Source organism: Thalassovita mediterranea (genome assembly GCA_019448215.1).
In the GTDB taxonomy this organism is placed as follows: domain Bacteria; phylum Pseudomonadota; class Alphaproteobacteria; order Caulobacterales; family Hyphomonadaceae; genus Henriciella.
The window spans coordinates 1,858,694-1,912,872 of the sequence record CP080408.1 but is presented as its reverse complement, the minus strand read 5'-3'; the positions used below and the strand labels follow the sequence as shown (position 1 = coordinate 1,912,872).

64 protein-coding genes (2 of these 64 running past the window's edge) are annotated in these 54,179 nt (G+C 61.7%); 33 read left to right on the top strand and 31 right to left on the bottom strand.

The window, feature by feature from the left end:
- Positions 1–1,447, top strand: partial view of a PBP1A family penicillin-binding protein gene (locus tag KUV46_09575; protein QYI99602.1) — the 3' portion only. The gene continues 527 nt to the left of window position 1, outside the view; the window shows 1,447 of its 1,974 coding nt (coding positions 528–1,974); its start codon lies beyond the left edge, outside the window; it ends in the stop codon at positions 1,445–1,447.
- Between the two features lie 3 nt (positions 1,448–1,450).
- On the opposite strand, the gene KUV46_09570 is transcribed toward KUV46_09575, so the two are convergent.
- From KUV46_09570 to KUV46_09535, 8 genes are all read right to left on the bottom strand, one after another.
- Positions 1,451–3,046 carry an FMN-binding glutamate synthase family protein gene (locus tag KUV46_09570; GenBank protein ID QYI99601.1) on the bottom strand — a complete coding sequence of 532 codons (1,596 nt, stop codon included), beginning with the start codon at positions 3,044–3,046 and terminating at the stop codon, positions 1,451–1,453.
- Positions 3,047–3,323: 277 nt separating this feature from the next.
- Positions 3,324–4,460, bottom strand: a complete 1,137-nt coding sequence (locus KUV46_09565) for an acyl-CoA/acyl-ACP dehydrogenase (protein QYI99600.1) — start codon at positions 4,458–4,460, stop codon at positions 3,324–3,326.
- Positions 4,457–4,819, bottom strand: coding sequence for a hypothetical protein (locus KUV46_09560; GenBank protein QYI99599.1), 363 nt, complete (start codon positions 4,817–4,819; stop codon positions 4,457–4,459). Before KUV46_09560 ends, KUV46_09565 begins: the two co-directional genes overlap by 4 nt.
- Positions 4,819–6,033, bottom strand: coding sequence for an acyl-CoA dehydrogenase family protein (locus KUV46_09555; GenBank protein QYI99598.1), 1,215 nt, complete (start codon positions 6,031–6,033; stop codon positions 4,819–4,821). The genes KUV46_09560 and KUV46_09555 overlap by 1 nt, the downstream gene beginning before the upstream one ends.
- 130 nt (positions 6,034–6,163) lie before the next feature.
- The gene (locus tag KUV46_09550; GenBank protein QYI99597.1) at positions 6,164–6,535 is read right to left on the bottom strand and encodes a nuclear transport factor 2 family protein; all 372 of its coding nucleotides are present in this window, start codon (positions 6,533–6,535) and stop codon (positions 6,164–6,166) included.
- Between the two features lie 71 nt (positions 6,536–6,606).
- Entirely contained in the window at positions 6,607–6,834 is a 228-nt protein-coding gene (locus tag KUV46_09545) for a hypothetical protein (protein QYI99596.1), read from the bottom strand.
- A gap of 14 nt (positions 6,835–6,848) precedes the next feature.
- Positions 6,849–8,285: a glycosyltransferase gene (locus KUV46_09540; GenBank protein QYI99595.1), complete on the bottom strand. Its 1,437-nt coding sequence runs from the start codon at positions 8,283–8,285 to the stop codon at positions 6,849–6,851.
- Between the two features lie 52 nt (positions 8,286–8,337).
- On the bottom strand, positions 8,338–9,327 hold the full coding sequence (locus KUV46_09535) for an NAD(P)-binding protein (protein ID QYI99594.1): 990 nt from the start codon (positions 9,325–9,327) through the stop codon (positions 8,338–8,340).
- An 87-nt stretch (positions 9,328–9,414) separates the two neighbouring features.
- Between KUV46_09535 and KUV46_09530 the strand changes: the two genes are divergently transcribed.
- Positions 9,415–9,555, top strand: coding sequence for a DUF2256 domain-containing protein (locus KUV46_09530; protein QYJ02385.1), 141 nt, complete (start codon positions 9,415–9,417; stop codon positions 9,553–9,555).
- A 215-nt stretch (positions 9,556–9,770) separates the two neighbouring features.
- On the top strand, positions 9,771–9,965 hold the full coding sequence (locus KUV46_09525) for a hypothetical protein (GenBank protein QYI99593.1): 195 nt from the start codon (positions 9,771–9,773) through the stop codon (positions 9,963–9,965).
- Between the two features lie 99 nt (positions 9,966–10,064).
- Here KUV46_09525 and KUV46_09520 read toward each other — a convergent pair whose 3' ends face one another.
- Entirely contained in the window at positions 10,065–10,589 is a 525-nt protein-coding gene (locus tag KUV46_09520) for a histidine phosphatase family protein (GenBank protein QYI99592.1), read from the bottom strand.
- A gap of 123 nt (positions 10,590–10,712) precedes the next feature.
- On the opposite strand from KUV46_09520, the gene KUV46_09515 reads away from it, so the two are divergent.
- Together KUV46_09515 and KUV46_09510 are read left to right on the top strand one after the other, a co-directional pair.
- On the top strand, positions 10,713–11,348 hold the full coding sequence (locus KUV46_09515) for a peroxiredoxin (protein QYI99591.1): 636 nt from the start codon (positions 10,713–10,715) through the stop codon (positions 11,346–11,348).
- Positions 11,349–11,684: 336 nt separating this feature from the next.
- Positions 11,685–12,581 carry a protein phosphatase 2C domain-containing protein gene (locus tag KUV46_09510; protein QYI99590.1) on the top strand — a complete coding sequence of 299 codons (897 nt, stop codon included), beginning with the start codon at positions 11,685–11,687 and terminating at the stop codon, positions 12,579–12,581.
- Here the strand turns inward: KUV46_09510 and KUV46_09505 are convergent.
- Entirely contained in the window at positions 12,578–13,468 is an 891-nt protein-coding gene (locus KUV46_09505) for a branched-chain amino acid aminotransferase (protein ID QYI99589.1), read from the bottom strand. The genes KUV46_09510 and KUV46_09505 overlap by 4 nt on opposite strands.
- 53 nt (positions 13,469–13,521) lie before the next feature.
- Here KUV46_09505 and KUV46_09500 point away from each other — a divergent pair, with 53 nt between their 5' ends.
- The 3 genes from KUV46_09500 to KUV46_09490 are packed head-to-tail and all read left to right on the top strand — an operon-like array spanning position 13,522 to position 16,042.
- On the top strand, positions 13,522–13,998 hold the full coding sequence (locus tag KUV46_09500) for a MarR family transcriptional regulator (GenBank protein ID QYI99588.1): 477 nt from the start codon (positions 13,522–13,524) through the stop codon (positions 13,996–13,998).
- A complete protein-coding gene (locus KUV46_09495) occupies positions 13,995–14,672 on the top strand; it encodes a response regulator (protein ID QYI99587.1) in 678 nt (225 codons plus the stop codon). The genes KUV46_09500 and KUV46_09495 overlap by 4 nt, the downstream gene beginning before the upstream one ends.
- A gap of 56 nt (positions 14,673–14,728) precedes the next feature.
- Positions 14,729–16,042 (top strand): two-component sensor histidine kinase, encoded by a 1,314-nt coding sequence (locus KUV46_09490; GenBank protein QYI99586.1) that lies wholly within the window; start codon positions 14,729–14,731, stop codon positions 16,040–16,042.
- Here KUV46_09490 and KUV46_09485 read toward each other — a convergent pair.
- Together KUV46_09485 and lgt are read right to left on the bottom strand one after the other, a co-directional pair.
- Entirely contained in the window at positions 16,039–17,088 is a 1,050-nt protein-coding gene (locus tag KUV46_09485; GenBank protein ID QYI99585.1) for an SAM-dependent methyltransferase, read from the bottom strand. The genes KUV46_09490 and KUV46_09485 overlap by 4 nt on opposite strands.
- Entirely contained in the window at positions 17,085–18,032 is a 948-nt protein-coding gene (gene lgt / locus KUV46_09480; GenBank protein ID QYI99584.1) for a prolipoprotein diacylglyceryl transferase, read from the bottom strand. The genes KUV46_09485 and lgt overlap by 4 nt, the downstream gene beginning before the upstream one ends.
- An 88-nt stretch (positions 18,033–18,120) precedes the next feature.
- On the opposite strand from lgt, the gene KUV46_09475 reads away from it, so the two are divergent.
- A complete protein-coding gene (locus tag KUV46_09475; GenBank protein ID QYI99583.1) occupies positions 18,121–18,360 on the top strand; it encodes an accessory factor UbiK family protein in 240 nt (79 codons plus the stop codon).
- A 4-nt stretch (positions 18,361–18,364) separates the two neighbouring features.
- Here the strand turns inward: KUV46_09475 and modC are convergent, their stop codons facing one another.
- The 3 genes from modC to modA are packed head-to-tail and all read right to left on the bottom strand — an operon-like array spanning position 18,365 to position 20,912.
- Entirely contained in the window at positions 18,365–19,465 is a 1,101-nt protein-coding gene (gene modC / locus KUV46_09470; protein QYI99582.1) for a molybdenum ABC transporter ATP-binding protein, read from the bottom strand.
- Positions 19,455–20,126: a molybdate ABC transporter permease subunit gene (gene modB / locus KUV46_09465; GenBank protein ID QYI99581.1), complete on the bottom strand. Its 672-nt coding sequence runs from the start codon at positions 20,124–20,126 to the stop codon at positions 19,455–19,457. The genes modC and modB overlap by 11 nt, the downstream gene beginning before the upstream one ends.
- A gap of 6 nt (positions 20,127–20,132) precedes the next feature.
- On the bottom strand, positions 20,133–20,912 hold the full coding sequence (gene modA / locus KUV46_09460) for a molybdate ABC transporter substrate-binding protein (protein ID QYI99580.1): 780 nt from the start codon (positions 20,910–20,912) through the stop codon (positions 20,133–20,135).
- Between the two features lie 224 nt (positions 20,913–21,136).
- Between modA and KUV46_09455 the strand changes: the two genes are divergently transcribed.
- The 6 genes from KUV46_09455 to KUV46_09430 all read left to right on the top strand — a co-directional run bounded on the left by KUV46_09455 (position 21,137) and on the right by KUV46_09430 (position 26,530).
- Positions 21,137–21,640 carry a YbjN domain-containing protein gene (locus tag KUV46_09455; protein QYI99579.1) on the top strand — a complete coding sequence of 168 codons (504 nt, stop codon included), beginning with the start codon at positions 21,137–21,139 and terminating at the stop codon, positions 21,638–21,640.
- Positions 21,627–22,433, top strand: coding sequence for a pyrroline-5-carboxylate reductase (gene proC / locus KUV46_09450; protein QYI99578.1), 807 nt, complete (start codon positions 21,627–21,629; stop codon positions 22,431–22,433). Before KUV46_09455 ends, proC begins: the two co-directional genes overlap by 14 nt.
- 3 nt (positions 22,434–22,436) lie before the next feature.
- Entirely contained in the window at positions 22,437–23,093 is a 657-nt protein-coding gene (locus tag KUV46_09445) for a hypothetical protein (GenBank protein QYI99577.1), read from the top strand.
- A 9-nt stretch (positions 23,094–23,102) separates the two neighbouring features.
- On the top strand, positions 23,103–23,882 hold the full coding sequence (pgeF, locus tag KUV46_09440) for a peptidoglycan editing factor PgeF (GenBank protein ID QYI99576.1): 780 nt from the start codon (positions 23,103–23,105) through the stop codon (positions 23,880–23,882).
- Positions 23,883–24,106: 224 nt separating this feature from the next.
- Positions 24,107–25,039 (top strand): ribose-phosphate pyrophosphokinase, encoded by a 933-nt coding sequence (locus KUV46_09435; GenBank protein ID QYI99575.1) that lies wholly within the window; start codon positions 24,107–24,109, stop codon positions 25,037–25,039.
- Positions 25,040–25,132: 93 nt separating this feature from the next.
- Positions 25,133–26,530, top strand: a complete 1,398-nt coding sequence (locus KUV46_09430) for an NAD-dependent succinate-semialdehyde dehydrogenase (GenBank protein ID QYI99574.1) — start codon at positions 25,133–25,135, stop codon at positions 26,528–26,530.
- 75 nt (positions 26,531–26,605) lie between these two features.
- Here KUV46_09430 and KUV46_09425 read toward each other — a convergent pair whose 3' ends face one another.
- Both KUV46_09425 and KUV46_09420 read right to left on the bottom strand, forming a co-directional pair.
- Positions 26,606–27,994, bottom strand: coding sequence for a peptidoglycan DD-metalloendopeptidase family protein (locus KUV46_09425; protein ID QYI99573.1), 1,389 nt, complete (start codon positions 27,992–27,994; stop codon positions 26,606–26,608).
- Positions 27,991–28,392: a BlaI/MecI/CopY family transcriptional regulator gene (locus tag KUV46_09420; GenBank protein ID QYI99572.1), complete on the bottom strand. Its 402-nt coding sequence runs from the start codon at positions 28,390–28,392 to the stop codon at positions 27,991–27,993. The genes KUV46_09425 and KUV46_09420 overlap by 4 nt, the downstream gene beginning before the upstream one ends.
- A 201-nt stretch (positions 28,393–28,593) precedes the next feature.
- Between KUV46_09420 and KUV46_09415 the strand changes: the two genes are divergently transcribed.
- Together KUV46_09415 and pth are read left to right on the top strand one after the other, a co-directional pair.
- Positions 28,594–29,280 carry a 50S ribosomal protein L25/general stress protein Ctc gene (locus KUV46_09415; protein ID QYI99571.1) on the top strand — a complete coding sequence of 229 codons (687 nt, stop codon included), beginning with the start codon at positions 28,594–28,596 and terminating at the stop codon, positions 29,278–29,280.
- A 68-nt stretch (positions 29,281–29,348) separates the two neighbouring features.
- Complete coding sequence (gene pth, locus KUV46_09410) at positions 29,349–29,957, top strand: aminoacyl-tRNA hydrolase (GenBank protein QYJ02384.1); 609 nt, start codon at positions 29,349–29,351, stop codon at positions 29,955–29,957.
- Here pth and KUV46_09405 read toward each other — a convergent pair.
- Entirely contained in the window at positions 29,954–30,913 is a 960-nt protein-coding gene (locus KUV46_09405; GenBank protein ID QYI99570.1) for a hypothetical protein, read from the bottom strand. The two genes, pth and KUV46_09405, sit on opposite strands and share 4 nt — an antisense overlap.
- Before the next feature lie 161 nt (positions 30,914–31,074).
- Between KUV46_09405 and ychF the strand changes: the two genes are divergently transcribed.
- Positions 31,075–32,172 carry a redox-regulated ATPase YchF gene (gene ychF / locus KUV46_09400; protein ID QYI99569.1) on the top strand — a complete coding sequence of 366 codons (1,098 nt, stop codon included), beginning with the start codon at positions 31,075–31,077 and terminating at the stop codon, positions 32,170–32,172.
- Between the two features lie 415 nt (positions 32,173–32,587).
- Entirely contained in the window at positions 32,588–33,079 is a 492-nt protein-coding gene (locus KUV46_09395; GenBank protein QYI99568.1) for an NAD(P)H-dependent oxidoreductase, read from the top strand.
- A 251-nt stretch (positions 33,080–33,330) separates the two neighbouring features.
- On the opposite strand, the gene KUV46_09390 is transcribed toward KUV46_09395, so the two are convergent.
- Both KUV46_09390 and KUV46_09385 read right to left on the bottom strand, forming a co-directional pair.
- On the bottom strand, positions 33,331–33,723 hold the full coding sequence (locus KUV46_09390) for a VOC family protein (protein ID QYI99567.1): 393 nt from the start codon (positions 33,721–33,723) through the stop codon (positions 33,331–33,333).
- A gap of 11 nt (positions 33,724–33,734) precedes the next feature.
- Positions 33,735–34,343, bottom strand: coding sequence for a hypothetical protein (locus tag KUV46_09385; protein QYI99566.1), 609 nt, complete (start codon positions 34,341–34,343; stop codon positions 33,735–33,737).
- Positions 34,344–34,462: 119 nt separating this feature from the next.
- Here KUV46_09385 and KUV46_09380 point away from each other — a divergent pair, with 119 nt between their 5' ends.
- Positions 34,463–35,812 (top strand): DNA recombination protein RmuC, encoded by a 1,350-nt coding sequence (locus tag KUV46_09380; GenBank protein QYI99565.1) that lies wholly within the window; start codon positions 34,463–34,465, stop codon positions 35,810–35,812.
- Positions 35,813–35,843: 31 nt separating this feature from the next.
- Here KUV46_09380 and KUV46_09375 read toward each other — a convergent pair whose 3' ends face one another.
- Positions 35,844–36,581 carry a hypothetical protein gene (locus tag KUV46_09375; protein ID QYI99564.1) on the bottom strand — a complete coding sequence of 246 codons (738 nt, stop codon included), beginning with the start codon at positions 36,579–36,581 and terminating at the stop codon, positions 35,844–35,846.
- Between the two features lie 105 nt (positions 36,582–36,686).
- Between KUV46_09375 and def the strand changes: the two genes are divergently transcribed.
- The 5 genes from def (at position 36,687) to KUV46_09350 (ending at position 40,352) form a co-directional block, all read left to right on the top strand.
- Positions 36,687–37,235 (top strand): peptide deformylase, encoded by a 549-nt coding sequence (def, locus tag KUV46_09370; protein QYI99563.1) that lies wholly within the window; start codon positions 36,687–36,689, stop codon positions 37,233–37,235.
- A gap of 373 nt (positions 37,236–37,608) precedes the next feature.
- On the top strand, positions 37,609–38,550 hold the full coding sequence (gene fmt, locus KUV46_09365) for a methionyl-tRNA formyltransferase (GenBank protein ID QYJ02383.1): 942 nt from the start codon (positions 37,609–37,611) through the stop codon (positions 38,548–38,550).
- On the top strand, positions 38,547–39,044 hold the full coding sequence (locus KUV46_09360; GenBank protein QYI99562.1) for an N-acetyltransferase: 498 nt from the start codon (positions 38,547–38,549) through the stop codon (positions 39,042–39,044). The genes fmt and KUV46_09360 overlap by 4 nt, the downstream gene beginning before the upstream one ends.
- Complete coding sequence (gene truA / locus KUV46_09355) at positions 39,041–39,793, top strand: tRNA pseudouridine(38-40) synthase TruA (protein ID QYI99561.1); 753 nt, start codon at positions 39,041–39,043, stop codon at positions 39,791–39,793. Before KUV46_09360 ends, truA begins: the two co-directional genes overlap by 4 nt.
- Entirely contained in the window at positions 39,777–40,352 is a 576-nt protein-coding gene (locus KUV46_09350) for an AAA family ATPase (protein QYI99560.1), read from the top strand. The genes truA and KUV46_09350 overlap by 17 nt, the downstream gene beginning before the upstream one ends.
- Here KUV46_09350 and KUV46_09345 read toward each other — a convergent pair.
- Genes KUV46_09345 through KUV46_09330 form a run of 4 tightly spaced genes read right to left on the bottom strand, consistent with a single transcriptional unit; the run spans position 40,346 to position 43,090 of the window.
- Positions 40,346–41,287, bottom strand: coding sequence for a hypothetical protein (locus KUV46_09345; GenBank protein QYI99559.1), 942 nt, complete (start codon positions 41,285–41,287; stop codon positions 40,346–40,348). The genes KUV46_09350 and KUV46_09345 overlap by 7 nt on opposite strands.
- Positions 41,284–41,751 carry a GNAT family N-acetyltransferase gene (locus KUV46_09340; protein QYI99558.1) on the bottom strand — a complete coding sequence of 156 codons (468 nt, stop codon included), beginning with the start codon at positions 41,749–41,751 and terminating at the stop codon, positions 41,284–41,286. Before KUV46_09340 ends, KUV46_09345 begins: the two co-directional genes overlap by 4 nt.
- The gene (locus KUV46_09335) at positions 41,748–42,578 is read right to left on the bottom strand and encodes a lysophospholipase (protein ID QYI99557.1); all 831 of its coding nucleotides are present in this window, start codon (positions 42,576–42,578) and stop codon (positions 41,748–41,750) included. The genes KUV46_09340 and KUV46_09335 overlap by 4 nt, the downstream gene beginning before the upstream one ends.
- 29 nt (positions 42,579–42,607) lie before the next feature.
- Positions 42,608–43,090 (bottom strand): CinA family protein, encoded by a 483-nt coding sequence (locus KUV46_09330; GenBank protein ID QYI99556.1) that lies wholly within the window; start codon positions 43,088–43,090, stop codon positions 42,608–42,610.
- 104 nt (positions 43,091–43,194) lie between these two features.
- Here KUV46_09330 and KUV46_09325 point away from each other — a divergent pair, with 104 nt between their 5' ends.
- The 4 genes from KUV46_09325 (at position 43,195) to KUV46_09310 (ending at position 45,242) form a co-directional block, all read left to right on the top strand.
- Positions 43,195–43,635: a hypothetical protein gene (locus tag KUV46_09325; protein QYI99555.1), complete on the top strand. Its 441-nt coding sequence runs from the start codon at positions 43,195–43,197 to the stop codon at positions 43,633–43,635.
- The gene (locus KUV46_09320) at positions 43,628–43,831 is read left to right on the top strand and encodes a helix-turn-helix transcriptional regulator (GenBank protein QYI99554.1); all 204 of its coding nucleotides are present in this window, start codon (positions 43,628–43,630) and stop codon (positions 43,829–43,831) included. The genes KUV46_09325 and KUV46_09320 overlap by 8 nt, the downstream gene beginning before the upstream one ends.
- 86 nt (positions 43,832–43,917) lie before the next feature.
- Positions 43,918–44,400 carry a MaoC family dehydratase gene (locus tag KUV46_09315; GenBank protein ID QYI99553.1) on the top strand — a complete coding sequence of 161 codons (483 nt, stop codon included), beginning with the start codon at positions 43,918–43,920 and terminating at the stop codon, positions 44,398–44,400.
- Entirely contained in the window at positions 44,397–45,242 is an 846-nt protein-coding gene (locus KUV46_09310) for a class I SAM-dependent methyltransferase (GenBank protein ID QYI99552.1), read from the top strand. The genes KUV46_09315 and KUV46_09310 overlap by 4 nt, the downstream gene beginning before the upstream one ends.
- Positions 45,243–45,257: 15 nt before the next feature.
- Here the strand turns inward: KUV46_09310 and KUV46_09305 are convergent, their stop codons facing one another.
- Positions 45,258–46,835: a hypothetical protein gene (locus KUV46_09305; GenBank protein QYI99551.1), complete on the bottom strand. Its 1,578-nt coding sequence runs from the start codon at positions 46,833–46,835 to the stop codon at positions 45,258–45,260.
- Between the two features lie 109 nt (positions 46,836–46,944).
- Between KUV46_09305 and KUV46_09300 the strand changes: the two genes are divergently transcribed.
- Positions 46,945–47,955 carry a sodium:calcium antiporter gene (locus tag KUV46_09300; protein QYJ02382.1) on the top strand — a complete coding sequence of 337 codons (1,011 nt, stop codon included), beginning with the start codon at positions 46,945–46,947 and terminating at the stop codon, positions 47,953–47,955.
- Here the strand turns inward: KUV46_09300 and KUV46_09295 are convergent.
- The 3 genes from KUV46_09295 to KUV46_09285 form a co-directional block, all read right to left on the bottom strand.
- Positions 47,952–48,407, bottom strand: a complete 456-nt coding sequence (locus KUV46_09295; GenBank protein ID QYI99550.1) for a hypothetical protein — start codon at positions 48,405–48,407, stop codon at positions 47,952–47,954. The two genes, KUV46_09300 and KUV46_09295, sit on opposite strands and share 4 nt — an antisense overlap.
- Positions 48,408–48,426: 19 nt before the next feature.
- A complete protein-coding gene (gene dapD, locus KUV46_09290; protein ID QYI99549.1) occupies positions 48,427–49,257 on the bottom strand; it encodes a 2,3,4,5-tetrahydropyridine-2,6-dicarboxylate N-succinyltransferase in 831 nt (276 codons plus the stop codon).
- 99 nt (positions 49,258–49,356) lie between these two features.
- Positions 49,357–50,454: an NADH:flavin oxidoreductase gene (locus KUV46_09285; GenBank protein ID QYI99548.1), complete on the bottom strand. Its 1,098-nt coding sequence runs from the start codon at positions 50,452–50,454 to the stop codon at positions 49,357–49,359.
- 109 nt (positions 50,455–50,563) lie between these two features.
- Here KUV46_09285 and KUV46_09280 point away from each other — a divergent pair, with 109 nt between their 5' ends.
- Positions 50,564–51,196, top strand: a complete 633-nt coding sequence (locus KUV46_09280; protein QYI99547.1) for a glutathione S-transferase family protein — start codon at positions 50,564–50,566, stop codon at positions 51,194–51,196.
- Between the two features lie 10 nt (positions 51,197–51,206).
- Here KUV46_09280 and KUV46_09275 read toward each other — a convergent pair whose 3' ends face one another.
- A complete protein-coding gene (locus KUV46_09275; protein QYI99546.1) occupies positions 51,207–51,980 on the bottom strand; it encodes an SDR family NAD(P)-dependent oxidoreductase in 774 nt (257 codons plus the stop codon).
- Between the two features lie 47 nt (positions 51,981–52,027).
- Here KUV46_09275 and KUV46_09270 point away from each other — a divergent pair, with 47 nt between their 5' ends.
- On the top strand, positions 52,028–52,495 hold the full coding sequence (locus KUV46_09270) for a globin (protein ID QYI99545.1): 468 nt from the start codon (positions 52,028–52,030) through the stop codon (positions 52,493–52,495).
- On the opposite strand, the gene KUV46_09265 is transcribed toward KUV46_09270, so the two are convergent.
- Positions 52,492–53,994, bottom strand: coding sequence for a hypothetical protein (locus tag KUV46_09265; protein ID QYI99544.1), 1,503 nt, complete (start codon positions 53,992–53,994; stop codon positions 52,492–52,494). The genes KUV46_09270 and KUV46_09265 overlap by 4 nt on opposite strands.
- A gap of 101 nt (positions 53,995–54,095) precedes the next feature.
- Here KUV46_09265 and KUV46_09260 point away from each other — a divergent pair, with 101 nt between their 5' ends.
- On the top strand, positions 54,096–54,179 hold the beginning of the coding sequence (locus tag KUV46_09260) for a winged helix-turn-helix domain-containing protein (protein ID QYI99543.1). It continues 1,149 nt past the right edge of the window; 84 of the gene's 1,233 nt are visible here — the first part of the coding sequence; it begins with the start codon at positions 54,096–54,098; its stop codon lies off the right edge, out of view.

Here is a 54,179-nt window from a genome sequence, read left to right as displayed (position 1 = left end):
GGAAGTCCGTCTTGCGCGGGAGCTGGAAGAACGTCTCTCCAAGGATGAGATCCTTGAGCTCTATCTTAACCGCATCTATTTCGGCGCGGGCTTCTACGGCCTTGGCGCGGCGTCGCGTTTCTATTTCGGCAAGGCACCTGAAGAGCTGACCGTTGGCGAAGCGTCACTTCTGGCGACATTGCCACAGGCTCCGTCCCGCCTTGCGCTGACCAACAATATGACGGACGCGAAACAGCGTCAGGCCTATGTCCTTCGCGAGATGGTCGCAGCTGGTTTCCTGACGCAATCGCAGGCCGAACGCGCCGCCACTGAACAGGTCGAACTGGCTGAACCACCTGCCCGTGACCCACAGTTCGGCTATGCGCTCGATGCCGCCACTGAACGCGTGAACGAAATCCTGCCTAGCCTGCCGGGCGACCTGGTCGTGACCCTTACCATTGATGCCGACCTTCAGGCGCGCATCAACGATGCCTTCGACAAGCGTATGGAGGAGGAAGGCGCCGGCCAGAATGCAGGTCAGGCCGCTGGCATCCTGATGGATGAAAAGGGCCGTATTCTCGCCATGTATGGCGGCGTCGACTATACCGAGAACCAGTTCAACCGGGCGACGCAGGCGCGTCGCCAGCCGGGCTCTGCATTCAAACCCTTCGTATACGCCGCCGCAATCCGTCAGGGGCTAACGCCTTACGATGTGCGCCGGGACCAGCCGACGACGATCGACGGATGGTCGCCGCAGAACTATTCGCGCAACTATGCGGGGCCGATGACGCTGACCGAAGCGCTGCAGGATTCGGTCAACACGATTGCCGCGCAGCTCGGTCAGGAAGTCGGTGAAGAGAATATTATCTCCCTCATCAAGTCGCTCGGCGTGAGCGGGGAGTTCCAGCCCTTCCCCTCCATCGCGCTGGGCAGCCAAGGCATGAATCTACGCGATCTGGTGCGCGGCTACGGCGCCTTCATGACCGGCGGCACGCGGGTCGATCCATACCTTATAGAACGCATCTCAAACTCGCGCGGCGACGTCCTCTACGAGCGGCCCGCCTATGATCCGCAGCGGGTGATGAACCAGCGTGATGCTGAGACCATGGTCGCCATGATGGAGCGCGTCATCACCGATGGCACGGGCAAGCGCGCCCAGCTTGAAGGCTGGCAGGTTGCTGGCAAGACGGGCACCAGCCAGGACTGGCGCGATGCATGGTTTGTCGGCTTTTCCGCCGCACGCCTGGGCGGTGTCTGGGTCGGCAATGATGACGATACGCCCATGACCCGCGTCACTGGCGGTGGCCTTCCAGCAACGCTTTGGCATGACATGATGGTGATCGCCCATGAAGAGCTTGAGCCTCAGCCGCTGGCCGGTGCAGGCTCTCTCGTGACGCTGTCGCCGCAGACGCGCCGCCGCATCGCTTTCTACCGTGATGTCGGCGCGGCCTTCTCAGCGACGCAGTAGAGGCTAGTCGATCCGAAGCGGCGCAAAACTATCGGCCTGCGCCATGGCCCACTCACGCGCCAGATGCGTGTCCTCGGCGCCGGATATCAGCACCCCCGGCTCCAGCAGATTGTAGGCACGGTGTGCGGGCTGGGCGACGTCCTGGGTGACCTTGTGCATGATGTGGCGCGGCGTCAGCTCGCCGGGATGCTCGCACCCGGCCGAGCCGACAACCTCCATCAGCGCCTTGATCGTGTTGCGGTGAAAATTATAGACGCGCTCTGCCTTGTCCGAAACGACCAGACCACGCTGGCGGCCCTTGTCTGTCGTCGCGATCCCGGTCGGGCAGGTATTGTTGTGGCAGTTGAGCGACTGGATACAGCCAAGCGAAAACATGAAACCGCGCGCCGTATTGATCCAGTCCGCGCCGAGCGCCATCGAGGCAGCCATCGAGAAGGCCGAGATCTGCTTGCCGCTGGCGGCGACGCGGACATGCTGTTTCAGGTCACAGCCGACCAGCGCGTTACGAACCAGGACGAGCCCTTGACGGAGCGGGGCGCCGATATGGTCCATGAACTCTGCCGGGGCTGCGCCCGTGCCGCCTTCAGCGCCGTCGACGACGACGAAATCCGGCATGATCCCGGTCTGCATCATCGCCTTGCAAAGCGCGAGGACTTCCCAACGATTGCCAACACATAGCTTGATGCCGACGGGCTTGCCGCCCGAAAGCTCACGCAGCTGGGCGATGAAATCCATCATCTCCTTGGGCGTGGAGAATGCCGTGTGGGCGGCCGGAGAGTAGCAGGTCTCACCGATCGGGATGCCGCGTGCTTCAGCAATTTCCGCCGTGACCTTGTTGCCCGGCAGGACGCCGCCATGGCCGGGCTTTGCGCCCTGGCTGAGCTTGATCTCGATCATCTTGATCTGGTCGCTGGCAGCCGTCTCTGCGAACTGGGCAGGGTCGAAACTGCCATCCTTGGCGCGGCAGCCGAAATAGCCGGACCCCAGCTCCCAGACGAGGTCACCGCCGCCGGCGCGGTGATACCTGGAAACACCGCCCTCTCCCGTGTCATGATAAAAGCCGCCTTTCGCTGCGCCGCGGTTCAGCGCCTCTATGGCGTGCGCGCCTAGCGATCCAAAGCTCATCGCCGAGATGTTCAACACGCTGGCCCGGTATGGCTTCGCCGTGCCCGGCGCGCCAACCGTCACACGTGGCTCGCGGTCAGTCGGGTGGCGGGCTGCAATCGAGTGGGAAAGCCACTCATATGGCGGATGCTCGAAATCAAGCTGGCTGCCGAACGGCTCAACCGAGGAGACGTCCTTGGCGCGGCGATACACCATCGCCCTGTCCTCATGGTTGAAGGGGCGCCCTTCGGTGTCGCTTTCAACGATATAGGAACGGAAGAAGGGGCGTAGCTCCTCAGCAATCCAGCGTATGCGGGCCACAATCGGGAAGTTTCGCCACAGCGTGTGGCTCGTCTGGAAGAAATCATAGACGCCGAGCAATGACAGCCCGCCCATCAGAAGGACACCGACCCAGAAAAACGGACTGACCGGAAGCATGGCGCAGAATAGCGCGAGCATGGAAAGAGAGGCGATCAGCGGAAGGAAACGATACATGCCGGGAGGTCCGTGTCTGCAACCTCGATGGAGCTAGCACGTCAGGGGCGCAGATCAATCGCGTGGTTGGGCCCGCCCCCCCGCGCGAAAGCTTGGTAGATTAAACATTCAGGTGCGCGGGGAACTTCACCGCGCCGACCTTGTTTCCTGATTTGAATACCGAACACGATTCCATGCACGCGTATCCGGACCATTCACAAGTGCATGGATGATGGGCCGGAGCCTTATGGCTCCGGTCCATTTCGTTTTGAGGATGGGGCACAGGGCCCCCGTGGCCCTAATAGCCGTTAAGCCTTGCGTAGCGATCGCGATGGAAGCTCGCAGAGCCCAGCAGCGCTTCCTGAACACGCGCCCGCTTCATGTAGAAACCGGAATCGTGATCGTCGGTCATGCCGATGCCGCCATGCAGCTGCACCGTCTCGTTCGACACGAGATGCACGGTCTCGCTGGCACGCGCCTTTGCGAGGCTAGCGAGTTCCGCAATGTCATTGCGCTGGCTGTCGACGGCAGCAAGCGCCGCCGCGATGCATGACGTGGTCAGCTCCAGCTCAGTGAACATCTTTGCCGCACGGTGCTGCAGGGCCTGGAACGAGCCGATCAGCTGGCCGAACTGCTTACGCGTCTGCATGTACTCATGCGTCATTTCGAAAGCAGCGAGCGATGAACCGAGCATTTCAGCCGCGAGCGCGATGCGGCCACGGTCGAGCACAGGCTCAAGCAGATCCATGCCCTTGTCTGGCGCACCCAGCACGTGACTGTCATCGACGTGGACACCGTCCAGCGTGAGGTGCGCTGCGCCGTGGCTGTCGACCGTCTTGAGTGCCTGAACCGTCAGCCCCTTGGCATCGCGCGGGACGAGGAAAAGCGTCAGGCCGTGGCTGTCGCCTGCTTCACCGAATGTACGCGCCACAACGATGAACACATCGGCATGGTGGCCGTCCTGGACGTATTTCTTGGCGCCGTTCAGCGTGTAGCCCTGGCCGTCACGCTCTGCTTCAGTGGCGACGCCCGCAGGATTGTGATGGCTCGTCTCGTCGAGGGCCAGAGCGGTCGTCACTTCGCCAGCTGCGATCTTCGGTAGCCACTCTTTCTTCTGCGCTTCGGTGCCCCCCAGAAGGATGGCACTGGCGCCGATGCAGGCGGTCTGCAGGAGAGGGGTCGAGGCGAGCGTGCGTCCCTGGGCTTCCATGACCTGACCAAAAGCGGTCATGCTCATTTCGACGCCATCATATTCTTCCGGAATCAGGACCCCGAAAAAGCCGAGCTCTGCGAGCTTCTGGCGGGCCTCAGGATCGACGCCGTTCTTGCCCGCATCGCGAAGCGCGCGAAGGTGCTTCACCGGCAGCTCGTCACGCGTGAAGTTCACTGCGGTATCGCGCAGCATCTCCTGGTCTTCAGTCAGTACGAAGGTCATCGGTTCTTGTTTCCTATACAGTCGGCCTCGGAGCTTGGCGCAGCGGACCCGCGGCTGCCTTCCGAGTTATACATTTCGATGTGGCCATCAGCGCGAAAGATCACGCCTTCGCCGTGCTCGCTATCTTTCAGCGCGTACTCATTGACGCCGACAGATCTGAGCTCGACCGTGTCCTTAATGCCCTGGGTATTCGAAACCGTCAGAGCCCATGCGCCGGTGTCCAGCTTCTCAGTGCCAGCATACACATTAGCTGCGGGTCCGACATCGGGGGTCTGGAAGCACCATCCCTTGCCATCCTGCTGAGCAGAAGCGATGGGCGCGGCCGCAAGGGCGATACCCGCTAAAATTAAAGTGCGCATTACTGGTGATCCCGCAGCCCAAGAACGCGCTTGGAAACGACGTTCAGATTGATTTCGCTTGTGCCACCCTCGATCGAGTTGCCTTTCGAACGCAGCCAGCCACGGGTCACCATCTTGGCGCCGCGGTCGAAGCCTTCGCCTTCCCAGCCAAGACCCTCGGTACCCAGCGCTTCGATCATCAGCTCGTGCTTGTCCTGGTTCATCTTCGCCGCGGCGTATTTGATGATGGACGCAGTGTGGCCGACTTCCTGGCCCGCCTTGGCCTGAACCTGGCTGCGCTGGACCGTCAGGTTGAAGGCCTTGGCATACATCTGGTGGTCCGCGATGCGGCCGCGAAGGTCGCCGTCGAGCAGCTTGCCGTCGCTATCAGTGCCGACATGGATCTTGGCGTATTCTTCAAGCTCCAGCATGCCGGTGCCACGTGTAGACCCGAAGCCGCTGGCCGAAATCGAGGAGCGCTCATGCTGGAGGAGGCGCTTGGCGATCTTCCAGCCGCCATTCACTTCGCCGACCAGCTGGTCCTTGGGGACTTTCACGTCAGAGAAGAAGGTTTCGCAGAAAGGCGACGAACCTGAGATCAGCTTGATCGGGCGCGTTTCGACGCCTTCGCTTTCCATGTCGAACAGGATGAAGCTGATCCCCTCATGCTTCACCGTGTTGTCGGTGCGCACGAGACAGAAAATCCAGTCGGCCTCGTTCGCATAGGACGTCCAGACTTTCTGGCCGTTGATCAGGTAGTGATCGCCTTTGTCCTCGCACTTGGTCTGCAGACCTGCAAGGTCAGAGCCTGCGCCCGGCTCGGAATAGCCCTGGCACCAACGCGTCCGGCCGTGGACGATGTCCGGCAGGAAGCGTTTCTTCTGCTCTTCATTGCCAAACTCGATCAGGGCCGGACCAAACATCCAGAGGCCGAAGGAAAAGAGCGGCGTACGGGCACCCATGCGCGCCATTTCCTGCTCGAGGATCTTGGCCTGCTCGCGGGTGAGGCCGCCGCCACCATATTCCTTTGGCCAGGTCGGGGCCGTCCAGCCCTGATTTGCCATACGCTCAAGCCAGACCTTTGAGTCTGGGTTCTTGAACTTCTCACGGCGGCCGCCCCAGACGACTTCGTCTTCCGGCATCGGAGTACGCATGGATTCCGGGCAGTTTTCTTCTAGCCAGCCGCGGACTTTCTCGCGGAAGGCTTCTGGATCGGATGGCGCGTCAAATGGCATTGTTTCGGCTCCCTCAAGCTGTCCTGTCATTTCTGCTAGTGACATACCTGCTGGAGAGGCCTGCGTCACGACCCGACGCTGCGAGAGGCGCGATCTGACGCACAATCAGAAATGCGCGCCAATATCCTGCCTAATAGAAGAACTCCTCGCGCACGATCTTGCCGTCCTTCACTGTGTAGACAGCAATTTCCTGCATCGAAATGCGCTCACCGGAGGCCTTATTGGTCACATCCATGGAGAAAACGACGCCGAAACGGTCATCGCCATGCAGGTAAGGGCCACTCGCTTTTGTCTCATGAACCTCGTGATTGTCTTCCCACCAGGCCCATTTTCCGCGGATCGCATCCAGACCTTTCGCTTCGGCGCTTCCACGGGGCGGCGGCGCAGACTCAACTGACACGCAGTTGGCGTCATAGATCGTGTCGATCAACGACTTGTAGCTGCCATCATTATTGGCCGCGACGAGCGTCTCACCGACTGATTTCAAAGTGTCCCTGCTCATTCCCACCTCCTTTGTTCTATTTTTGTTCTAGACCCGAAACGAATTCAGGACAAGCAGAACCCGATTGATGGTTAGAAACGTCCGAGAATGCTGTGCTCCGGGCCGGTCTCAAAGCCCGCAAGGTTGAAGAGGTGAACGACCATCAGGAAGACGCCGAGCATGCAGAACACCATGATGATGCCCCAGGGCAGCTTGTTTGGCCGACCATCCCGCCGCGGTTTGCCCAGTCGCAGGTTTGAATAGACCATAATAGCAATGAAAAGGGCGATGAGCCCGATGGGGATAATCCAGTCCAGCATGCTAATTCCCGGCTTTATGCCGATGGCATATGGGGCGTCTTCGCCCAGTAGAAAGGCCGCATGACAAGCCCGATCACTGCTTTGACGGCCGCAGCGGTCATCAGCGGCCAGTAGAAAGGCCGCGTCACGATCGCAATGACGCGCGATACTGTCCACTTCCCGGGTGCCAGGCAGTCAGCGACGACGCACCCTGTCATGCCTGCCATGAACAGGCCGAAGTCCACTGGCGTGTAGTTGAATAGGGACGGAAACAGCGTGCCCAGCAGGATCATCAGCACCATCGGACCATAGAGAAACGCGCTGACGATCGCACCACCAAGCGTCAACTGAAGGCTGGTCCAACGCAGCGGCCCGAGCTCCAGCAGCAGGGTCGCAGGCGTGCGCATACAGACGAGCCAGGTCTGGACGAAGCCTTTGATCCAGCGGCTGCGCTGGCTGGTCCAGATCGGCAGGGACTCTGGCGCGGTCTCGTGCGTTTCACAGCGGATGGTTGCGGTCCGCCCGCCAAGACGCGCAATCCGGATACCGAGGTCAGCATCCTCCGTCACATTCCACGCATCCCAGCCGCCAAACGCGATGAGGTCGTGGCGGCGGAAATGATTGCTCGTTCCGCCCAGCATGACCGGCAGTCCAAGGCTGGCGAGTGCTGGAACGTGAAGGCCGAACTGTACAGCATATTCCAGCGTCCACTGGGCCTGCAGCCAGCCATCGGCGCCATTGCTGGCAATGAGAGGGGCCTGCACGCAGCGCACGCCGTCGCCCTGCTGTGAGAAGGCAGCATAGGCTTCACGCAGCTGGTCGGGGTGCGGGCGGTCTTCGGCGTCGAGGACCGTCACGAACTCACCCAGAGCGGCGGCGAGCCCATAATTCAATGCGCGCGGCTTGGTCATGGGCTCGCCGGGTGGAATGGTGACGCAGACAGTCCCGACGGGAAAGTCGGCTTCCATCGCGGCGTCATAGGTTGAGACGTCATCCTCCTCGATCAGCAGCAGGATATCGAGCCGCTCGGCAGGCCAGTTGATCGCTTTCAGACTGGCCGCCAGCTGCTCCATCATGTTCTGCTCATGGCGAAGCGCGATCAGGACCGAATAGATTGGCAGCTCATCATCTGGAACATCCGTGAGCGGAGGCTGCCGTGGCCCCGCGAGACGCTCGAGTGCGCCCACAATGGTCAGGGCGAGGCGCCAGACGACCGTCAGAGAGAAGAGCAGCCAGAACACAACTTTCGCGGCCACCCCCAGGAGGACGGGCCACAGCAGGAGCATGATGATCATCAGTGTCAGGAACGCGCCAAAGACTTCCCACTGCCATCTGCTCAGGCGCTCACGGGCACTGAGGATTGGCGGCAGGGCCTGCGAAAAGGCTAGCGCCTCCAGAAGCCGGGGCGCACCGGCCGCTGGTTTCTCGTCGCCCGTTTCCAGCCAGACGACATTGTCTTCGCGGCCCCCCATGTGCATGAGCCGATAGAAACAGGAAGTTTCCTTAATTCAAGGTTGCGGCTGCTCAATCAAGCAACGCGCTGGCCAGTGCGTGTCCGCTTTGCCACGCTGCCTCGATACGCGGCGCAATTCGCCAGTCGCCGATCACGCCGATGCGTTGACCCTCATCCCAGCCAAAAGAACTGGCGGAAGGTGTTTCTGTCTTCGCATAGAGCCAGCGATGGGCTGCGGCGAGCAAAGGTGCATGCGCGCCCGTCATCTCACAGAAGAGGCGGCTGAGCTCAGCAGCGACATCCTCCCTTGCCATGTCGACATTCGCTCGCGTCCATTCCGGCGTGGCGTGAAGAACGAAGGTCTCTTCATTACCTCTGCCAGGTTTAGAGCTGTTGCGTACCGCAAGCCCCAAAGGCGACCCGGCGACCTCGGCCACGTCCCATCCTGTCGCTAGAGGTTTATTGAAGGCCAGCATCGCCGCCCAGCAAGGCGCCGTCACTGACGCAGCGGCCTCACTGGCAAGTTTGGCGCTTGTCTCAGCTAGCAGGTCTTTCGCCTGCTCAGCGGGGATGGCGAGGATGACCGCATCGAACGGCCCCTGCCACCCGGACGGGTCAAACTGTACGTATCGCCCATCCTCGCGGATCGAGAGCGCGGTCGCGCGTTCTCCCCAGCGTACCTCATGGCCTTCCGCCATCGCCTTTACGAACGAATTCATCGACGGCGCGCCGACATACCAGTCATCGTCTGATTGCAGCGCCTCTGCACTCCAGGCCCCATCCGTCTTCGAGAGGGAGACACGCCTCGGCGTCCACTTTGCGACGCGGCCGCGCTGTTCAAGGTCGTTTACCAGTCTGCGGAAACCCTCATCGCGCGCGGTGAAGAACTGCGCCCCATGATCGAAGCGGACCTCTCCGATTGGAGACGCGGCACGCCGCGTCGACAGACGACCGCCTGCCCCTCTCCCTTTATCAAAGAGGACGACCTCGCGGCCTGCGGCCTTCAGACTGGCTGCGGCGCTGAGGCCTGCGACACCTGCACCGATGATTGCTATCGTCATTGCGACTTCTCCTGCTCCCGCCAAAGACCTAGTTTACCGGCAAGGAAGGCAAGGTTCATGGCAGACAGAAAACGCACCGCCAACAAAATGGTCCGTAAGAGCGACCTTCCGCAGAAGACCTGTCCGGTCTGCCAGCGCCCCTTTTCGTGGCGCAAGAAGTGGGAATCGGTCTGGGACGAGGTGATTTACTGCTCCAAACGATGCCGCGGCGAAGCCAAAAAGGGCTGACGGAAGCCCATTTATCGAAAAACAGTAATTTTTATCACCCTGAATCATATACAGATTCTAAGAAATCACATTGTTTTTCGATAATCGCTTATTGAAAAACAATAAGTTCGTTGCTAGATCAATCTCGTCGGCGGCACAGAGACAAACCCGCCCCGGCAGACAACTAACCAACCGGCACCAAAGACCGGAAACTTGCAACGAAGGAGTTACATCAGATGCAACCGCTCGCCTCCCAGACCCGCCAACCCCGTCTGGAACAGACTGCGACCAAAGCCGGCATGATGCCGGTGCTCGCAGGCACCGCCGGACGCGTGTCCGGAAAGGCCGCTAACGACAATGCTGGAAATTGGAAGCCAACGCTTCTGGTCCAGCGTCGCCGCCGCCAGAACAGGCTTGCCGGACGCGTCTGATCAAGCTTCAGGCAACCCCGGCAGGAACTCTCACTCTCATCGCGCCCCTCCTGTCGGGGCCCTGAAAAAGACCGCCCTGCCCCGCCCGGCAGGGCGGTTCTACATCTGGGCGCGAAGGGCTTTCGGCCTGATCCAGCCCATCATCCTGAAATGAACCGGTGTGAACGCTTCGTCTTCCTCAGACTCAAAAAGCACAGCCGTGCCGGTTGGCAGTTTCTCACCCAGCTTACGGGCTGCCATATCGTCTGAAGTGCCAGCCTTCTGAAGGATCGACAGCGCGGCCTCGTGCATGCCTGGATTATGCCCAACGACGAGAAGCGTAGAAACTTTGGGGGCAGCCAGTGTCACCAGGTCAAGAATGGTCGGCACGCTGGCGAGATAAAGCGCGTCTGAAAGCGTCGCCTCGCAGCCCGGAAAAAAGTCGTGCAGATGGCGCCATGTTTCCCGCGTCCGCCGCGCAGTTGAGACCAGCGCTGCGTCCGGCACCCAGCCTCTCGCCTTCAGTTCATCGCCAATCGCTTCGGCATCCTTGTGCCCGCGGGCCACAAGCTTGCGGTCCCGGTCCGAAACGCCCTCATTCCAGAGCTCGGTCTTGGCATGGCGAAGCAGGATAAGACGTTTCATGCGTGCTCGACGGCCAGCTTGGCCTTAGTAAAATTAAAGACCGAAATCAGCACCCTGAACTTGTCCTCCAGCCCGTCGACGCCAATCTGTGTGGCGAAGATATAGCAATCAACGGAGAATGCCATGAGCCTTCTGCTAGGTGATACAGCACCCGATTTCGACGCCGAAACGACTGAAGGCAATATCAGCTTCCACGACTGGATCGGGGATGACTGGGTTGTCTTCTTCTCCCACCCGGCAGACTTCACCCCGGTCTGCACGACAGAGATCGGCTATACTGCAAAGCTGAAAGACAAGCTGGCTGCGCGCGGCGCAAAAGCGATCGTCATTTCCGCAGATAGCCTTGAGGACCACAAGGAGTGGATCAAGGATGTCGAGGAAACCCAGGGCGCGAAAGTGGAATTTCCTCTTATCGCCGACCCGGACAAGAAAATCGCGACGCTGTACAACATGATCCATCCGAACGCGGATGCGAAAGTGACAGTGCGCGCCGTCTATGTGATCGACCCGAAGAAGAAGATCCGCGCCTCGATCATCTATCCGCCGAGCGCTGGTCGCAACTTTGATGAGATCCTGCGCCTGATCGACTCGCTTCAACTCACCGACGGCTACAAGGTCGCAACGCCAGTGAACTGGCAGGATGGTGAAGACGTGATCATCGTGCCGAGCGTTTCCAATGAGGACGCCGACAAGATGTTTCCGAAGGGCTACAAGACGATCAAGCCTTACCTTCGCACCACAGCGCAGCCGAACAAGTAAACCGGATCTGGGCTGGCGGCGATGCCGTCAGCCGAATGACCGGCTGAACATTCTGATCAATTTCTGACTCGGGCTGAGGCGGCGACGCTTCAGCCCGAATTTACGTCGCACGCGGTCAGGCGCATCATAGACGGCCCGGATGGTCTGCAGGCGCTTCAGGGCACTCTTTGCGCGCGGCGTGGATTTCGCTTTCTGTCGGATAGCTGTCTCCCTCTCTCGAAGTAGCAGCCTAACACATCAACACTGGCTGACCAAAAAGCCGCCCTACGTCCCCCTGACAGAAAACCTTCACGTCTCAGACGTAAATTTGTCGAAGAATCGCGTCATACGCGAATCATGGTGGCCGTCGACCTCATTCAATCTCTTTCCCGTGCAGGCGGGACATCGCCCAATGACGACCGCGCCAATGGTGCCGTCGGTGCAGCGCGTGGGCATGCCTGGGTGATCGATGGAGCAACCGGGGTCAGCGACCAGACCTATGTCAGCACTGACGGCAGCGACGCCGCCTGGCTGGCTGCCCAGCTCGACACGCATTTTGCTGAACTGCCGCAAACGTCCGAGCCGATCCGCGTTGCCCTGCGGCGCATCATCGGACGCGTGCGCGACGATTACCTGCTACAGGCGTCCCCCTCCAACGTGCCTGACTTCGCTATTCCGTCCGCCGCCGCGCTCTATTGCGGATGGGAGCAGAGCGGCCACCGCGTCCATATCCGCTTTTCCGGTCTTGGCGATTGCAGCGCGATCGTGCGCGAGGCGACCGGACTGCTTCACATTATCGGCGACCTCTCCAGCGGCGGCGATGCGCATATGCTGGACCGCTTCGCTGCCTTCCACGGCGATGAGAGCGAGGCTGCCACGAGCGAGCTTCGCGCCTTCCTGCAGGAACAGCGCAGCCGCATGAACAAGCCGGATGGCTATTGGGTCTTTTCGATTGCGCCAGAGGCGGCAAGCCACATTACAGAATGCACGCTGTGCCTGCGCAGCCCTGCGGACCTGCTGATGATGACGGACGGCTTTGCGCGGCTGATCGACCACTTCCACGCCTACACGCCCGAAACGCTGCTGGACGCAGCGCTTCAGCGCGGGCTTGATCCGCTCTATGAAGAATTGCGTGCGCTTGAAGCAGGTGACCCGGACCGCACGGTCGCGCCGCGCGTGAAGCAAGAAGACGATGCAAGCGCCGTGCTGGTGCGTCTGGAAGCTTCAGACGCACCTTCAGGCGAAGCGGCCTAGGCCGGCATCTTAATCTTGCCGTTCACGAGATCGGAGTAATCCGTGACCAGCGCCTCGGTGACGCTACCCGGCTTGTAGGTCACATCGCCGATCTGGCGAACCGGCGTGATTTCAGCGGCCGTGCCCGTGATGAAGCATTCGGAGAAGTTCTTCAGCTCATCCGGCATGATGGTCCGCTCAACGATCTCGATCTGGCGCGCCTTGGCCAGCTTGATCGCCGTCTGGCGCGTAATGCCATTCAGGAAGCAGTCAGGCGTCGGCGTGTGGAGCGCGCCGTCCTGCAGGAAGAAGATGTTTGCGCCGGTCGCCTCTGCCACATGGCCGCGCCAGTCCAGCATGAGCGCATCGGCGAAACCATCACGCTCCGCAGCATGCTTGGAGAGCGTACAGATCATGTAGAGGCCAGCGGCTTTGGCTTCGCACGGAGCCGTCTTCGGGTCCGGGCGGCGCCACTGGGCATGCGTCATGGCAATGCCCTTCATCTTGTCGGCGAAATAGTCGCCCCAGTGCCAGACAGCGATCGCGACGTGGATCTTGTTGTTCTGCGCCGAGACGCCCATCATCTCAGAGCCGCGCCACGCAAAGGCGCGCACATAAGCGTTCTCAAGACCGGATTTCGCCAGCGTTTCCTGCTTGGCCTTCTCGATCTCATCGACCGTGTAAGGAAGCTCGAAGCCGAGGATGTTGGCGGACCGGTGAAGACGTTCGGTGTGACGGCGCGATTCGAAGATATGGCCGCCATAGGCGCGCTCACCCTCGAACACGGACGACGCATAGTGCAAGCCGTGGGTCAGGACGTGAATCGTCGTCTCACGCCACGGTACGAATTCGCCGTCCATCCAAATGTATCCATCGCGGTCGTGATACGGTGTGGAGGCGTCGGCCATTATTTCTTGTCCTTGCTTGAACTTATACTCGAAAGAGGCTCCATTCTCAGACTGTGGCATCCGAAGTCAACCAGAAGACAGGCGAAAGCGCTCGTGTCGATCCGCGGCTTTTTCTCAGGGAGGAAGAGCTCGATAGCGGTATTGCACTCCTGCTCGCCAGTGAGCGCATTATCAGCGACATCACCCGCAAGGCGCAGCGCCAGACTGGCCTCAACGCATCAGGGCTTCGGCTGCTGATGACGATCCGCTTTGAACCCGGCCTGACGGTGACGGAACTGCGCGACAAGATGGGCGCGACGACGCCGACAATTGCGCGGCTTCTGGGAGAGCTCGACAAGAAAAACCTTGTCGTAAAAACACAAGGTGGCCGCGACGCCCGGCGCCGCCGGCTGACGCTCTCTTCTGAGGGCGAACAGATACTGCGCCCGCTTGTGGACAAGTTGCGTTCTGCCCTGCGCGAAGCATACCGCGACGCTGGCGCAAACGCCGTATCCGGCACCCGCGCCGTTCTGGAGGCCCTGACCCAATGAGTGAGGCCCAACACATTCTTGTTGTCGATGACGACAACCGCATTCGCGACCTGCTCAAGAAGTACCTCACCCGCAACAGCTTCCGGGTCACAGCTGCCGCCAACGCCGCAAGCGCCCGCAAGCTGATGACGACGTTCGATTTCGACCTTGCCATTCTCGACATCATGATGCCGGGGGAGACGGGGCTGGAGCTGCTGGCGAGCCTCCGTAGCTCCGGCAAGCGCGTTCCGGTCCTTCTTCTCACCGCGAAAGGCGAGACGGGCGACCGGATCGAAGGGCTGAAAGCTGGCGCGGACGACTATCTCGCCAAGCCGTTTGAGCCTGAAGAACTACTCCTTCGCATCAGCGCCATCCTGCGGCGCACCCATGTCGAGCCGCCGCCCGAGGAAATCGAGATGTCGGGCCTCGTCTTCAACGCCAAGCATCAGGAACTGACCTCCGGTGCCCGGCGTGTCCGCCTGACAGAGGCAGAGCTTCAGCTTCTCTCCATGCTCGCCGCCAAGGCCGGAGAGGCAGTCAGCCGCGAGGAGCTGGCCTCAAAGTCGCCCAACAGCACTGAGCGTTCGATCGACGTCCAGGTGACGCGCCTTCGCCGCAAGATCGAACCTGACCCTCGCCAGCCAATCCATATCCAGACAGTCCGCGGCATCGGCTACCGCCTGATGCCTGACTGACCGGCTTACATGTGCCGCTTTTCCAATTGCCCGCCCGCCGCTAAGGCTTGGAACTGATGTCCCGCCGCGTACGCCTCCGCCTCAGAGATTTCACCCCGCGCGGGCTCTATCCGCGATCGGTGCTCATGGTGATCCTGCCGGTGATCCTACTGCTCAGCGCCGTGACCTACATTTTCTATGACAGCCACTGGCGCCACACTTCCCGCAAGCTCAGCCAGACCATGGCCAGCGAGATCGAGTTCATGGTCGGTCTGCGCGACAGGTACCCGGACCAGTTCGACATGTTACGGCGCGATGCCCGCGACGCCATGCAGCTCGACGTCACCATCCTTGAGAATGAGCAGCTGCCCGTCGAACAGAAAGAGCTCTTCTTCTCCGCGCTGGACGACATTCTTTCGCGAGAGCTGGATGTCTCGCTCGACCAGCCGTTCTGGTTTGACATTTCCGGCTATGGCGAAACCGTAGAGATCCGCGTGCAGGACGGCGACGATGTCCTGCGCTTCTTGGCAGAACGCGACCGGACGTTCTCGACCACAGGGCACATCTTCATCGTCTGGGTCATTGGCGCGACAGGTATCCTGATCGCCCTCGCCCTCGGCTTTCTTCGCAATCAGGTCCGCTCGATCCTGAAGCTCACCGAAGCGGCGAAGGCGTATGGCCGGGGCCGCGATGCTGGCAATTACCGCCCATCCGGCGCAACCGAGATCCGTGACGCTGCCCGCGCCGTGATGGACATGCGCACGCGCCTCACCACCTTCGCCGAAGAGCGCACCACGATGCTGGCTGGCATCAGCCACGACCTGCGCACACCGCTCACACGGCTGAAGCTGCAGCTCGCCATGATGGACGACACGCCGGAGATACAGGAAGCTCGTCAGGACCTTCAGGAAATGTCGGTCATGCTGGACGAGTACCTCGCCTTTGCGAGCGGCAAGGAAGGTGAACAGTCGGCCACCTTCCGGTTCGATGAGCTGGTCGACGAGATCGTGTCCGCCCTCGGCGGGCAAGCGCGCATCCGCGCAACGACACCGGTCACGATCATCGCGCGACAGGGGCTGATCCGGCGCGCCGTTTCAAACCTCATCTCCAATGCCCAGGGCTTTGCCGACAAGGTGGAAATCGAAGTCATCGAAGGTCCGCATATGGCCGAGCTTATCGTCGATGACGACGGTCCCGGCATCCCTGAGGAAAAGCGCGAGGAAGCCTTCAAGCCTTTCCATCGCCTCGACGACTCGCGAAATCAGAACGTGCCCGGCACCGGCCTTGGTCTTTCCATCGCGCGTGACACGGCCCGCCAGCATGGCGGCGATATCCGGCTTGAGGAAAGCCCGCTTGGCGGCCTGCGGGTGCGACTGCGTCTGCCTGCCTAGAAGCCTGCTGGCGGCGGAAGGCCCGGCGCGCTGAGGCAGATCACCTTGAACCGGCTGCCCAATTCAGCTGGATCTACCAGCCGCTTCACGCCTTCATAGATCTGTTCAGCGCGGTCGGGATTTGCCTTTATAAGCGCCTGCATCCGCGCTTCTGCACCCAGCGCCATCAGGAACGGCCCCTGCTCGACCGGGCCAGACACTTCAAGCCCGCGTTTCGTCGCCAGACGGGCAAGCCGTGCGAAGTCCACGTCGACGGTGAGGTCGCTCTCCCCCGGCATGTCGAGAGGCCCGACTTGCGCGCCATCCTTGAAGGCGCGCAGCGTATCCCCGGGGGCGTTGCCTGCAGGCCCGTAATCGATCAGCAGTGCCCGCCCCGGCGCGCGGGCAAAGGCGTTCGACAGTGTCTCGCAGAGCGTATCGAGTGCCGGCTGGACTTCGATGGAGGTCTGGCCCTCTGCTGGCTCGCCCGACAGCTTCTCCACCTTGTCCGTCGCAAGGCCGAAAGTGAGGTCGCCCGCGTCCGTCAGGCCAACGACCCGCTCCAGCCAGTCTTCGCCGCCCTTTACGAACTGGCGCGCAGGCAGGCAGTCAAGCCACTCATTGGCGACCAGCAGAAAAGGCCGCTCACCTAGCGTTTCAAACGCCCCAAGGAAATCGGGATGAAACTCAGAGAGCCGCGCTTTCTGGGCGGCCGCATAGACCGGGCTTGCCTCGCTGATGGAGAGGCGAAAGCGCTCGCCTCCGCCGACGCTGGCGATCGCCCGCATCATGTCATCCATCATCGTGCCGCGGCCCGCTCCGACCTCGATCAGGTCAAACAGATCCGGTCCGCCGAGCGCCTGCCATTCATGCAGGCTCCAGAGGCCCAGCAGTTCGCCGAAAACCTGGCTGATCTCTGGCGCGGTAATGAAGTCGCGGCCGATGCCCGGCCGCGTGGCGTAATAGCCAAATTCCGGGTCATGCAGGCAGGTATTCATATAGGCAGACACGGGCAGCGGCCCGCCTGCCTCGATCAGCGTCTTCAGCTTTGCCTTCAGTCCCGTCATGCCCTCGCAGCGCCAGCCGGCGGCTTGCTGAGCCCGTGCCAGACGAGGAACGCCCCGCCGATCCACATAGGCAGCGACAGCAACTGCCCCATCGTGATGAAGTCAGGCAGTACACCCATGGTGAAGCTATCAGGCTCACGGAACTGTTCGGAGATCGTACGGCCCGCCGCATAGAAGAGAAGGAACATGCCAGCCGCGAGGCCGCGCCGTTTCAGGAGATCGAACTTCCAGATAAGGAATGAGATAACAAGGAAAGGCAGCAGGCCTTCGAGGAAGGCCTCGTAAAGCTGGCTCGGGTGGCGCGGCATTTCCGGCTCACACAGGCGGAAGGCCGGGTTCTGGTCGCGGCAGTAAACCCACTCATTGGATTGCCAGTCGTAGGCTGACGGCGTGCCGCCGGTATTCGCTTCCGGAAAGACCATGCCGACCGACGCATTGGTATGGCGGCCATAAAGCTCTGCATTAATGAAGTTTGCGCAGCGCCCGAAGAAAATACCGATCGGCGCGACAGCGCCCGCTATATCAGCAAGTGGCAGCAGCTTCACACCGCGAATCTTTGCCGAAACCAGAATGGCAATCGCAACACCCAGCAGACCGCCATGGAAGGACATGCCGCCTTCCCAGATGCGCAGCAGGCTCCACGGGTCGCGCTGCACCGTCTCGAACTGGAAGGGCAGCTGATAGAAGAGGATGTAGCCAATGCGCCCGCCAAGGATCACGCCCAGCGTCACATAAAACAGGATATCATCGATATCGTCGGGCGTTGCCGGGCTCGTTCCGCCCCAGAGGCGTTCGCGCTTCACAAGCATCACGGCATAGCGCCAGCCAAGGACCAGACCGGCGATATAAGCCAGGGCGTACCAGCGGATCGGAAAGCTTCCAATCTCGACAAGCGCCGGATTGAACTCCGGAAAACTGAGCGCTGCTGTATAGAGTGCGTGCATTGCCTGCCTTTTCCCGTCGCGCGGCGTCGCCTATCTGTTGACCGATACCGGCTAGTCTCTCCCCTTAGTCGCGGCAAGGAGTAACCGCATGGCCAATACAAATCCACTGCTTGATGATATCGCAGGTCTGATGACAGGCGCCATGGGCGCCGCCCGCTCTGCAGGCGAAGAAGCGCGCACCGCCGTTCAGTCGCGTGTGCGCGAATTCATCGCCGACATGGACCTCGTCGAGCGTGACGAAGTCGAAGCCCTCCGGGCCATCGCGATCAGCGCACTTGAAAAAGTCGAGGCGCTCGAAGCGCGCGTCGAAGCACTTGAGAAAAAATAGCTCTTTAGCGAAAATCACCGGCGAGGCGGACACTCTTCATCAGGGCGAACACCTGCTGGCCGGTTTCAAGCTTCAGCTCTGATAGCGCATGACGCGTGATCTGCGCGCGGATGAGCTCACTGCCAATCGTGAGATCGACAAGCGCGTCGGCCGCCGTATCGCTCGAAACAATCCGGCCGACGCGGGCAGGTAGAACATTCCGGATCGACATTGGCCCCGGACGCTCCACGGCAATCGCGACATCGCGCGCATCGATGAAGAGGCGCAGCCTGTCACCCTGACGCGCGCCCGCGACATTTGGCAGGAGAAGGGTTTCGCCGCCCGCCTCCAGCGCCATGAGGCCGCTATCGGCATCAATCCGCGCCACCGTCGCTTCTATCAAGGAAGCAGGCCCGGCGCCCTCAGACAGCGGCCCGAGGTCAAGGCTCCTCCCTATCTCGGCAACCGGCCCGTTCGCCAGCACCCGCCCGGCGTCCATCACGACGATCGCCGACGCCAGCGCCGCCACTTCTTCCAGGTCATGGCTGACATAGAGGACGGGGCAGCCGGAGTGCTCTGGCAGGCTTTTCAGGAATGGCAGGATGTCCCGGCGCGCGGCCCTGTCGAGGCCGGTCAGCGGCTCATCGAGCAGCATCAGGTCGGGACACGAAAGCACCGCCCGCGCCAGTGCGACCCGCCTGCTTTCGCCGCCGGATAGAAAGACCGCGCGGCGCTCCAGCAGCTCTCCGATGCCGAAAGCAGCAATCGCTGCATCCATATCCGGGCTTCGTCCCGCCTTTCGCGCTCGCTTCGCCGCAAAGTCGAGATTGCCCTGCACATCAAGGTGACTGAACAGGCGCGCATCCTGAAAAACGTAAGCAACAGCGCGCCGATGCGCCGGAACGAAGACCTGTGCGGCGCTGTCCTGCCAAACAGTCTTTACGAAACTGATGCGACCGTCGCCCCCAGTTTCCAGCCCGGCAATCGCCCTCAGCAAGGTTGTCTTGCCGCTACCGCTTGGCCCGAACACTGCCGTCACACCTTCCAGCGCCACGTCTTCGCGCACCTTCAGGCTGAACGTCTTGCGGGCAACGGCAATGTCGAGAGAGAGGCGATCAGCTGACACGGAGGCGGTAGCTCCTGTTCAGGGCATAGACGCCAACCAGCGTCACGAAGGAGAAAACCAGCAGCCCCGCCGAGAGGATATGGGCCTCAGCGTATTCCACGGACTCAACGTGCTCATAGATCGCGATGGAAATGACCCGCGTGCGTTCCGGGATGTTGCCGCCGACCATCAGCACGACGCCGAACTCTCCGATCGTGTGCGCAAAGGTCAGCACGCAAGCCGTCAGGATGCCCCGCGCCGATTGCGGCAGCAGCACATTCCAGATCGCGTCCAGTCTCGACGCTCGCAGCGTTGCCGCCGCCTCCATCGGCCCGCGCCCCACTGCTTCGAACGCTGATTGGAGCGGCTGCACCATGAAGGGCAGCGAATAGATGGCGGACGCAAACACCAGCCCCGAAAACGAGAAACTAAGCGTCCCGCCAGTCAGGCTGACCCAGGCCGCGCCAAGCGGTGCGGACGGGTTCATCAGGATCAGGAGGTAAAAGCCGATCACGGTCGGTGGCAGGACAAGCGGCAGCGCCGTCACGGCCTCCACCACGGGCTTCAGACGGGCCTTCGTCGTCGCAAGCCAGTAGGCCATCGGCACGCCGATCACGAGAAGGATCACCGTTGTCACCGCCGCAAGATGCAGGCTGAGCAGGACCGGCCCAAGATCAGGCATCACGGGTCAGCCTTCCTCATAACCATAGTCGCGCATAATGGAGAGCGCCCTGTCGCTTCGAAGGAAGGCAATGAATTGCAATGCGGCCTCATTTCCCGCCGCCCGCTGCATCAGGACGACGTCCTGCCGGATCGGCGCATGAAGGTCACCCGGCACGCTCCACACCCCGCCCTTGCCGTCTGCCGCACCCTTCACCAATTGCGAGGCGGCCACAAAACCCATCTCCGCATTGCCGCTGGCCACCAGCGCATAGGCCTGACCAATATTCTGGCCATAGACGATCCGGTCCGACAGGACGTCCCCAAGACCCAGAGAGATCAGCGTCTCCTCTGCCGCTGCGCCATATGGCGCGAGCGCCGGATTGGCGAGCGCGAGTGCGCGGTAGCTGCCGTCCCGCAGTTCGTTCGCCCCGTCAAAATCAGTTGTCTGCGATGCTGGCATCCACAGGATCAGGCGCCCGGTCGCATAGGTGAACTGTGTGCCCTCCACGCCGTTTCCTGCGTCGACCAGTCGGCGCGGGCGGTCTGTATCGGCGGCAAGAAAGATGTCGAAGGGTGCGCCATTCTCGATCTGCGAGTAGAGCTGGCCGGTTGATCCTGACGACAGAGTGACCTCCAGACCCGTCTCTGCCTCGAACTCCGCTTCGAGCACCTTCGCCGTATCAAGGAAATTGATGGCCACCGCGACCATCACATCGCCCTGATGCGCCTGCCCGCAGCCCGCGATCAGGGCGAGAGGCAGTGCGAACGCCATCCCGGCACGTCTGATCCAGAGCAATCTCGACATTTCAATCGTCTAGCACCCTGCATATCGGTCAGCAACGCATACAGATCGAGCAGCCGGTCGCCCATTCCGTATAGCTGTGCTCATCAATTGAAACGGGTCCAAAGGCGTGCGAGTGAGCAGGAAGGCTTCCACAAATGAAATTTGGAGTCAGGTTGCAGGGGAGCCGCCCCGTGTTACCGTTCGACCAGTGGCGGCCTGCCACGCTGATTCGGAGGAAATCGCCGATGAGCCTCAATCTCGAACAAAGCTATAATATGGATGGCGACCCGCTCGACATGGTCGAAGCGTGTCTGGAGCACGCAGGTTGGGAACACCAGCGCGAAGACGACGCCGCCATCCAGTGCATCGCCCAGACCCGTTGGGGTGAGATGGGCGCACTCATCGCGTCGCGCCGCGAGCCGCCTGCCCTTCACTTCACGATCACGCTGGACCTGAAGCCGACCGCCGCGCGCTCGAACGCCATCGCCAAGCTGGTCCTGATGGCGAATGAGCGCCTCTGGCTTGGTCACTTCGACTATTGGGTCGAAGACAGCGTCCTTCTTTTCCGCCATACGCTTCCATTGCTCGACCGCGTCGAACCGGAAGCAGGCGAAATCCGCGCCGTCATGGCCGCCGCCACTGACGCGGTGAACATGTTCGTTCCTGCCTTCAACTTCGTCATCTGGGCGGGCAAGACACCAGAAGAAGCCATCGACGCAGCGATGTTCGAAACCGATGGCGAGGCCTGAGCCGGGCCTGACGCTTGTCGGCGGTGGTCGCATGGGCTCCGCACTGGCGGGTGGCTGGATCAAATCCGGCTATGCAGGCCCGATCGCGATCCACGACCCGGCACCATCCGACCTGCTGAAATCCTGGGACGACGCAGGCAAGATCAGCCTCAACACTGATCCGGCCCCGGCCAGCACTCTCATCGTCGCGGTAAAGCCGCAGGTCTTTCCAAAGATCCTCGATGACCTTCGCACCTTTGTCGGCCCGGACACGCTGGTACTCTCCATCATGGCGGGCATCACCCTGTCATCACTGGCTGAGAAACTCGGCACGTCCCGCGTCGCGCGCGCGATGCCCAATACGCCCGGCCTTGTCGGTGAGGGCATGACCCTTCTTTGCATGCCGGAAGACGCAGCAGGCGATGACACCGCCTATCTTCAGAAATTGCTGACGCCTCTCGGCTCTGTCGAAGGCCCGCTTGGCGAGGACCAGATTTCCGCTGCCACCGCTCTTTCCGGTTGCGGCCCCGCCTATGCGTTCCTGCTTGCCGAAGTCATGGCTGCGGCAGGTGTTGCTCACGGCCTAGATGAGGACCTTGCCCTCCGCCTTGCGCAGAAAACCGTGCAGGGCGCAGGCGCCCTGATGATGGACAGCGATGAGCCGCCATCCACCCTTCGCGAGAACGTCACGTCGCCCGGCGGTGTCACCAAGGCAGCGCTCGACGTCTTGATGCGGGACGGGGCCATGCCATCTCTGATGAAGGAGGCGGTCGCAGAAGCCATCCGGCGCGACCGCGAGCTTTCAGGAGACTGACACATGAGCGACGCGCGCAAGGACCTACTCAACAAGGGCGTTGAGGCCGCGCTCGAACTCGCAAAGACGATCGACTGGCGGGACCTGACGCTTAGCGCAATCGCAGAGCGCGCAGGCCTGTCGCTGAAAGACTTTCACGGCGTTGCCGACAAGGCGAAGATCTCTGACGCTGTCGAAGACTGGCTTGATGAAGCAATGAGCGAAGGCTCCACCAGTGAGGACGAGACACCTCGCACGCGGCTTTTCGACGTCATCATGATGCGTTTCGACAGGATGGAAGAGCACCGCGAAGCGATGCTCTCCCTGATCGAATGGCGCCAGACACAGCCTGCCCGCCTGCTGAACCTCATTGCGGCCCGACACACCACTGCCAGCTGGGCGCTGTCTTGCTCAGGCCTCGATGGCTCTGGCGACTTTCCCAAACCCATCCGCACCACGGCCATCGCCTGGGCACTCGCGCAGGCAGAAATTGCTTGGCGCAAGGAAGACAGCAGCGATCTCTCGCGCACCATGGCCAAGCTCGACGGTGAGCTTCGCAAGATGGAAGAGCGCGCAGGCTGGATCGCTGGCCGCTTTGGCAGGAAGTCGCGTGACAAGGACGACGAAGACCTGCAGACGTCCGCGCCAGACGAACCAACCACCGAACACCAGCCGAGCTAGGCCATATCCTTGACCAAGATCCCTCACGTCCTCGCGCCCCGGCTCGCCGGAATGAACGGCATCAAGCACGGCTTTTTCGGGCGTCAGGGCGGCACGTCCGAAGGCATCTATGATAGCCTGAACCTCGGCATCGGCTCTGATGACGAACCGAAAGCCGTGATGCGCAACAGGCGGCTGGTGTCAGACCTGATCGGCACGCGCGAAGTCGATCACATGCTCTCCTGTTATCAGGTCCATTCTGACCGCGCGATCTTGGCCACGATGCCCTGGGGCCCGGACCGCCCGCAGGCCGATGGCATGGTCACAAACCTTCCCGGCATCGCGCTTTGCATCCTGACCGCCGACTGCGTGCCGGTTCTCTTCGCTGACAGGAAAGCGAGCGTCATCGGCGCCTGCCATGCGGGCTGGAAAGGCGCGCTTGCCGGCATCTGCGAAGCGACCATCGCCAAGATGGAAGAGACCGGCGCGAACCGCAAAGACATCTACGCCGCGGTTGGCCCCTGCATCGGCCAGAAAAGCTATGAGGTCGGCCCGGAATTTCGCGATGAAATCCTCAGCGGCGCCCCTTGGGCGGGCAACCTGTTCCACCCGGGCGAAGGCGACCGCTATCACTTCAATATCGAGACCTTCGTGAAGAACCGCCTCGTGAAGGCGGGGCTCGCCTTCGTCGATGTGATTGGCCACGACACTTGCGAGTTGGAAGACATGTACTTCTCCAACCGCCGCCGCAATCACTTCGGCGAACCTGACTATGGCCGTCAGGGTTCAGTGATCATGCTGGAAGGCTAGAAAGCTATTCTGACAGGCCTCGTCCTTCGACCGGCTCAGGATGAGGCCTTCTGCCGCGCCGCGATCAAACTCCACCTCATCCTGAGCCTGTCGAAGGATGAAGCAGCTATATGTTGGGCTGAGCGACGCGGCAGGGCCAAAACCTGCACCCTTTTTCTTGCGACTCTGCCCCTCGTGCGCCAAAAGCACCTCGAAACCGATCTCAAGGGAAGGCAGCCCCCGCGATGAAACTCATTACCTGTAATGCGAACCGTCCTCTGGCCGAGGCAATTGCCGACCATCTGGACTGCCCTCTCTCCAAGGCAGAGATCAAGAATTTCGCCGATGATGAGATCTTTGTGCGGATCAATGAGAATGTCCGCGGCGAAGACGTCTTCCTGATCCAGTCCACATCCAAGCCGGCCAATGACAACCTCATGGAGCTGCTGATCGCCATCGACGCGCTGGCCCGCGCGTCGGCAGAGCGGATCACGGCAGTGATCCCTTACTTCGGCTATGCCCGTCAGGACCGCAAAACGGACGGCCGCACGCCGATCTCGGCCAAGCTGGTTGCAAACCTCATCTCGACCGCGGGCGCCGACCGCGTCCTGACCATGGACCTCCATGCCGGCCAGATTCAGGGTTTCTTTGATGTGCCGACCGACAACCTCGTCGCCATGCCGGTCATCGAGAACGATATCCGCATGACCCATAACGGCGCTGACCTCATGGTCGTCTCGCCTGACGTTGGCGGCGTGGTCCGCGCGCGTAACCTTGCGAACCGTCTTGGCTGCGACCTTGCCATTGTCGACAAGCGGCGCCCGGAAGCTGGCAAATCGGAAGTCATGAACATCATCGGTGACGTGACCGGCCGCCGCTGCATCCTGGTCGACGATATCTGCGACTCCGGTGGCACGCTTGTGAATGCGGCCGCCGCCCTGAAAGATGCCGGCGCCGTTGGCGTCAACGCCTATGTCACGCACGGCGTCCTGTCGAACAATGCTGTGAAGCGGATCGAAGACTCCGTCATGGACGAGATTGTCATCTGCGACACGATCCGCCCGACGCAAGAAGACTTCGAGTCGAAAAGCCTTCGCGTTCTCTCAGTCGCACCGCTTCTCGGCGAGGCGATCCGGCGCATCGCGAACAATGAGAGTGTCTCGAAGCTCTTCGACTGATTTGTAATGTCGCACCGCCCTTTGGGGCGGGAACGCCTCTGCCCCCTTCGTGTTGGTTAGGTAACTTATCCAGCAAGAAGGAAGGGCCAAGAAATGGCTGACAGTCAAAGACTGGGCGACACGCTCACGACCATCAATCCAGCGACCGGCGAGGAACTTGATCGCTATCCGGTGATGACCGATCGCGAATACGAAACCGCGATCGAGCAATGCCACGAAGCGTTCCTGACCTGGCGCCACGAAGCGCCAGAGAAGCGCGCCGAAATCATCAAGAAAATTGGTGAAGGCCTGAAGGCGAAAAAGTCTGAACTTTCCAGGCTGATGACCGATGAGATGGGCAAGCTCGTCAATCAGGGCGAAGCGGAGATTGATCTCTGCGTCGGCATCTGTGACTGGACGGCCGAGAACGGCCCGAAAGAGCTCAAGAATGAAGAGCGTGAGCTGCCGAATGGCGGCAAGGGCGTCATCACCTATTCACCGATCGGCGTGATCTATGGCATTCAGCCATGGAACTTCCCCGCTTACCAAGTCGTCCGCTATGCCATCGCCAATCTGATGGCGGGCAATGGCGTCCTCTTAAAGCACGCAGAATCTGTCACCGGCTCCGCGCTTATGCTTGCAGAAATCTTCGAGGATGCAGGCCTTCCGAAGAACCTCTTTTCGGTCCTCCGCATCAGCCATGACCAGTCCGACAAGGTCATCGAGCACAAGCTGGTGCGCGGCGTGACGCTGACGGGCAGCTCTGGCGCTGGCGCGATCGTCGCCAAGAAGGCAGGCGAGCAGCTCAAGAAGACTGTGCTCGAGCTTGGTTCGAACGACGCCTACATCGTCCTAGAAGACGCCGACATGGAACAGGCCGTCAAACAATGCGTGACAGGCCGCGTCTTCAACAATGGTGAGACCTGCGTCGCGGCAAAACGCTTCGTCGTGGTCGATGCCGTCTATGACCAGTTCCGTGACGCTTTCGTCGAGGCCATGAAGAACGTGAAGATGGGCGACCCGTCGAAGAATGAAGGCGATATTGGCCCGATGGCGCGCGAAGACCTTCGCGATGACCTCCATGAACAGGTCGAGAAGAGCGTGGAGAAGGGCGCCAAGATCCTCTGCGGCGGCGAGAAGCCGGACCAGAAGGGCTGGTGGTATCCAGCAACCGTCCTCGACAACGTCGAACCCGGCCAGCCTGCCTATGATGACGAACTGTTCGGCCCCGTTGCCTCGCTCATCCGTGCCAAGGATGCTGACGATGCCATGCGCATCGCCAATGACAGCCGCTTTGGCCTCGGCGGCGGCATCTTCACCAAGGACAAGGAGAAGGCCATCGAGCTTGCCGAGAAGTATTTCGATACCGGCATGGTCTTCATCAATGGCTTTGGTCTTGCCCAGCCCAACATGCCCTTCGGCGGAGTGAAGAATTCCGGCTATGGCCGCGAACATGGCGGCTTAGGCATGAAGGAATTCGTGAATGCCAAAGCCATCAATGTGATGGGCTAGGCCCAAGCTACTACACCTTCAAAGAGAAAGGCCCTGCCAATCCGGCAGGGCCTTTTTTGTGCGCTGAGGCGTCACCTAGTTCTGATAGATGACAAGCCCGTCCACCGAAGCCGGATCGAAGCTTTTCATTTCGACCGTTCCGTCGGCCGCCGTAACGGGCCGCCAGTATTCAACATGCAGGTGCGGTCCGGTCGCCCGGCCGCTGGCACCCAGCAGGCCAACCTTCTCTCCAGCCGCAACAGTGTCGCCAGTCTCCAGCAGGCGTTCCGACAGCTGACAGTAGATCAGCTTTGAGCCATCGGCGTAGATGACCTCGACCATTTCACCATAGCCATCCTTATAGCCGGAGAAGCCGACCTCGCCCTCTGCGGGCGAATAGATCGGCGTGCCCATCGGACCTTTGATGTCCATGCCCGTATGCATCAGCTCTTTGCCGCTGATCGGGTGGGTACGCATGCCATACTCGCTTGTCACCTTGGCGCTCGCTTCGATCAGCACCGGGTGGGTGTAAGTGATGCTGGAGGAAAGCGCGCTTCCCTGGCCGACAGCAAAGGGGGCCGCCGACAGTGCAAGCAAGGCCGCGGCGGAGGCAAGCACCGGCCTTTGCCGTTTTTGCTGATTATCGAGGATACGGGTCAGTCGCATGGGTAGGCTCCTCTTTCGGGGCAGGATGAAACTTGAAACGGGAAGGGTTCTGAGCGGCGCACTGGACCGGGCCGCGCGGGCCAGCGTCCGGGCATAGCCGATCGGGTCGCCGCTACGCTCAGCGGCAATCTCGTCGCACACCGCCTCGCGCCAGAAGTCTAGCTCGCGCCGGATCGTCCATACAAAGGGCGAGAACCAGAAGATATCTGCGATGAGCCGTTCAAAGGGACGCGTGATCAGGTCGCCGCGCTCCATATGGACACATTCATGGATGACGATATGGCGCCGGTCCTCGGGCGACTTCATCGCCTCTGGAATATAGATGGCCGGCTTCAACAGCCCCGCAACAAAGGGCGACCCGGCCGGGATGATACGCAGGGGCGGCATACCCCGCGACGAAACCAGAGCGTTCGAGTCTGCCTCCACCGCGGCAGCCTTCAACCTTTGCAGCCGCACCTGCCCTGCAAGGGACAAGCCCGCCCGCGCGCCCCATCCTGCAATCAGGACGACCAGCAGCGCCGCCTCGGCAACGCTCCAGTCAGGCTGCGCCACCACAGCGCGAAGCCCTGTCGACGCCGTCTCAACTGTTTCGGACAGAGGGTACAGATACGGAATTTCAGGCAGGCCTTCGGGAAACCGTCTCGGCAAAAGCGACAGCACGCCCAGCATCAGCCAGGGGGCAAGCGAGAGGCAGGCCGCACCGCGCCAGACAATTTGCGCGTACCGGGCGCCTGCTGCCTGCCCTGTCAGCAACCGCGCCAGCCCGGCAAGGCCGCCCGTCCACACCAGCGATAGCGTGATGAACCAGGCCGCACTCATGACTTGCCGCCCGTTTCGTCGTCTGCGCGCTCCTCGGCGGCATTGATGATCGCGTCGAGCTCATCAAGCTCCTCAGCAGAAAGGTGCGGACTGTCTGCGAAGAGCGACGCTGGCAGCGGGCCTTTCAGGTCCAGAACCTGTCGGGCCAGCTGGCGCACCAGACCACCAAGCGTTTCGACCCGGTCCAGCACGGCCGCATAGAAGGCAGCATTGTCCGGCGCTTCGCCGTCCCGCTTCACCCAGCCCTTGCCTTCCATCCGGTTTATGACAGTCCGCGTGGTCGAGAGCTGCCAGCCCTGTTCGGGCCCGACGGCTTCGTGGATCTCGCGCGCTGTCTGGCGGCCTTTCGCCCAGAGTTGTTTGAGGATCACAAGTTCGGAGGAATTGGGTTTCGACATGAAGGGCTTCCGCGTTACATCTGTAGCTTCGTTACAGTTGTAACACGTATGCGTCAACCCCTGTCAGCTCGCCGGTTGCGAAGGCAGGCCCGCTGGTGTATTGGCCCCAGCTTCAGAAAGGACGGCGCGAGGCCGTACCTGTCAGGCTGTCACTGACCGGCAAAGAGACCGGCGGCGGACTTCAGGACGAAAGGAAGCAAAATGGCTGATACACTTAATTTCAACGTCGAAATCCGTGAGCGCACCGGTAAGGGCGGCGCACGCGAAGCTCGCCGCAATGGCAAGGTCCCAGGCGTTCTCTATGGCGGCGGCGAAGATCCGGTTGCCGTGAACCTCAAGCTCAACGAAGTCATCAAGGGCATCAATTCCGGCCACTTCCTGACCTCGACCGCAAACCTCGTCCATGACGGCAAGAAGCAGCTCGTGATCCCGCAAGCGATCCAGCTCGACCCTGTCTCCGACATGCCGCTGCACGTCGATCTTTACCGCGTGAAGGCCAGCCAGGTCATCGCGGTTGAAGTTCCGGTCCACTTCACCAACGAAGATGAAGCACCTGGCCTGAACAGAGGCGGCTCGCTCAACATCGTTCGCTTCGCAGTCGAACTGAACGTGCGCGCAGACAGCATTCCGGAAGCCCTGGAAGCAGACCTCACCGGTCTCGATATCGGCGACAACGTCAAGATCTCCGACATCAAGCTTCCAAAAGGCGCAGAGCCGACCATCACCGACCGCGACTTCACCATCGCGACCATCGTCGGCAAGATGGCTGAAGTTGTCGAAGAGACCGAGGAAGAAACCGAAGCCGACGAAGTCGAAGCCATCAACCAGTCCGATGAGGATGGTGAAGGCGACGCTGAAGGCGAAGGCGAAGAAGAATCCAAGGAATAGTCCGCAGATTCATGGGCTGGCTTTCGGGCCAGCCCGCCACTGCGGGCACCGGTCCGACGGAGCCTGTCATGCATATTCTTGCCGGACAGGGTAATCCGGGTGCCAAATATGCTGGCAACCGGCACAATATCGGCTTCATGGTCCTCGACAGGATCGCCGCCGATCACGGATTTGGTCCGTGGAAATCAAGATTTCAAAGCGAAGCTTCCGAAGGCACGGTCCAGACCGCGTCAGGCCCGGTCAAGCTTCTGCTCCTGAAACCCCAGACCTTCTATAATGAGAGTGGACGTGCCGCTGGCGAAGCTGCGCGTTTCTACAAGCTCGGTCCTGAAGAGGTCACCGTCTTTCATGACGAGATCGACCTTGCCCCTGGCCGGGTCCGCGTCAAACGCGGCGGCGGTCATTCAGGCAATAATGGCGTGCGCTCCATGCTCGCCCACCTCTCGCCGGACGTTCGCCGCATACGTCTCGGCGTCGGCCATCCCGGCGACAAGTCGCTGGTCATGCCCTATGTGCTTAACGACTTTGCCAAGGCAGAGAAAGACTGGCTCGAAGCTACGCTGGACGCATGTTCGCGTGCGCTTCCGCTTCTCTTTGAAGACAATGAAGAGCGCTTCCAGTCCGAAGTCATGCGTCTCGCCCCGGCGCCAAAGCGCGACCCGAAACAGACGGACTAGTTGCCGCTGGCCTCATCAGGCGCTTCCGACATGTCGCCGCCAGCATCGTCTTCAGATGGCAATAGCGAGCTGTGCACCAGTGACCGTGGCACCTGCCCGGCAGGACAGCTCTCCACGATATTGACGATGCCGCCACCGCCGCCGCCAGAAAGCTGGGCAGGCGAGGTCCGGGACATGAATGCCATCACCATCATGCCAACAAGCAGAAGCCCGGTCGGCACCAGCATGAACAGGCCGCTCGAACGCCCCGTTTGAGGGCGCGCAAAGTCCACCTCTGGCTTCGGCGGGTTGAGCTCCAGCCTGTTTCCAGCTGCCGCGTCGACCAGCTGGGCGGTCGCCGCCGCGCTGGCAGCCGCAGCGGTCGTGACCCGCTCGCCCTTCGATTTCTTGGGCTTGCTTGCAGGCTTAGCGGGCTCCGGCGCGCGTGCCGCGGCGGCTTTTCGGCCACCACCATTCTGCGCCAGCGGATCATTCGGGTGCGCCGCTTTCCATTCTGCCTTGGCCTCTTCATCTCCAGAAGACAGCGACAGCCAGTCGGCCAGCCCTTCGCGCCCATCCTTCTCGCCTAATGTCTCACACAGGGCCTTGAACCCTTCAGGCGTCGCACGCGCGGTCAGCCCCGCTAGATCGTACCGCTTATCCTTGTCGAACGGCTCGTCAGGCAAGGTTTCATCAAGGTCCGCCTGAACCAGCGCGCCCGGACGCGAGCGTCCGAGATGCGCCATCGCATGCACCCAGTCGCTATCTGCGCCGTCGCTGTCGCACGCCTTGGCCGACCACAGCACCAGAACGCTGGTCGCCTTGTTACAATCGCTGAGGTCGCGCGCGCTCGGCGTCGTATGGGCGCGCTTTGCATCATGGCGCACCCGGAATTTCAGCGCCCGCAGCCGCCTTGCCAGTACCGTTGCCTTGTTGCTGTCCCCCATTGCAGAGACTAGCAGCACGTCGAAAGCCATGAAATCCTCTTCTCGGCGAACGCCTCGTCTATGACCATACCTGTACCAGACGCAACCGAATACCAGCCCAACCCGACATTCCCCCCTGTTCTGACGGCGAAAATGCGCTATGCCGCGCGCCAGACCAGACCGGTACACCATCGGCAAGAAGGAGCGCGCACATGGGTTTCAAATGCGGGATCGTCGGCCTGCCAAACGTTGGCAAGTCCACCCTCTTCAACGCCCTGACCCAGACGGCAGCTGCGCAGGCCGCCAACTATCCGTTCTGCACGATTGAGCCGAATGTCGGTGAAGTCGCCGTACCAGAGCCGCGTCTTGAAAAGCTCGCCGCGATCGCAGGCTCCAAGGAAATCATTCCGGCCCGGATGAACTTTGTCGATATCGCTGGCCTCGTCGAAGGCGCGTCCAAGGGCGAAGGCCTCGGCAACCAGTTCCTCGCCAACATCCGTGAAACCGACGCCATTCTCTATGTGCTTCGCTGCTTCGAAGATGACGACATCACGCACGTTGCGGGCCGCGTCGACCCGATCGCCGACCTCGACATCGTCGAGACCGAGCTGATGATCGCCGATATGGAAAGCCTCGAAAAGCGCCGTGCAGGCGTCGAGAAGAAAGCAAAATCCGGTGACAAGGATGCCAAGGAAACGCTCGCCCTGCTCGATCTTGCCCTGGCTGAGCTGAATGAAGGCCGCCCGGCCCGCATGGCTGAAGTGCCCAAGGAAGAGATGAAAGCCTGGCGCATGCTTCAGCTGCTGACCGCCAAGCCCGTCCTTCTCGTCGCCAATGTCGACGAAGACAGCGCCGCAACTGGCAACAAGTATTCTGAAATGGTGATGGAGCGCGCCGCGAAGGAAGGCGCCGAAGCCGTCGTTATCTCTGCCCAGATCGAAGCTGAAATGGCCGTTCTGGAGCCAGCCGAGCGCGCTGAATTCCTTGAGATGCAAGGCCTCGAAGAGCCGGGGCTCAACCGCCTCATCCATTCCGGCTACCAGCTGCTGGGCCTGCAGACCTATTTCACCGTCGGCCCGAAAGAGGCCCGCGCCTGGACCATCCGCAAGGGCTGGACCGCACCTCAGGCCGCAGGCGTCATCCATGGCGACTTCGAAAAGGGCTTCATCCGCGCCGAAACCATCGCCTTTGACGACTTCGTCGCCAACAATGGCGAAGCAGGCGCCAAGGAAGCCGGCAAGATGCGCCAGGAAGGCAAGGAATACATCGTCAAGGAAGGCGACGTCCTGCACTTCCGGTTTAACGTGTAAGGCAGTGCAAGTTTAGATCGTTCTACGGCTGGTCGAGCACTCGTGCGGTAACCTGCCCGTCTGCGTGACCATCGTAGTAGCCCGCAACGTAGGCGTCCGAATTAACGCCGAATGTCCTGCGACCGCTAACTCCGTCTTGGTAGCCAAGCTGGTACCCTGAGTTGTATTCTTTTGCGCATTTCCCAAACGGTTTCCCGCGACACACATCTACGCAACCATCAACGCAGTTTGCGGGCGTAGCTCCACATCCTGTAGTAGCTAACACTAAAGCGATCACGGCGATTTTCCCTTGCGGGAAACTGCTGCGGAAATCCGTGGCGCCTAGCTGCAAACAAAACGGTCTCGACAAAGTTCTAGCCCCTATCTCCGGCTCTCAGCGTTTCCGATCCCCGATACAGCATCTATACCATAACTCATGCCCCAACTCCTCATCGTCTATTTCTCCCGCACAGGCGGCGCCGAGCAGATGGCGAAGGCCGCGCATAAGGCGGCCCAGTCCGAAGAAGGTTGCGAGACCATCCTGAAAGTCGCAACCGAGGCAGGCTCGGAAGACCTCCTCGCCGCCGATGGCTACATCTTCTGCGCGCCGGAGAACCTCGCCGCCATTGCGGGCGGCATGAAGGAGTTCTTCGACCGGTCCTATTACGAGGTCCTCGGCAAGATCGAGGGGCGCCCCTATGCGCAGATGATCTGCGCAGGCTCAGACGGCGAAAACGCCATGCGCCAGACCGCCCGCATCGCGCAGGGCTGGCGGCTCAAGATCGCGCAGGAGCCCTTCATCATCTGTACCCACGCGCAGACCCGCGAAGACATCCTCGCCGACAAGACGATCAGCGAAGATGACCTCGACACATGCCGCGAGCTCGGCGAAGCCATGGCCGCGGGTCTCGCCATGGGTGTTTTCTGACAAGCCAGTTTCAATCCGCCACCCCAACGCAAGTTGGGGCCCATGGCGGCTGGGAGGTTCGGTCAGGACCGCCATTCTGTAGGGTGCGATGAGCGAAGCAAATTTCACCACCACAGCCCCCACGTCTCAATCCGCCCTCATCCTGAGCGAAGTCGAAGGACGAGGGCGGTTCGCAACGTGGCCCGCTTCGTGGTTCGGACCTCATGGTGAGCCTGACAAACCACGCTCACCACGAGGCTGACGTTTCACTATCAGCGCGGCGCACCGGGCGATTGATACATCGACAGCGTGTGCCCATCAGGGTCAGCAAAGTCAGCCGTCAGCCCGCCATCCGGGGCATGGGACACCGGCGTCACGATCGTCACGCCCTTTGAGGCGAGCCCCTCCACGACGCCGTCGATGCCGCCTTCCTCCAGATGAAAGACGACGACAGGGCTGTCCCCGCGCTTTCCGTCCTGCTGGAAGAAGATGAGCGACACACCATTCGCGGCCTCCGCCATGAGCCAGTCGGCCCCGCCTGCCTCGCCCTCTTCGCCCGGCATGCGCGTCAGGTCGAGCCCGAGACTGTCGCGATAAAACACCTCTGTGCGGTCAATGTCGGCCACGTAAAAGACGATGGCACCAATTCCTGTTTTCGTGAGCATGAAGACCTCCTCTAGCTGGTTCGCTCACATCTCTGTTGCCGCCGATCGGCAATCTGTGAGGTCGTCAGTACAAAAAAATGACCGTCCGGGTCATGGCTCGCCAGAAATCCGCCGCGCGGGGCGAGCCGCGCTCTCATCCTCTGACGCATCGCGCCATAGGGCAGCACCTCATCCAGCGTCAGATCCACGTCCGGTGAGGTCTCAATACTACGCTTGAGCTGCGAGATACGCTGGCGCAGCGCCGTATCAGACAGACCAAGCAGCCAGCCAATCTCAGCACGCGTCGCCCCGTTGAGCGCCAGTAACGCGGTCACGCGCAGGGACGGGCTGAGCCCGCCGAGACTGATGGCATCCCTGTCGGTCAGCCCCGCCGGCACATCCGATACATGCTGCCAGCCCGTTTCTCTCTCACGCCGACGCACAGAAGTACGGGCCACCTGCCGGGCCTGATTGCGGATGACGCCGCGCAGCCATTTCTGCGTCTCTTCGGACTCGAAATCAGTCCTGCCCGCCTCTACAGCCGCGAGGCAAGCAAGCTGCACAAGGTCCTCTGCCTCGTCAGGCTGACCCGCATGGCGGCGCGCAACCGCACCCAGCCGTCTTACCCATGGCTCAGTCATTCTGGCGGCCCCCAACTCCCCCTATAGACGCCGCCCGCTCTGGACGCGCCCGTTTGTTCCCCGTATGTTCAGATGCGGGCGTGAAAAGGTCAAGCCCCGAATCGGATTAGGCAGGACCCATGGAAGCGCTCGTCACTATTGGCTCTATCGGCCTCGATCTCATTCATCTTGTCTTGCTGCTCGCGGCCATAGCCGTTGCGGTCGCCCTGTTCGTCATTCGTGGCCAGCTCAGTGCAAAGGCAACCAATGCCCGGCGGGACCTCGAATATGCGGAAGACAGCGTCGCTGCCCTGAAAGCCGAACGCGACGAACTGCGCCAGCAGGTGAAGACGAAGGACGCCGTCGCCGAGCAGGCCCGCATCGACCTCGCCAAGGCCGAAGCGCGCAGCGACGAGGACGAGAAGAAGTTCGCAGAACTCGCGCAAGGGGTGCTGCGCCGCGCGAACACGCAGTTCCTCGAACTCGCCGACGAGCACTTCAAACGCCACAAGGAAGGCGCGCAGACCAACCTCAAGGAGCTGATGACGCCGATCACCAAGAATCTCGAGGAGTTCGCCAAGAAAGTCTCGGAGATCGAGAAAGTTCGCGCCGACGACAAATCGGTCCTTCAGGAACAGGTCAAAGCCATTGGCGAGAGCCTGAAAGTCCATACCAGCGAGACCAACAAGCTGGTCAGCGCGCTCTCAGCGCCGCGCGGCGGTGGCCGCTGGGGGGAAACGACCCTGCGAAACGTCATGGAGCATGCGGGCCTGTCTGCCCATTGCGACTTTTCCGAACAGGTCCATGGCGAGACCGAAAGCGGCCGCCAGCGCCCCGACGTCGTCATCAAGCTGCCAGGTGGGCGCGAAATCGTCGTCGACTCCAAGGTCTCGCTTGAGGACTACCTCAAGGCGCTCGATGAAAGCGATCCGGCCCGCCGTGAGGCTTTCATGCGCGCCCACGCCCGCAAGGTCCGCGATCATATCAAGACGCTCGGCTCCAAGGACTATCAGAGCGCCTTCTCCCAGCGCGTCGACTTCGTCGCGCTCTTCATTCCGGGCGAGAGCTTTTACGTTGCCGCACTGGAATTTGAGCCGGACCTCTTTGATTTCGCCGCCGCCCGTCAGGTCATCGTCGTGACCCCGTCCACCCTGCTCGCCCTCGCGAAGGCGGTTGCCTATGGCTGGCGCCAGGAACAAGCGACAGAGAATGCGAAGAAAGCCGCAGAGCTCGGCCGGGACCTCTATTCACGCCTCACCACCCTCGGCGGCCATGTCGAGAAGATGGGCAAATCGCTCAATTCAGCCGTCGACGCCTACAACAAAATGGGTTCCAGCCTCACCTCCCGCGTCCTGCCCGCCGCGCGCAAGTTCGAAGACCTGCAGATCGCCCCGCCGGAGAAATCCGTGCCCGAAATCGAAAGCATCGAAAAGCGCGCCACCCTACCCGACCGCACCGGCGAGCTGGAGTTTGATCTGGGCGAGGATTAGGATGCTGCTGATCGAGCGATAGAAGAGCTACCTACTCCGTCGCCTCACACTCCGCCCCTTCAACCAGACCGCCATAATCTTCGAGAAAGACGACAGTCTCGGCGCAAGCGTTCACGTCAAACGGATATGCTTGCGGCTCCCAGTGGACTTCCAGGCTCTGCGGTGAATGAAACGCTGCCACGATCGGCAGGCCCGTCGCGGCACGAAGTTGCGCAACCCCGATCTCTAGCGTGAAAACGTCTCGCACCTGCCCCTTGATGGTGAAACGCTCCGTATCCGAGAGAAACCCGAGCTCTTCCGCCTGCGCCCGACCTACTTCATTGTCAGGGAACGAGTAAGCACCCTCCCCGCCACAGTTCACCTCCTGATAGGCGTCGAGATCTATGTCCTCTCCAAACCCTACTCTGATCTTCTTCAGCAATTGGCCTGTCGGAAGCTCTGGCAAAACAATTCTTGAAATCGCGTCAAATGTTCTGGAGGCAGGGCATTCACCGCCGATTTGCACGACGTATTGGATTGATCTGCCATCCCACCGGCAGAATTGGCCCCGTCGGCTCCCGGTGAATTCAATCACGGGAAACGGTTTGTCCGCCATGCTTTCGGGTATTTCGGCTTCGTAGAGGCAGTCCCAGGTCTCGTCGCCTGGTTGGACGGCGTCACAGTTCGCGGCGAGGCACCCAACATCGGGTATGGCCTGATCATCTGCCCGTTCTTCACATGCCCCAAGCATCAACAGTGAGAGCGAGGCCCCAATTACAACCAACTTCATCCCAGCCTCTCTGAACAACTATCTTGCAGGTAGCGATCACAGCCAGACATTGTCAAACAGCGCCCCGGCGTTGATTTCTCGGCCTCCTCCTCCTATTTTCCGGCCATGGCTATTCGCGAAATTCTCACCGTCCCGGACCCGCGTCTGAAGGAAGTCTCCAAGCCCGTCGAAGGCGGCGTGACGGATGACCTCCGCGCGCTCATGGATGACATGCTGGAAACCATGTACGACGCCCCCGGCATTGGCCTCGCGGCGATCCAGATTGGCGTGCCCAAGCGCGTCATCGTGATGGACCTTGCTGGCCCGGATGAAGAGCCCGCACCCCGCTATTTCGTGAACCCCGAAATCCTGCCCCTGACCGAGGATCTTGCCCCATACGAAGAGGGCTGCCTCTCCGTGCCGGACGTGTTCGACGAGGTTGAGCGTCCTACCCGCTGCCGCGTCAAATACCTCGATTACAATGGCAAGGAAGTCGATGAGATCGCCGAGGGCATGTACGCCGTCTGCATCCAGCACGAGATGGACCACCTCGAAGGCACGCTCTTCATCGACCACCTTTCGCGCCTGAAACGCCAGCGCGCGGTCGACAAGGTGAAGAAGGCCAAGCGCCTTTCTGACAAGCTTTCCAAATCCAAATCGAAAAGCGCGGCCTGATCGCCCGCCTGTTCGCCAAAGCCTGGGTCCGCTGGACCATAGTGCTGATACTGGCAGCGCTGATTGTCATTATCTGCGCGGGCAACGGCCTCTCCGGCAATGGCATGGCCGGCGCGATGCGCTAGGCCGAAGTCCGGACCCAGCTCCCCAACCGCAGAGCCCCTGCGGCGCAAGAACCACTCTCAGCCCTTCCCTGAACCCACTATCCGTCTCCCCAACGAAAGTTGGGGCCCATGGCGGTTGAGAGCCGCATTCACCACCCAGCCGACATGGATCCCACCTTCCGCTGGGAGGTCGGCTCTTCAAGATCTACACACTGCCGCATCTTGCACTTTCAGAGCCTCGCGATAGACCCCGCAGCATGACGAAACCCTTGCGCCTCGCCTTCATGGGTAGCCCGGATTTCTCCGTGCCCGTGCTCGCCGCCCTGATAGAGGCGGGCCATGAGATCGCCTGCGTCTATTCGCAGCCGCCCCGCCCAGCCGGACGCGGCAAGAAGCTGACGCCCACCCCCGTACACCGCTACGCCGAGGAAAACGGCATTGAGGTGCGCACGCCCAAATCCCTCAAGAGCGAGGACGAGAAAGCCGCCTTCGCCGCACTAAACCTCGATGCAGCTGTCGTCGTCGCCTATGGCCTTATCCTGCCGCAAGCTATTCTCGATGCGCCGCGCCTTGGCTGCATAAATCTGCACGCGTCCCTCCTGCCACGCTGGCGCGGCGCTGCGCCAATCCAGCGCGCTATCATGGCGGGCGATAAGGTGACGGGCGTTCAGGCCATGATGATGGAAGCGGGCCTCGACACAGGCCCCGTCCTCGCAACAGAAACGACTGAAATCGCCGCCGATGAGACCGGCGGCAGCCTTCACGACCGGCTCTCCGCACTAGGGGCACAGCTTGCCCCGCGCGCCCTCGAAGGCCTTGCCGGCGGCATGCTCACGCCAGAGCCCCAGAGCGAGGACGGCGTCACTTATGCCGCCAAGCTCACCGCCGCCGACCAGCGCATCGACTGGACCGGCCCGGCCCATGAAATCGACCAGCAGATACGCGGCCTCTCTCCTTTCCCGGGCGCCTGGTTTCACTGGACACCGCCGGGCGAGGACGAGCCGCTGCGCATCAAGGCGCTGATGAGCGAATATGTCGATCACGCCCATGACGCGGCGCCCGGCACGCTGCTCGATGACCAGCTTCTCGTCGCCTGCGGCGCCGGCAAGGCTGTGCGTCTGACCCGCCTGCAGAAACCAGGCTCACGCGCCATGGATGCGGGCGACTTCCTGCGCGGAAACGAGATCAAGGCCGGGACATGCTTCGCGTGAGCGCCTCCATCCGTGCGACCACCCCCAGTGACCTCAATGCGGTCGCCGCGCTCAACGACGCCGCCTTCGGCATGCCGGATGAAGCGCGCATCACGCGCCAGCTTCACAGCGATGGCGACAGCCTCGTCTCCCTCGTCGCCGAAGATGAGGAGGGCCGCCTCATTGGTCATCTCGAATTCTTCCGCATCCTCGTGAACGGCAAGGATGTCGCCGCAGGTCTCGGCCCCATGTGCGCCGCCCCGGATGAGCAGCGCCGCGGCATTGGCTATGCGCTGATCAAGGCGGGCATGCCGCAGGTCGAACAGCTTGGCCGCCAGCTTGTTTTCGTCCTCGGCCACCCCGGCTACTATCCGCGCTTTGGCTTCAATCCGGCCGTTGCCGCCCGGTATGACGCCCCTTGGTCCGGGGAGGCCTTCATGGCGATCGAGCTTTTCGAAACCGCGCCGCGCTCCGGCACGCTCACCTATCCCGCAGCTTTCATGGAGGCCGAATGAGCCAGCGCCTTCGCCTTCTCGTCGAATATGATGGCCGCCCCTATTATGGCTGGCAGCGACAGGACGGACAGCCGACCGTGCAGGGCGCGCTTGAACGCGCCGCCGCCAAGCTCGACGGCCAGCCGGTCGTAGTCCAGGGCGCGGGGCGCACCGACGCCGGCGTGCACGCGACCGGTCAAGTCGCCCATCTGACGCTGCAGAAGCCACGCCCTGTCCGCAAACTCTGCGACGCGCTGAACTATCATCTCCGCCCCGACCCGGTCGCCGTGCTGGCAGTAGAAGAGGTCGATGAGAGTTTCCACGCTCGCTTTGATGCGACGGGCCGCGCCTATCGCTACATCATCCAGACACGCCGCGCGCACCTGACCTTCGACAAGGGCCTCATCTGGCGCATCCCGTTTGAAATCGATGTCCACGCCATGCAGGAAGCGGCCAACTATCTCATTGGCGAGCATGATTTCTCCACCTTCCGCGATGCGGCCTGTCAGGCCAAAAGCCCGGTAAAGACGCTGGATACGCTGGAGGTCTTCCGTCTCGCTGACCGCGTGGAGATCACCACGACAGCGCGCAGCTTCCTCCACCGTCAGGTCCGCTCCATCACGGGCAGCCTGGTTGAAGTCGGCCGCGGCATGCGTGAGCCTTCCTGGATGAAGGAAATCCTCGAAGCGCGCGACCGTACCGCCTGCGGCCCGGTCGCCCCGGCGGACGGGCTCTATCTCGAACGCGTCATGTATGGCGACGAGGACTGAGATGGACCGTCGCCGGATCGTCATCTCCGGCTGCTCGTCGGGCGGCAAGTCCACCCTCCTGAAAGAGCTTGGTGCGCGCGGTTTTACAACGGTCGAAGAACCGGGCCGGCAGATCGTTCGCGAAGCACTGGAAACAGGCTCCGACGCCCTGCCCTGGGTCAATCCCCAAGCCTTCGTGCGCCGGGCGATCGAGATTGCCGCCGAAAGCCTGCGCGCCGTGCGGGACATTGATGGCCCCATCTTCTTCGACCGCTCTGCCGTGGACGCACTTGCCCATTTCGAGCGATTGACCATCGATACGCCAGCTGACCTCAGATCGCTGGGCGAGGCATATGTCTACGACCGTACCGTATTCTTCGCGCCGCCTTGGGCTGACCTATACGTTCAGGATGAGGAGCGCCCGCTGCCCTTCGAGGAAGCCGTGCGCGAATACAACTGGCTACGCATCGCCTATCCGGCTCGCGGCTATCGCCTGATCGACCTGCCGAAGACAAGCGTCGAAGCCCGGGCGAACTTCATGCTGCGCACGCTCGGCCTACCCCTGCAAGCGGTTCAATAGCCGCGCGCGACATCCACATCGGCCTCAATCGCTTCACCTTTGAGACGCTTGTGCAGCAGCTCGAGAAGGCGCGCCTGCCCATCGCTCGGCAATGTAAGTCCGGATACGTGCGGCGTGACGATGACGCGGCTATCGCTCCAGAACCAGTGCCCGGGGTCCAGCGGCTCATCGCGAAAGACGTCCAGAACCGCATGATCCACCCTGCCGCTATCAAGCGCCGCCTTCAGCGCATCCTCGTCCAGCGTCGCTCCGCGCCCGACATTGATGAACAGCGCGCCGTTCAGCTTGTCGAACACATCAGCGCCGATGGCGTTAGCGGTCTGCGGCGTAAAGGGCAGCGCCCCGACCACTATCTTCGCGTCCTCTTCAGTCGAGAGATCAACTAGACGCATCACCTCATCAAACCCCTCTACGGCCCGACCTGTCCGTGAAAGGCCCAGCACTGGCGCCTTCAGCCCTTTGAACGCGCCAGCAACGCCCTGCCCTATGGATCCGGTGCCGATAATGGCGACCTGCGTCTCGAACAGATAGGCCGGGGCTGCCCGCTCCCGGTCCCAGTCGCGCGCTTCTTCCAACGTCCGGCGCAGCGCCATCTTCTGCAGCCATGAAAGTGCATACCCGGCACAATATTCGCCAATCTGCTGCCCCATCCGGCCGGTCGTTCGGGTGACAAGCGGGGCAGGCTCAATGCCCGCAAACGCCTTACAGATCGCGTCCACGCCCGCCCCGACACAATGCACCCAGCGATATTTGGAGAGATCCTCGTCCTCAGACGGATAGAAGGTTACGAGCACCTTCTCAGATCGGTCGCTCTCCATAGGCCCGCGAAAGATTTCGACACCCGGAAAGGCCTCGCGCACAGCCTGCTCCAACCCGTCGCCCTGGCTCGAATGAATGCGGACAGCGATGTCAGTTTCGGCCACGGGCTTGGTCAAAGCAGCTTCTCCATCTTCCAGTTATGGAGGGCCACCCCATCAATTTCGAGCGGGCGGCGCAATACCGTCTCATAGCCCGCCCGCGCAAAGACGGGCCGCGCCGTCTCGCTCGCTTCGGTGTGAAGGCGCGTTATGCCTGCCTGCCGCGCCGCAGCCTCGATAGCTTCGAGCAGCGCGCTGGCGACGCCTTTGCCCGCATGATCCGGATGGCAGTAGAGCATGTCGACATGGCCGTCAGCTTCCAGATCGCTGAATGCGATGGCAGTGTCAGCCTCGTCCACAGCGATGAATGTCGCCCGGCCATCGCTATACATCTCGTGCAGGCGCTCTGCCGTCACACGTGCCCCGGACCAGACGGCGACCTGCTCGGCTGTATAGTCCCGGCTTCCCAGCTGACGGATTGCGGCGCGGAATATCTCTGCCAGACGCGCGGCATCGCCCGCCCGGTAAGTGCGGAGTTTCACGGCAGGTGCCGCTCAATCCAGCTCAGGATAACCGCAAGCGCCCTGTCGCGCTCGGTATCATTGAGCAGCTCATGATACCCGCCCTCGAACACGTCCAGCGTCTTGTCGCTCACACCGATCGTTTCGAAAAAGCGCTGCGAGCCCTCGATCGGCGTCAGCCTGTCCGCGTCGCCATGGATGATCAGCACCGGCGCTTTCCATGCGGAAAATTTCGTCCACGCTGTCTCAAGCACCGACACGGCGGTCGCGCCAAGGCGCGCGGCGGGCGGCTTCGTGATGACGTCAGGATTGTTGCGGTATGCCTCCACCACAGCCCCGTCGCGCGAGATCGCTTCAGCTTCCAGCGGCGGTGTCAGGCGTGCAGCTGGCGCAATCGCGGCGATCAGGCCCGCCAGCGTCTTCAGCACGGGGTTGAGCTCAATCTGCAGGGCAGGCGCGCTCAGCACCACTGCCTCTACACCCGCTGGCTTGCCCGCAACACTTGCCGCGGTGATCAGACCGCCCAGCGAATGGCCGAACAGAAGGAGTGGCGCCTTGCTCTCTAAAGCCAGCGCCTCACGCGCCATCTGATGATGGTGCACGGCCTGCTTCATATCGGTCGCGCCGCGCGGCCCCGGTGAGGCGCCATGCCCGTTCGCATCAAAGGCAAAGACGCTGATGCCCGCCTTGTTCAGCGCAGGGATCAGCTGGTTGTATTCGGCGACATAGCGCGTCGCATACTCGCCATAGCCGTGCATGAGGAGGAGGTTCGCCTTCGCCCCCTCGACCCGCCAGGCATAGCCCGCCACCGGCGCCCCGAACCGCCATGCCTCGGCATTGACCGCCATGACCGACTTCCTTTTCCTGATTTCGCCGCCTAGCGAATATTCTCCAAGAGTAACTCCAGCGCGTCGCGCGCGAACAGCTCCATATTGGTGACCCGGTCGCTCAGCCCGGTTTCCAGCGTGCGGGATATCTCGACGCCGTCGCCGGCGAGCGCCGTACAGGTATGCCCTGCCGCATCGCCATAGCCATTACCGTCCGGCCCCGCCGCACCGGTCTCGCAAAGCCCCCAGTCGGCACGCAGGCGCTCACGAATTGTCGCGGCAGCAAAGCGCGCATAAGGCTCACTGGAGGAACGCATGCCGCCAAGGTCTTCCTTCGACAGGCCAGCCAGCCCGCGAAACGCAGCCGGCGCATAGATCACACCGCCGCCCCGGAAATAGGCCGACGCGCCCGCCTGCGCGAGCAGGGCCGCCGACACGAGACCACCAGATGAAGACTCCCAGACGCCAACTGTCTGACGACGCGCCTTGAGGATGGTGCCGATCTCCTCGGCAAGGGGAAGAAGCTCTCTCATGGTGTCTGCCTAACCCCGAAGTCCGTGCACGTCACGAAAAAGCTGGCTTGACGGCGTGTCACCCACGGGTTACATGTCACCTGCAGGTTACAAGAAGCAATACGATGACCGCGACCGAAAGCGATATCGAAAGGGCTGACGCCATCGTGCGCGCCCATGGCCGTATGGCGCCTTTCCTCGGCCTGATCGTCCTTGTCATCCAGCAGGGCATCTTCTTCAGCTGGGATGATGGCGCGGTCGCCTGGTGGCAGATCATCATCTGGCTCTGCTTTGTCGGCTTCCTGTTCGCCCTCCTGATGACCAGCGGCGCGCTTTTCGTACCGCGCCGGATCCGCAAGCTCGCCAATGATGAAGTGACCCGCGCCAACCGCGATATCGCCATCAAGGTCGGCTTCTTCGTTGCGCTTTTTTTCGGCGTCATGCTTGTCATCGTTTCCCCTTTCGACCCGATCGAGGGCCAGCGCGCCGGCCATATGCTGATCAGCACCAGCCTTGGCATCACGCTGCTTGTCTTTGGCCTGCGAGAGACGCTCACCGGTGGCTGAGGGACTTGCCAACCGCATCAAGGAAGCCCGCGAAGCCAAGGGGTGGACGCAGGCACAGCTCGCCGAGGAAATGGGCGTCAGCCGGAAGACCGTGAACACGGTGGAGAATGGCGTCTTCATCCCCTCGACCATCGTGTCGCTGAAATTCGCTCAAGCCCTCGGCGAAACGGTCGAGGCACTCTTCTGGCTTGATTAGCCATCATGCCGCAGCGGCAGGATTTGCTTTCTGCCAGCGCAGAGCCGATCTCCAACCCCAGTCGACTGAAAAGAGAGAGGGGAGCAATGCGCTATTTCGAGGACATGAAGCCGGGCACGATCACCCATTCGCCGCGGTCCTATAAGGTCACGCGTGAGGAGGTCATCGATTTTGCCTCCAAATACGACCCCCAGCCCTTCCACCTCGATGATGAAGCCGCCAAGCAGACCTTCTTCGGTCGCCTATCGGCCTCCGGCTGGCACACCGCCGCCATGACGATGCGCCTCATGGTCGAGACCATGCAGGACGGCGAACCGCAAGCCGGTCTCGGCTCTCCCGGTATTGATGAACTGAAATGGATCAAGCCCGTCTATCCGGGCGATGAAATCCGCATCGAGATGGAAATGATCTCCAAGCGGCGCATGAAAAGCCGCCCCGACATGGGCCTCACCCGGTCTGAAAACCGGGTCTACAACCAGAATGATGAGCTGGTCATGCGCTTCATCGGCAATGGCCTCATCAAGGTCCGCGACCCCGAAGCGCCGATTGAGGACGAGACTGCCGCATGAGCCGATCCAAAGACATCCGCGCGCAGCAAAAGTCGCACTGGGACGGCGCAGGCGGTGAAACCTGGGTCGACGCCCAGTCCGTCATGGACGCCATGTTCGAAGGCATCGAAACCCGTCTTGCAGCCAGCGCGGCGCAAAGCCGCGCCTCCAACATCCTCGATATTGGCTGCGGCACGGGCGCTGTCACTCTCGCTGCCGCAAAGTTGGCCCCGTCCGCACAGCTCACCGGCATCGATATTTCAGGCCCGATGCTCGCCCTCGCCCGCAGCCGGGCCAGCGCCGCAGGCATCGACGCCGATTTCATCAAGGCCGACGCGGAGACCTACAACTTCGGCGACACCCGCTTCGACCTTATGATGTCCCGCTTCGGCGTCATGTTCTTCGCCGATCCGGTAAAGGCGTTCTCGAACCTCAGATCCGCCGCTGCAATCGCCGCCAACCTGCACCTCTATGCCTGGCGCAGTCCTGCCGACAATCCCTTCATGAGCGCCGGCACACGCGCCGCCGCCCCGCTTCTCGATGAGATGCCGAAACGTGAGAAGAACGCACCGGGGCAGTTCGGCTTCGAAGACAGGGACTATGTCCACACCATCCTGAAAGACGCCGGATGGACCGGCATCGACATCACGCCAGAAGACATCCCGTGCAGCTTTCCGGTCAGCGAGCTACCGCTTTTTATCGACAGGCTCGGCCCCGTTCCGCGTCTCCTCGAAATGAACCCGCAGGCCGACAAGGACGCTGTCCGCGCTGCCGTGCGGCAGGCCTATGGCGCCTATATCGACGGCGATGAGGTCCGCTACTCCGCCGGGTGCTGGTCGATCAGGGCCAAGGCACCCGCATAACGGTCACCACCGGAATCAGCGCCCGGCAAGGTCCGCTTCAATTCGGTCCAGAAATCGTTCTGTGGACCAGTCTATTTCGGTCATCAGAATGTCGGGCTGATAGATTTCGCCCCCTGCGCGCTGACGACCCGTATAGAATTTCACTGGCACGACAAGTTGTCCTGGACCGGCGGGCAGAGCTTCGACCCGTACCTCCATATAGACTGAGTCCGCCGATGTCGGTGCACCGATCAGCCGCGTATTTTCAAAAAGGGTGAAGGTGTCTAGAGCATCCAGACACGCACTCGCGCAACCGCCATGTGTTATGACATAGACAGGCGTGCTGAAGTCGGTGGTCACAGCTTTTGACGCGACAGGCGCGCGCGCATTAATTGCCACGTCATCCTGTCGCCACAACATCTCTCCACGCGCACGGGCACTGTCCATTTCCGCGGCATAGTGTTCCCATGCTTCGGCAGTGTCAGCATGCCCTTGGGCACGGATCAGATCGGCCGTTTTCCGGACGTGATCTGTATTGTCCAGGCTGGTCCTCCACCAGACCTGCGCGCCTTCAGGCTGGCGGGACTCAACCGCGGCCTTACCCCAGAGAAGATGAGCGAGGTCCTCGCTCCATGACGAACTGCCGCCATTGTTATGGCGCAGATCGAGGACAAGCGCCCTGGCACCAAGAAGCTCGGGCCGCCGCTCGGCCACCGCCTCATACATCCGGCGGTAGGACTGAATTTCCTCCGCGTCCGGCTGAAAGTCCTGAAGCCCGATAAGGAAAATGCCATTCCGTGGCTCTGTCAGCGCCGTCGGCACCCGATCGCCGCCGAGTGCAAGGTCGTAGAATGTCTGTTCAGGCCTGCTCGCCTTGCGCCAGTCGAGTCGTCGTACCTCAACTGCACCAGCCCGCATGATAAACCGACACTCGGAAGGCGCCTCTTCAATATTGCCATCGTCGGCAAAGAATAGCTGCGAAGGCCGTCGCCACCATTGGCCGGCTTCGCGTGGCCGGAAATAGCGGGTGAGCAGCGCAGAGGACAGAAACTCGACAATCGGGTCGCCGTCGCATGCGATAATCTCGGCCTCGTGAAGCGGATCAAAGGTGTCCTGCATGCGCACCAGCAGGCTATCGCCGCGCCACACCGCAACAAATCCGGGCCAGAGAGCGCCGTCCCTGCCCGCCATCTGGGCGCGCGGCACAAAAGCAAGCGCGTGACCGTCTGAAAGCGTAGCACTAAACGCGGCAAGTGCCCGGCGATAGCCGCTCTCGTTCTCAGTCTTCGCAGCTTCCTCCAGACCCGCCTTGCGCGCGGCGGACAGTTGCGCAGGAAACCCCTGATTTTTAAGATCATACACGCCCGGATGATTGTCGATGTAGGTTGCATAGGCGGCCAGCACGTCAGTCTGCGCTGCCTCACGCCAGTCGATTGCCGATGCTTCGGATACAGTTGCCGGATCCTGCCTCTCTTGCGCCTCAGCCGGGCCAGCCAAGCATAACGCTGCCGAGAAAAGAAAAACCCCAATTTCCAGCTTCACGTTTCTCTCCTGAACACAACGACCAAGTTTTTCCAACCACGCTTTTAGCCGGGCCGGGCCGTTCATCGCCATCTCAAATTGCCGCTGCCACAGGGATCGTCCGGGCTTCAGCAGGAACCTTCCGACCGAAAGCGCATTGCCAGAAGGCAGTTCCTACTCGCCGACAAAAGGTCTCTCCCCCATTTCTACACAGATCGCCATTATCGTTTTTCTGGCGGCGACGGTGGTCGTCACGCTCGCCGGTATCCGCATTATTTCGACCGCAGACCGGCTGGCAGACCGCACGGGCCTTGGCGAAGCGGTCTTTGGCGGCGTCCTTCTCGGGGCAAGTACCTCCCTCTCGGGCATCGTGACATCTCTGACGGCAGCCTCTGCCGGGCTCGCCTCGCTCGCCGTTTCCAACGCAGTTGGCGGCATTGCAGCCCAGACGGCCTTCCTCGTCATCGCTGATCTTATCTACAAGCGCGTCAATCTCGAGCACGCCGCCGCAGACGCCAACAACATGCTCATGGCCGCCATGCTGGTCCTGTTGATGAGCTTGCCCCTCGCGGCCAATTACGCCCCAGAATACACCCTGTTCGGCGTCCATCCGGTCTCGCTTCTTCTCTTTGCGGTCTACTTCTTCGGCACGCGCGCGGCGGTCCAGCTGCGCAACAAGCCCATGTGGCAACCGCGAGAGACCGATGAGACGCGCGACGATGAACCGGATGAGGAAGAAGCGCAGATCCACAGCCTGCCCGTGATGATCGCCATCTTCATTGGCCTCAGCCTCGTTCTCGCCGGCTGCGGCTTTGCCATTGCCCAGTCAGGCGCGGTCATTTCGTCCAATCTCGGCATATCGCAGACCATTGTCGGCGCGCTGATGACGGCTGTCGCGACCTCCCTGCCAGAGCTTGTCACCACACTCGCCGCTGTCCGCCGGGGCGCGCTGCAGCTCGCTGTTGGCGGCATTATCGGCGGCAATACGTTCGACGTCCTGTTCCTGTCGCTATCGGACATCGCCTACCGCGACGGCTCAATCTATCACGCCATGACGCAGGCTGATGGGCTGATGCTGATCGGCGCGACGGTGATCACTACGATCCTGCTGATGGGCCTCATCCTGAGAGAACGCCGCGGCGTCGGCTTCGAAGGCCTCGGCATCCTCGTGACCTATTTCGGCCTGATGGCACTGCAGGTCTCGATCAACTAGCGCGACGCTCCATCGCCAGTTTCGTCCAGCCGGACCATGACGAATTCGTCCGTCGTACCGTCGCAATTGCAGTCTCCCGGGTGCACGCAGGGCGCATGCCAGCTGCCTTCATACCGGGCGCCGTCATCAACGGCCTGCCCCGTGCAGTGAAACCGGTAGGCCTTGAGAAAACCTTCTTGGACCTGCAGGTCGAGCGCAACATCGCTTGCTGTCATCTCGCCTTCGATGTCACCAAGCCGACCCGGAAGCTCCCGGCCTTTCGCGCCGATGGCAATCTGCGTCTGGCCTGCAAACTGCGCCCCGATCCGGACGAAATCAGCGACCGCCTTGATCGCGCCAACGCCGATCATCTTGGTGCGAATGGTCAGCTGAAGTTCCCAACGCCCACCAGGCTCCGGTGAGGTCTCGCCAACGAGTGCCTGCGCCTTCGGCTTCTCAATCGTCTCGGTCATGGCGCTCGCAGTCGCGAAGCTACGGCCGCAGCAGCTCGTTGATCCCAACCTTGCTGCGCGTGCGCTCATCCACCGTCTTGATGATGACCGCGCAATAAAGGCCCGGACCCTTGCCATCGGCAGCAGGCATCGAGCCTGGCACGATGACCGAATAAGGCGGCACTTCACCCATCACGACTTCGCCGGTCGTGCGGTGGACGATCTTGGTCGACTGGCTGAGGAAGGTGCCCATGGCGAGCACAGAGCCTTCGCGCACGATGACACCTTCGGCCACCTCGGCGCGCGCGCCGATGAAGCAATTGTCTTCGATGATAGTCGGGTTGGCCTGCAGCGGCTCTAGCACGCCGCCAATACCAGCGCCGCCCGAAAGGTGTACATTCTTGCCGATCTGCGCGCAGGAGCCGACCGTCGCCCACGTGTCGACCATGGTGCCTTCATCGACATAGGCGCCGATGTTCACGAATGAGGGCATCAGCACGACGCCGGACGCAATGTAGGAGCCACGGCGCGCCACAGCGTTCGGCACGGCGCGAAGGCCCGACGCCGCGAAGTCATCGCTCGTCCAGCCATCGAACTTGCTTGGCACCTTGTCCCACCAGGTCGAGCCGTCAGGGCCGCCCTTGATCGGGCCGTTAGCATTCAGGCGGAATGACAGGAGCACGGCCTTCTTCAGCCATTGATGCACGGTCCAGTCGCCATCTGCGCCCTTCTCGGCGACGCGCGCCTTGCCGCTGTCGAGCATGGCAAGTGCTTCTTCGACAGCATCGCGAACCTCGCCCTTCGTGTCGGTCGAGACACCGGCGCGGTCTTCCCAAGCCTGTTCAATCGCGGTTTCGAGGGCTGCAGTCATGGCGGTCTCCGTCCTGTTCTTATAGCCCGCGTCTTCAAGCGCGATTGAGCCGGATGGGCAAGACCTTCCAGTGTCGCGCTGTCAGTAGGGTCAGCGGCGTCAGCTCTCCGCAGGCTCCAGCGGCTCCACCATCCGGAACGTGTCTCGCAGATAGGTCACGAAGACGGGGCTGACCCCTTCAGCTTCCATATGCGCCACCGATACAGGCGTCTGCGGCGCCCTGTAGTTTGCGTCTGCCTTCACCCGCTTCGGCAAATCATGGTGCAGGATGGCCGCCCGCCCGATCATCGCAAAGTCGAGGCCTGCCTCCAGCACGCAGCGAATATCCGACCCATTGCGGATCTTGCCCGCCCCGCCCAGCCGCGTGCCATGACGCGGCAAGTCCACGAAATGCTCCAGAAGGCTCTTGCTGCGCAGCGCCTCATCATCCGGCAGCTTCTTGTAGTCCCAGAAGGAGATATCGACATAGTCGAGCTTCCCGCCCGCCATCAGCTCACGCACGAAATCGACATTCTCCGGCAGGCTGAGACCAAACCGCTCCGGCGACAGGCGGATACCAACCTGAAAGTCCGGCCCGCATGCCGCGCGGATACCATCCACGATCTCGCGAGTCAGGCGCGTGCGGTTCTCGACGCTGCCACCATGATCGTCGGTTCGCTGGTTGGTCGCCTCGGACATGAACTGGGCGAGGATATAGCCATGCGCGCCGTGGATCTCGACGCCGTCAAAGCCGGCCGCCTCAGCGCGTCTGGCCGCTGCAATAAAATCATTTCGGACGCCGTCCACCTCGGCGCGTGACAGCGCGCGCGATCCCGTCTCGGCGTGGTCCGACGGGCCGACAGGCTGCGGCACGGCCGACTTGTCCGCCCGGATGCCTGCATGGTGGAGCTGCAGCGAGGACACAGCCCCCTTCGCCCGGATCGCATCGGCGAGCCGTGTCAGCCCTTCGATGTGCTTGTCATCCCAGCAGCCAAGCTGGCCCGGAAAGCCTTGGCCGGCGGCCTGCACATGCGCGGCCGCTGTCATCACCATGGCAAAGCCGCCATCGGCGCGCATCGTCAGCCAGTGAAACTCTTCGTCGGACAGGACGCCATCGGCATGGCTCTGCTGGTTGGTGAGCGGCGCGAGCGCCAGCCGGTTCTTCCAGGCCGGACCACGGGTCAGCGTCAGTGGGGCGAACATGTCTTCTACAGCCAAGGCGGGCCTCCTCTTCTTGCTGGACATACATCCTGCAAGCGCCGCGCGCGTCCAGCTCTGACTTTGCGTCAGCTTGCCAAAACCGCATTGTCAGGTGAATGCTCAGCGCATGAAACTCTACACCGTCCCCGTTGCGCCCAACCCCACCAAGGTCATGCTCTATCTTGCAGAGCGCGCGGAGGCGGGTAACGCGCTGCCCGTCGAGCAGAAGATCGTGAACACGCTGAAGGGCCGCCAGCGTGAACCTGAACACCTCGCTCGCAACCCGTTTGGCACGCTGCCGGTCCTCGAACTGGACGACGGATCATATCTGCGCGAGTCGCTCGCCATCATCGATTATCTTGAAAGCAGGTATCCAGACGGCGCCCTCGCGCCATCTGAGCCCGAAGCCCGCGCCAGGGCCCGCGACCTCGAACGCATCGTTGAGCTCAAGATCGCCAATCCGCTCGCGATCTATGTCCATTATAGGAAGTCCCCGCTCGGCATGCCGCCTGATCCGGTACAGGCCGCCGCCATCGAAAAGCAGATACAGGCCCCGCTCGACTTCGTTGAAGAGACGCTCGGCGATGGCCGTGAGCTTCTGGCGGGCGACAGTGTCTCAACCGCAGACCTGACCCTCGCTTCGCACCTGCAATTTGTCCGCTTCATCGGCGTCGACATCCTCGGCGAGCGCCCTCGCCTGCGTAACTGGGACACACGCTACCGCGCCCGCCCCGCCGCGAAAGCTGTCCTGCAATGCTGAAGACAGCCGCCTAGCTGTTCCACCAGGGTTGGTCCTTGAACGGCCTGATATCGATCTCATGGCTCCAGGCTGAGCGGTGCTGGTGCGCGATATGCCAGTAGGTTTCGGCGAGCTCGCCCGGCAAAATCAGCTCATCCTTGCCTTCGCTCTTGGCCGCTTTCAGCTCAGCAAACCGCTCCGGTCCAAGCAGCTTGCCCAGCGTATCCGGCGCCTCTACCGGCCCATCGATCAGGATATGCGCAACATGGATGCCCTTCGGCGCGAACTCGGCGTTCAGCGTCTGGCACAGCATGCGCCGCCCGCCCATCGCGGCGGCATGCGAGTGCTGGCCCGCATTACCGCGCACCGCCGCCGTCGCAGACGTCACCAGCAACGTGCCTGAGCCGCGCGCCTCCATCAGCGGCAGAAGCGCCTGCGCCAGCCGGAAAAGCCCAAACGTCGCCATGCGCCAGCCAAGCTCAAACGTCTTCAGCGGCGTATCACCAAGCGCCCGGTTTCCGATCTGAGCCCCCAGATTGAACAGGGCGACCTCCACTGGCCCCACATCGCGCTCGACCCGGAACACGAGGTCCTCGATCGCGCCCTCCTCGACCGCATTGAGCAGCATGCCGGTCGCCTCACCGCCGCTAGCGCGTATCCCCGATACAAGCCGGTCCAGCCCCTCCTCATCAGAGCGGCGGCACAGCACGGCATGATAGCCGCCTGCCGCAAAGCGCTGCGCCACATGCCCGCCAATACCCGCACCGGCCCCAAGGACCAACATCACCGGTTTGCGTTCCGCCATTCTCAGCGCCTCCTCCGCATCCTGCAGACAGACTAGCATCATCGCGCATGACCGCGAACAGGCTCGCAAATGCCGCGCGCCCTGCCTATCATCGCCCGATGGAAGACAGGGCCGCCCTCATCGAAGACACGCTCCAGCGCCTCGCCGATACCGTCGGTGACCCGCAGCCGCTCGTCTATGCCCGGCTCTTCAAGCTTCGCCCGGATTTCGAACCCATGTTCGAGCTGGACCGGGACGGCGGCGTACGCGCCTACATGCTCGAAACCTGCTTCGACTGCATTCTCGGGCAGGCCGCAGGCAGCGATGCGCCGCGCTTTCACCTGGAAGCCGCCCGCCTCCAGCATGACGGCTATGGCCTCACCGCCGCCGATCTCGATCTGATCTTCGCAGCGATCCGCGATGTCTGCCGCGATACGCTGGGCCAGGACTGGAATGAAAAAAGGGACGCCGCATGGGCGTCCCTTCTCGATGAACTCGCGGAACTGACCCGCGAAACGGCCGACCCGCCGGCCTAGTCAGCCGAAATTCTGGCAACCAGTTCTTCAAGCACCCCGTCCTCTGCCCCACGGCTCGCGGGCACCGGCAGCAACACATCCGGCGTCACGGGGTGAGAGCGCTCCTCGCCATTCGGGCGAATAATGTGCGCCTTGGGATAGCCAACCCGGAAACCTGAATTCGGCAAAGTGAAATGCTCCATCGCGCCATAGGTCGTCGCCATGTCACGCGTCGGCTCGCCGTAGATTGTGCCGAAGCCATAATCCTGGATCAGCGCCGCCGTAGAGACCGCATTGGAGAAGCTGAGGCGGTTGACGAGGACATGAACCTCGCCTTCAAACCGCTCGCCGCTGCGTGGCTCCGCATAGGGGATGTCGACCGAGACGAACTCGCCCGGCTCGGCCGCCGCAAACAGCTCTGCGAACGTAACTGACATGCCAGACGCGTCTGCGCCAAGCGCGTCGATCCGCGCCTGATTGGAGGCGGTCGTCTCGGGGCTGACCTTCACCCGAAAATCGGACGCAAAGCGGAAAGGCTCGTCGGCGAACCACGCCACCACCGGGTCAGAAAACGAACTGTCCCCGCCCGGATTGTCCCTCAGATCGAGGATAAGGTCGCTCACACCCGCCTCGATGAAATCCTCGAACGCCGCGTCGACAAACTCGAGATAAGTCTGCAGCGCGTCCGGGTCATAAGCCTCTTCCGGTGTCTCCGCATTGATGTTGAAGAAAGGGCCGGGCCTCAGATATCCGACCGTATCGCTGATCATGCGCGCCTCACGCCCCGCCAGAGAGAAGCCCTGCGCCTCCTCTGCGCCCTCATTCAGCCACGTATCGAATGCAACCGCATCGACGCGAACCTTGCGTGCCTCGCCAGCCCGCTCGATCTCGACATCGAACGCATCGCGCGCGCCATATTCCATCCAGACATAGTAAGGCTCGGCCCCGCTCAGCTGCGCATAGGCAAGTGACGGCGTCTCGGCAGAGATGTTTCGCGTCAGGCGCGCCAGCCAGATCGGATTGGATTCGCCTTCAAAAGCGCGAACCGTATCGCCGCGCCGCACACCGCTCCCCTCTGGCGCCGTCGCAATGCGAACCTCGCCATTCTCGATCTGGAATGTCAGCGGAAAGACCTTGCCATTAGCCTCCCTGAAGGCCTGCCAATCCGGGTGCCGCATATCGATCCGCGTATGGCCGTGCCGGGCAAGAGCCGCGAAGCGCTGCAGATCCTCATAAAGCTCCCCGGGCGAAACAGGTCCATCATAAGACGACCGCAATTCGCTATAGGCTTGGTCGAAAACCCGCTTCGGCGTCTCGGCGAAGAGGCCAGCATCGGCCGACTGCAGCCCCTCATAAAGGCGGTCTAGGTCTTCAACCGCTTCAGCGGCGCTGATCTTTGTTCCGCTGTCGGGTGTGTCGGCCTCCACACATCCGGCCAGTCCGATAAGACCGGAGACGGCGAGCGTGATTGTCGTTCTGAAAAAGCCTGGCATGGTGTGTCCTTTACGTGCCTTGATCATGATGGCCGCACACCAGCCGCCCAACCGTCGAAATGACCATGACCACACCGTCCTGAAGTTCTGACCTTTTTATTCCAGCCATCTCACGCCTATAAGGCCCTATGTCCGGACCGCGTGTCATCATTGGCGATTGGCAGGCAGTTCCTGCAACGAACCGTCTCATCGGGCCAGATGGCGAGGTGGAG

What these genes read in the sequence shown, in the direction of transcription:
- KUV46_09520 (QYI99592.1), bottom strand. Translation starts at nt 10,589, where the DNA reads ATGAAACGTCTTATCCTGCTTCGCCATGCCAAGACCGAGCTCTGGAAT.
- KUV46_09310 (QYI99552.1), top strand. Translation starts at nt 44,397, where the DNA reads ATGAGCCGATCCAAAGACATCCGCGCGCAGCAAAAGTCGCACTGGGAC.
- KUV46_09280 (QYI99547.1), top strand. Translation starts at nt 50,564, where the DNA reads ATGAAACTCTACACCGTCCCCGTTGCGCCCAACCCCACCAAGGTCATG.
- KUV46_09390 (QYI99567.1), bottom strand. Translation starts at nt 33,723, where the DNA reads ATGCTCACGAAAACAGGAATTGGTGCCATCGTCTTTTACGTGGCCGAC.
- KUV46_09560 (QYI99599.1), bottom strand. Translation starts at nt 4,819, where the DNA reads ATGCGCACTTTAATTTTAGCGGGTATCGCCCTTGCGGCCGCGCCCATC.
- KUV46_09495 (QYI99587.1), top strand. Translation starts at nt 13,995, where the DNA reads ATGAGTGAGGCCCAACACATTCTTGTTGTCGATGACGACAACCGCATT.
- KUV46_09395 (QYI99568.1), top strand. Translation starts at nt 32,588, where the DNA reads ATGCCCCAACTCCTCATCGTCTATTTCTCCCGCACAGGCGGCGCCGAG.
- KUV46_09530 (QYJ02385.1), top strand. Translation starts at nt 9,415, where the DNA reads ATGGTCCGTAAGAGCGACCTTCCGCAGAAGACCTGTCCGGTCTGCCAG.
- ychF (QYI99569.1), top strand. Translation starts at nt 31,075, where the DNA reads ATGGGTTTCAAATGCGGGATCGTCGGCCTGCCAAACGTTGGCAAGTCC.
- KUV46_09525 (QYI99593.1), top strand. Translation starts at nt 9,771, where the DNA reads ATGCAACCGCTCGCCTCCCAGACCCGCCAACCCCGTCTGGAACAGACT.
- KUV46_09385 (QYI99566.1), bottom strand. Translation starts at nt 34,343, where the DNA reads ATGACTGAGCCATGGGTAAGACGGCTGGGTGCGGTTGCGCGCCGCCAT.
- KUV46_09325 (QYI99555.1), top strand. Translation starts at nt 43,195, where the DNA reads ATGACCGCGACCGAAAGCGATATCGAAAGGGCTGACGCCATCGTGCGC.
- KUV46_09305 (QYI99551.1), bottom strand. Translation starts at nt 46,835, where the DNA reads ATGGCGATGAACGGCCCGGCCCGGCTAAAAGCGTGGTTGGAAAAACTT.
- KUV46_09435 (QYI99575.1), top strand. Translation starts at nt 24,107, where the DNA reads ATGAAACTCATTACCTGTAATGCGAACCGTCCTCTGGCCGAGGCAATT.
- KUV46_09510 (QYI99590.1), top strand. Translation starts at nt 11,685, where the DNA reads ATGGTGGCCGTCGACCTCATTCAATCTCTTTCCCGTGCAGGCGGGACA.
- KUV46_09485 (QYI99585.1), bottom strand. Translation starts at nt 17,088, where the DNA reads ATGACGGGACTGAAGGCAAAGCTGAAGACGCTGATCGAGGCAGGCGGG.
- modA (QYI99580.1), bottom strand. Translation starts at nt 20,912, where the DNA reads ATGTCGAGATTGCTCTGGATCAGACGTGCCGGGATGGCGTTCGCACTG.
- KUV46_09475 (QYI99583.1), top strand. Translation starts at nt 18,121, where the DNA reads ATGGCCAATACAAATCCACTGCTTGATGATATCGCAGGTCTGATGACA.
- KUV46_09565 (QYI99600.1), bottom strand. Translation starts at nt 4,460, where the DNA reads ATGACCTTCGTACTGACTGAAGACCAGGAGATGCTGCGCGATACCGCA.
- lgt (QYI99584.1), bottom strand. Translation starts at nt 18,032, where the DNA reads ATGCACGCACTCTATACAGCAGCGCTCAGTTTTCCGGAGTTCAATCCG.
- KUV46_09490 (QYI99586.1), top strand. Translation starts at nt 14,729, where the DNA reads ATGTCCCGCCGCGTACGCCTCCGCCTCAGAGATTTCACCCCGCGCGGG.
- KUV46_09425 (QYI99573.1), bottom strand. Translation starts at nt 27,994, where the DNA reads ATGAGTGCGGCCTGGTTCATCACGCTATCGCTGGTGTGGACGGGCGGC.
- dapD (QYI99549.1), bottom strand. Translation starts at nt 49,257, where the DNA reads ATGACTGCAGCCCTCGAAACCGCGATTGAACAGGCTTGGGAAGACCGC.
- KUV46_09455 (QYI99579.1), top strand. Translation starts at nt 21,137, where the DNA reads ATGAGCCTCAATCTCGAACAAAGCTATAATATGGATGGCGACCCGCTC.
- KUV46_09380 (QYI99565.1), top strand. Translation starts at nt 34,463, where the DNA reads ATGGAAGCGCTCGTCACTATTGGCTCTATCGGCCTCGATCTCATTCAT.
- KUV46_09405 (QYI99570.1), bottom strand. Translation starts at nt 30,913, where the DNA reads ATGGCTTTCGACGTGCTGCTAGTCTCTGCAATGGGGGACAGCAACAAG.
- KUV46_09430 (QYI99574.1), top strand. Translation starts at nt 25,133, where the DNA reads ATGGCTGACAGTCAAAGACTGGGCGACACGCTCACGACCATCAATCCA.
- proC (QYI99578.1), top strand. Translation starts at nt 21,627, where the DNA reads ATGGCGAGGCCTGAGCCGGGCCTGACGCTTGTCGGCGGTGGTCGCATG.
- KUV46_09415 (QYI99571.1), top strand. Translation starts at nt 28,594, where the DNA reads ATGGCTGATACACTTAATTTCAACGTCGAAATCCGTGAGCGCACCGGT.
- KUV46_09350 (QYI99560.1), top strand. Translation starts at nt 39,777, where the DNA reads ATGGCGACGAGGACTGAGATGGACCGTCGCCGGATCGTCATCTCCGGC.
- truA (QYI99561.1), top strand. Translation starts at nt 39,041, where the DNA reads ATGAGCCAGCGCCTTCGCCTTCTCGTCGAATATGATGGCCGCCCCTAT.
- KUV46_09550 (QYI99597.1), bottom strand. Translation starts at nt 6,535, where the DNA reads ATGAGCAGGGACACTTTGAAATCAGTCGGTGAGACGCTCGTCGCGGCC.
- modB (QYI99581.1), bottom strand. Translation starts at nt 20,126, where the DNA reads ATGCCTGATCTTGGGCCGGTCCTGCTCAGCCTGCATCTTGCGGCGGTG.
- KUV46_09515 (QYI99591.1), top strand. Translation starts at nt 10,713, where the DNA reads ATGAGCCTTCTGCTAGGTGATACAGCACCCGATTTCGACGCCGAAACG.
- pth (QYJ02384.1), top strand. Translation starts at nt 29,349, where the DNA reads ATGCATATTCTTGCCGGACAGGGTAATCCGGGTGCCAAATATGCTGGC.
- def (QYI99563.1), top strand. Translation starts at nt 36,687, where the DNA reads ATGGCTATTCGCGAAATTCTCACCGTCCCGGACCCGCGTCTGAAGGAA.
- KUV46_09270 (QYI99545.1), top strand. Translation starts at nt 52,028, where the DNA reads ATGACCGCGAACAGGCTCGCAAATGCCGCGCGCCCTGCCTATCATCGC.
- KUV46_09535 (QYI99594.1), bottom strand. Translation starts at nt 9,327, where the DNA reads ATGACGATAGCAATCATCGGTGCAGGTGTCGCAGGCCTCAGCGCCGCA.
- KUV46_09445 (QYI99577.1), top strand. Translation starts at nt 22,437, where the DNA reads ATGAGCGACGCGCGCAAGGACCTACTCAACAAGGGCGTTGAGGCCGCG.
- KUV46_09375 (QYI99564.1), bottom strand. Translation starts at nt 36,581, where the DNA reads ATGAAGTTGGTTGTAATTGGGGCCTCGCTCTCACTGTTGATGCTTGGG.
- KUV46_09545 (QYI99596.1), bottom strand. Translation starts at nt 6,834, where the DNA reads ATGCTGGACTGGATTATCCCCATCGGGCTCATCGCCCTTTTCATTGCT.
- KUV46_09540 (QYI99595.1), bottom strand. Translation starts at nt 8,285, where the DNA reads ATGGGGGGCCGCGAAGACAATGTCGTCTGGCTGGAAACGGGCGACGAG.
- KUV46_09330 (QYI99556.1), bottom strand. Translation starts at nt 43,090, where the DNA reads ATGAGAGAGCTTCTTCCCCTTGCCGAGGAGATCGGCACCATCCTCAAG.
- KUV46_09335 (QYI99557.1), bottom strand. Translation starts at nt 42,578, where the DNA reads ATGGCGGTCAATGCCGAGGCATGGCGGTTCGGGGCGCCGGTGGCGGGC.
- KUV46_09295 (QYI99550.1), bottom strand. Translation starts at nt 48,407, where the DNA reads ATGACCGAGACGATTGAGAAGCCGAAGGCGCAGGCACTCGTTGGCGAG.
- KUV46_09420 (QYI99572.1), bottom strand. Translation starts at nt 28,392, where the DNA reads ATGTCGAAACCCAATTCCTCCGAACTTGTGATCCTCAAACAACTCTGG.
- KUV46_09265 (QYI99544.1), bottom strand. Translation starts at nt 53,994, where the DNA reads ATGATCAAGGCACGTAAAGGACACACCATGCCAGGCTTTTTCAGAACG.
- KUV46_09275 (QYI99546.1), bottom strand. Translation starts at nt 51,980, where the DNA reads ATGGCGGAACGCAAACCGGTGATGTTGGTCCTTGGGGCCGGTGCGGGT.
- KUV46_09315 (QYI99553.1), top strand. Translation starts at nt 43,918, where the DNA reads ATGCGCTATTTCGAGGACATGAAGCCGGGCACGATCACCCATTCGCCG.
- KUV46_09555 (QYI99598.1), bottom strand. Translation starts at nt 6,033, where the DNA reads ATGCCATTTGACGCGCCATCCGATCCAGAAGCCTTCCGCGAGAAAGTC.
- KUV46_09570 (QYI99601.1), bottom strand. Translation starts at nt 3,046, where the DNA reads ATGTATCGTTTCCTTCCGCTGATCGCCTCTCTTTCCATGCTCGCGCTA.
- KUV46_09505 (QYI99589.1), bottom strand. Translation starts at nt 13,468, where the DNA reads ATGGCCGACGCCTCCACACCGTATCACGACCGCGATGGATACATTTGG.